At 43.5% G+C, this 57,671-nt stretch carries 58 protein-coding genes (2 of these 58 running past the window's edge); all 58 read right to left on the reverse strand.

Features of this window, described 5'->3' with window-relative positions; genetic code table 11:
- On the reverse strand, nt 1-1,904 hold the 5' portion of the coding sequence (locus THEAE_RS0111545; protein ID WP_039944445.1) for a type ISP restriction/modification enzyme. Its footprint begins 2,818 nt before the window's first position; only the first 1,904 of its 4,722 coding nucleotides appear in the window; its start codon is at nt 1,902-1,904; its stop codon lies off the left edge, out of view.
- A gap of 65 nt (nt 1,905-1,969) precedes the next feature.
- Entirely contained in the window at nt 1,970-2,968 is a 999-nt protein-coding gene (locus THEAE_RS0111550; protein WP_028987587.1) for a competence protein CoiA family protein, read from the reverse strand.
- A gap of 162 nt (nt 2,969-3,130) precedes the next feature.
- Entirely contained in the window at nt 3,131-3,286 is a 156-nt protein-coding gene (locus THEAE_RS23035) for a hypothetical protein (RefSeq protein ID WP_156920612.1), read from the reverse strand.
- 92 nt (nt 3,287-3,378) lie between these two features.
- On the reverse strand, nt 3,379-4,410 hold the full coding sequence (locus THEAE_RS0111560; protein WP_028987588.1) for a radical SAM protein: 1,032 nt from the start codon (nt 4,408-4,410) through the stop codon (nt 3,379-3,381).
- 292 nt (nt 4,411-4,702) lie between these two features.
- Complete coding sequence (locus tag THEAE_RS0111570; protein WP_156920613.1) at nt 4,703-5,797, reverse strand: hypothetical protein; 1,095 nt, start codon at nt 5,795-5,797, stop codon at nt 4,703-4,705.
- Nucleotides 5,790-6,245 carry a metal-dependent hydrolase gene (locus THEAE_RS20765; RefSeq protein WP_052329948.1) on the reverse strand — a complete coding sequence of 152 codons (456 nt, stop codon included), beginning with the start codon at nt 6,243-6,245 and terminating at the stop codon, nt 5,790-5,792. The genes THEAE_RS0111570 and THEAE_RS20765 overlap by 8 nt, the downstream gene beginning before the upstream one ends.
- A 74-nt stretch (nt 6,246-6,319) precedes the next feature.
- Complete coding sequence (locus THEAE_RS0111580; RefSeq protein ID WP_028987590.1) at nt 6,320-7,048, reverse strand: hypothetical protein; 729 nt, start codon at nt 7,046-7,048, stop codon at nt 6,320-6,322.
- 187 nt (nt 7,049-7,235) lie between these two features.
- Nucleotides 7,236-7,577 carry a hypothetical protein gene (locus tag THEAE_RS0111585; RefSeq protein ID WP_028987591.1) on the reverse strand — a complete coding sequence of 114 codons (342 nt, stop codon included), beginning with the start codon at nt 7,575-7,577 and terminating at the stop codon, nt 7,236-7,238.
- Between the two features lie 23 nt (nt 7,578-7,600).
- Nucleotides 7,601-8,206 (reverse strand): NUDIX hydrolase, encoded by a 606-nt coding sequence (locus tag THEAE_RS0111590; RefSeq protein ID WP_028987592.1) that lies wholly within the window; start codon nt 8,204-8,206, stop codon nt 7,601-7,603.
- Nucleotides 8,207-8,284: 78 nt separating this feature from the next.
- A complete protein-coding gene (locus THEAE_RS0111595; RefSeq protein WP_028987593.1) occupies nt 8,285-9,103 on the reverse strand; it encodes a S1 RNA-binding domain-containing protein in 819 nt (272 codons plus the stop codon).
- Nucleotides 9,104-9,139: 36 nt separating this feature from the next.
- Complete coding sequence (locus THEAE_RS20770; RefSeq protein WP_245605553.1) at nt 9,140-10,804, reverse strand: type IV secretory system conjugative DNA transfer family protein; 1,665 nt, start codon at nt 10,802-10,804, stop codon at nt 9,140-9,142.
- Nucleotides 10,805-10,949: 145 nt separating this feature from the next.
- Complete coding sequence (locus THEAE_RS0111605; protein ID WP_028987594.1) at nt 10,950-11,453, reverse strand: hypothetical protein; 504 nt, start codon at nt 11,451-11,453, stop codon at nt 10,950-10,952.
- Nucleotides 11,454-11,456: 3 nt separating this feature from the next.
- Nucleotides 11,457-11,651: a hypothetical protein gene (locus THEAE_RS0111610; protein WP_028987595.1), complete on the reverse strand. Its 195-nt coding sequence runs from the start codon at nt 11,649-11,651 to the stop codon at nt 11,457-11,459.
- Nucleotides 11,623-12,636: a replication-relaxation family protein gene (locus tag THEAE_RS0111615; RefSeq protein WP_028987596.1), complete on the reverse strand. Its 1,014-nt coding sequence runs from the start codon at nt 12,634-12,636 to the stop codon at nt 11,623-11,625. The genes THEAE_RS0111610 and THEAE_RS0111615 overlap by 29 nt, the downstream gene beginning before the upstream one ends.
- 27 nt (nt 12,637-12,663) lie before the next feature.
- Entirely contained in the window at nt 12,664-13,242 is a 579-nt protein-coding gene (locus THEAE_RS22085; RefSeq protein WP_052329952.1) for a cell wall hydrolase, read from the reverse strand.
- 878 nt (nt 13,243-14,120) lie between these two features.
- Nucleotides 14,121-14,720: a hypothetical protein gene (locus THEAE_RS0111625; protein WP_028987597.1), complete on the reverse strand. Its 600-nt coding sequence runs from the start codon at nt 14,718-14,720 to the stop codon at nt 14,121-14,123.
- 19 nt (nt 14,721-14,739) lie between these two features.
- Nucleotides 14,740-15,042 (reverse strand): hypothetical protein, encoded by a 303-nt coding sequence (locus tag THEAE_RS0111630; protein ID WP_028987598.1) that lies wholly within the window; start codon nt 15,040-15,042, stop codon nt 14,740-14,742.
- 331 nt (nt 15,043-15,373) lie between these two features.
- The gene (locus THEAE_RS0111635; protein ID WP_028987599.1) at nt 15,374-16,426 is read right to left on the reverse strand and encodes a ParM/StbA family protein; all 1,053 of its coding nucleotides are present in this window, start codon (nt 16,424-16,426) and stop codon (nt 15,374-15,376) included.
- A 12-nt stretch (nt 16,427-16,438) separates the two neighbouring features.
- Complete coding sequence (locus tag THEAE_RS0111640) at nt 16,439-16,876, reverse strand: thioredoxin family protein (protein ID WP_028987600.1); 438 nt, start codon at nt 16,874-16,876, stop codon at nt 16,439-16,441.
- Nucleotides 16,877-17,080: 204 nt separating this feature from the next.
- Nucleotides 17,081-21,262, reverse strand: a complete 4,182-nt coding sequence (locus tag THEAE_RS22090; protein ID WP_052329954.1) for a glycine-rich protein — start codon at nt 21,260-21,262, stop codon at nt 17,081-17,083.
- Nucleotides 21,246-21,869 (reverse strand): prepilin peptidase, encoded by a 624-nt coding sequence (locus THEAE_RS22095; protein WP_028987601.1) that lies wholly within the window; start codon nt 21,867-21,869, stop codon nt 21,246-21,248. Before THEAE_RS22095 ends, THEAE_RS22090 begins: the two co-directional genes overlap by 17 nt.
- Nucleotides 21,860-22,291 carry a TadE/TadG family type IV pilus assembly protein gene (locus THEAE_RS20790; RefSeq protein ID WP_039944447.1) on the reverse strand — a complete coding sequence of 144 codons (432 nt, stop codon included), beginning with the start codon at nt 22,289-22,291 and terminating at the stop codon, nt 21,860-21,862. Before THEAE_RS20790 ends, THEAE_RS22095 begins: the two co-directional genes overlap by 10 nt.
- Nucleotides 22,291-22,920, reverse strand: a complete 630-nt coding sequence (locus tag THEAE_RS0111660; RefSeq protein ID WP_169729986.1) for a TadE/TadG family type IV pilus assembly protein — start codon at nt 22,918-22,920, stop codon at nt 22,291-22,293. Before THEAE_RS0111660 ends, THEAE_RS20790 begins: the two co-directional genes overlap by 1 nt.
- A gap of 294 nt (nt 22,921-23,214) precedes the next feature.
- The gene (locus tag THEAE_RS0111665) at nt 23,215-24,477 is read right to left on the reverse strand and encodes a hypothetical protein (RefSeq protein WP_156920614.1); all 1,263 of its coding nucleotides are present in this window, start codon (nt 24,475-24,477) and stop codon (nt 23,215-23,217) included.
- Nucleotides 24,478-24,601: 124 nt separating this feature from the next.
- Nucleotides 24,602-27,499 carry a hypothetical protein gene (locus tag THEAE_RS0111670; protein WP_028987604.1) on the reverse strand — a complete coding sequence of 966 codons (2,898 nt, stop codon included), beginning with the start codon at nt 27,497-27,499 and terminating at the stop codon, nt 24,602-24,604.
- Between the two features lie 57 nt (nt 27,500-27,556).
- Nucleotides 27,557-28,576, reverse strand: a complete 1,020-nt coding sequence (locus THEAE_RS0111675; protein WP_028987605.1) for an RRXRR domain-containing protein — start codon at nt 28,574-28,576, stop codon at nt 27,557-27,559.
- A 300-nt stretch (nt 28,577-28,876) separates the two neighbouring features.
- A complete protein-coding gene (locus tag THEAE_RS22100) occupies nt 28,877-30,313 on the reverse strand; it encodes a copper amine oxidase N-terminal domain-containing protein (RefSeq protein ID WP_052329956.1) in 1,437 nt (478 codons plus the stop codon).
- Nucleotides 30,314-30,682: 369 nt separating this feature from the next.
- A complete protein-coding gene (locus tag THEAE_RS0111685; RefSeq protein WP_028987606.1) occupies nt 30,683-32,158 on the reverse strand; it encodes a restriction endonuclease subunit S in 1,476 nt (491 codons plus the stop codon).
- Nucleotides 32,152-34,197 carry a type I restriction-modification system subunit M gene (locus THEAE_RS0111690; RefSeq protein ID WP_052329958.1) on the reverse strand — a complete coding sequence of 682 codons (2,046 nt, stop codon included), beginning with the start codon at nt 34,195-34,197 and terminating at the stop codon, nt 32,152-32,154. The genes THEAE_RS0111685 and THEAE_RS0111690 overlap by 7 nt, the downstream gene beginning before the upstream one ends.
- A gap of 146 nt (nt 34,198-34,343) precedes the next feature.
- Nucleotides 34,344-35,594 carry a TadA family conjugal transfer-associated ATPase gene (locus tag THEAE_RS0111695; RefSeq protein WP_028987608.1) on the reverse strand — a complete coding sequence of 417 codons (1,251 nt, stop codon included), beginning with the start codon at nt 35,592-35,594 and terminating at the stop codon, nt 34,344-34,346.
- A gap of 73 nt (nt 35,595-35,667) precedes the next feature.
- Entirely contained in the window at nt 35,668-35,880 is a 213-nt protein-coding gene (locus THEAE_RS0111700; protein WP_028987609.1) for a hypothetical protein, read from the reverse strand.
- Nucleotides 35,881-35,950: 70 nt separating this feature from the next.
- Nucleotides 35,951-36,163, reverse strand: coding sequence for a hypothetical protein (locus tag THEAE_RS0111705; RefSeq protein ID WP_028987610.1), 213 nt, complete (start codon nt 36,161-36,163; stop codon nt 35,951-35,953).
- A 285-nt stretch (nt 36,164-36,448) separates the two neighbouring features.
- Nucleotides 36,449-37,282 (reverse strand): type II secretion system F family protein, encoded by an 834-nt coding sequence (locus THEAE_RS0111710; protein ID WP_028987611.1) that lies wholly within the window; start codon nt 37,280-37,282, stop codon nt 36,449-36,451.
- Between the two features lie 2 nt (nt 37,283-37,284).
- Nucleotides 37,285-38,130 carry a type II secretion system F family protein gene (locus THEAE_RS0111715; RefSeq protein ID WP_028987612.1) on the reverse strand — a complete coding sequence of 282 codons (846 nt, stop codon included), beginning with the start codon at nt 38,128-38,130 and terminating at the stop codon, nt 37,285-37,287.
- 1 nt (nt 38,131) lies between these two features.
- Complete coding sequence (locus tag THEAE_RS0111720) at nt 38,132-39,394, reverse strand: nucleotide-binding protein (protein ID WP_028987613.1); 1,263 nt, start codon at nt 39,392-39,394, stop codon at nt 38,132-38,134.
- 24 nt (nt 39,395-39,418) lie between these two features.
- Entirely contained in the window at nt 39,419-40,051 is a 633-nt protein-coding gene (gene cpaB / locus THEAE_RS0111725; RefSeq protein ID WP_028987614.1) for a Flp pilus assembly protein CpaB, read from the reverse strand.
- A gap of 40 nt (nt 40,052-40,091) precedes the next feature.
- Nucleotides 40,092-40,985, reverse strand: a complete 894-nt coding sequence (locus THEAE_RS0111730) for a CpaE/TadZ family protein (RefSeq protein ID WP_156920615.1) — start codon at nt 40,983-40,985, stop codon at nt 40,092-40,094.
- 122 nt (nt 40,986-41,107) lie between these two features.
- Complete coding sequence (locus THEAE_RS22105; protein ID WP_028987616.1) at nt 41,108-42,538, reverse strand: CpaE/TadZ family protein; 1,431 nt, start codon at nt 42,536-42,538, stop codon at nt 41,108-41,110.
- 200 nt (nt 42,539-42,738) lie between these two features.
- A complete protein-coding gene (locus THEAE_RS0111740; RefSeq protein ID WP_028987617.1) occupies nt 42,739-42,984 on the reverse strand; it encodes a hypothetical protein in 246 nt (81 codons plus the stop codon).
- A complete protein-coding gene (locus THEAE_RS0111745) occupies nt 42,968-43,564 on the reverse strand; it encodes an EAL domain-containing protein (protein WP_028987618.1) in 597 nt (198 codons plus the stop codon). The genes THEAE_RS0111740 and THEAE_RS0111745 overlap by 17 nt, the downstream gene beginning before the upstream one ends.
- 92 nt (nt 43,565-43,656) lie before the next feature.
- Nucleotides 43,657-45,147: a M23 family metallopeptidase gene (locus tag THEAE_RS23705; protein ID WP_028987619.1), complete on the reverse strand. Its 1,491-nt coding sequence runs from the start codon at nt 45,145-45,147 to the stop codon at nt 43,657-43,659.
- A 210-nt stretch (nt 45,148-45,357) separates the two neighbouring features.
- Nucleotides 45,358-45,549 (reverse strand): hypothetical protein, encoded by a 192-nt coding sequence (locus tag THEAE_RS0111755; protein ID WP_028987620.1) that lies wholly within the window; start codon nt 45,547-45,549, stop codon nt 45,358-45,360.
- 13 nt (nt 45,550-45,562) lie between these two features.
- The gene (locus THEAE_RS0111760) at nt 45,563-48,343 is read right to left on the reverse strand and encodes an acyltransferase family protein (protein ID WP_028987621.1); all 2,781 of its coding nucleotides are present in this window, start codon (nt 48,341-48,343) and stop codon (nt 45,563-45,565) included.
- Nucleotides 48,309-50,270: a VirB4 family type IV secretion system protein gene (locus THEAE_RS20810; RefSeq protein ID WP_052329960.1), complete on the reverse strand. Its 1,962-nt coding sequence runs from the start codon at nt 50,268-50,270 to the stop codon at nt 48,309-48,311. The genes THEAE_RS0111760 and THEAE_RS20810 overlap by 35 nt, the downstream gene beginning before the upstream one ends.
- Nucleotides 50,215-51,075 (reverse strand): hypothetical protein, encoded by an 861-nt coding sequence (locus THEAE_RS0111770; protein ID WP_028987622.1) that lies wholly within the window; start codon nt 51,073-51,075, stop codon nt 50,215-50,217. Before THEAE_RS0111770 ends, THEAE_RS20810 begins: the two co-directional genes overlap by 56 nt.
- A gap of 42 nt (nt 51,076-51,117) precedes the next feature.
- Nucleotides 51,118-51,438, reverse strand: coding sequence for a PrgI family protein (locus THEAE_RS0111775; protein WP_028987623.1), 321 nt, complete (start codon nt 51,436-51,438; stop codon nt 51,118-51,120).
- A gap of 89 nt (nt 51,439-51,527) precedes the next feature.
- Nucleotides 51,528-51,863: a TrbC/VirB2 family protein gene (locus THEAE_RS0111780; RefSeq protein WP_028987624.1), complete on the reverse strand. Its 336-nt coding sequence runs from the start codon at nt 51,861-51,863 to the stop codon at nt 51,528-51,530.
- A 43-nt stretch (nt 51,864-51,906) separates the two neighbouring features.
- Complete coding sequence (locus THEAE_RS0111785) at nt 51,907-52,212, reverse strand: hypothetical protein (protein ID WP_028987625.1); 306 nt, start codon at nt 52,210-52,212, stop codon at nt 51,907-51,909.
- Nucleotides 52,209-52,559 carry a hypothetical protein gene (locus THEAE_RS0111790; protein ID WP_028987626.1) on the reverse strand — a complete coding sequence of 117 codons (351 nt, stop codon included), beginning with the start codon at nt 52,557-52,559 and terminating at the stop codon, nt 52,209-52,211. Before THEAE_RS0111790 ends, THEAE_RS0111785 begins: the two co-directional genes overlap by 4 nt.
- A 578-nt stretch (nt 52,560-53,137) precedes the next feature.
- Entirely contained in the window at nt 53,138-53,431 is a 294-nt protein-coding gene (locus THEAE_RS0111800) for a membrane protein (protein ID WP_028987627.1), read from the reverse strand.
- A gap of 46 nt (nt 53,432-53,477) precedes the next feature.
- Nucleotides 53,478-53,885: a hypothetical protein gene (locus THEAE_RS0111805; RefSeq protein WP_028987628.1), complete on the reverse strand. Its 408-nt coding sequence runs from the start codon at nt 53,883-53,885 to the stop codon at nt 53,478-53,480.
- Nucleotides 53,860-54,495, reverse strand: a complete 636-nt coding sequence (locus THEAE_RS0111810) for a hypothetical protein (protein ID WP_028987629.1) — start codon at nt 54,493-54,495, stop codon at nt 53,860-53,862. Before THEAE_RS0111810 ends, THEAE_RS0111805 begins: the two co-directional genes overlap by 26 nt.
- Before the next feature lie 40 nt (nt 54,496-54,535).
- Complete coding sequence (locus THEAE_RS0111815) at nt 54,536-55,108, reverse strand: hypothetical protein (RefSeq protein WP_156920616.1); 573 nt, start codon at nt 55,106-55,108, stop codon at nt 54,536-54,538.
- 5 nt (nt 55,109-55,113) lie between these two features.
- The gene (locus tag THEAE_RS0111820; protein ID WP_028987631.1) at nt 55,114-55,296 is read right to left on the reverse strand and encodes a hypothetical protein; all 183 of its coding nucleotides are present in this window, start codon (nt 55,294-55,296) and stop codon (nt 55,114-55,116) included.
- A gap of 2 nt (nt 55,297-55,298) precedes the next feature.
- The gene (locus THEAE_RS22115; protein WP_052329962.1) at nt 55,299-55,718 is read right to left on the reverse strand and encodes a hypothetical protein; all 420 of its coding nucleotides are present in this window, start codon (nt 55,716-55,718) and stop codon (nt 55,299-55,301) included.
- A 371-nt stretch (nt 55,719-56,089) separates the two neighbouring features.
- The gene (locus THEAE_RS0111830; RefSeq protein WP_028987632.1) at nt 56,090-56,605 is read right to left on the reverse strand and encodes a DIP1984 family protein; all 516 of its coding nucleotides are present in this window, start codon (nt 56,603-56,605) and stop codon (nt 56,090-56,092) included.
- 164 nt (nt 56,606-56,769) lie between these two features.
- The gene (locus tag THEAE_RS22120; protein WP_156920617.1) at nt 56,770-57,138 is read right to left on the reverse strand and encodes a PH domain-containing protein; all 369 of its coding nucleotides are present in this window, start codon (nt 57,136-57,138) and stop codon (nt 56,770-56,772) included.
- Nucleotides 57,139-57,524: 386 nt separating this feature from the next.
- A protein-coding gene (locus THEAE_RS0111840; protein ID WP_028987633.1) for a glycosyltransferase family protein crosses the window boundary here: on the reverse strand, nt 57,525-57,671 show its 3' end. It continues 774 nt past the right edge of the window; 147 of the gene's 921 nt are visible here — the last part of the coding sequence; its start codon lies beyond the right edge, outside the window — the gene reads right to left on this strand; its stop codon occupies nt 57,525-57,527.

Genomic DNA, 57,671 nt, shown 5'->3' on the forward strand with positions numbered 1-57,671 from the left:
TCCGAAGAAGACGATGACGTATTTCGTTTTTTCAGGACTATCTGCCGCACACGCGCATCAAAACGGTCGTCGAGGGACCGTAAGGCGGATAAAATTTCCCACACTTTGCTAAATTCTTCGTTATTTCGGATCTGTACTTCAATGTTTGTTTCTGGATTGACCACTACAGGAATGATGACATAACCGTATTCTTTCCCTGGCGCTTTTCGCATCACTCGACCAACAGCCTGTACTACATCTACTTGGCTTTTACGGGGTTTAAGAAACACTACTGCGTCTAGTGACGGAACATCTATCCCTTCGGTAAGGACTCGTGCGTTTGAAAGTACCCGCACTTCTCCTTCATCCGGTTCCCCGCGCAGCCAATCTAAATGTTCTTTTCGTTCAGTAGCGGTCATGGTTCCGTCCACATGCCGTACTTTAAAGTGATGCGTTTTTTCGCCTGTTTTTTCGGTAAAGGCAGAAACGGTATTCTGGAACGCTTTGGCAAAATTTCTTGAGTCGCGTATCGCTTGCCCCGCGAAGACGACAGCACGACGCGCAGCGGGGATTTCTTCTCCGCGTACATGCCCGGATAAAGCACGCCACGTACCTATAATCCTGGTGGCGTCCACAACTTCCGGTGTATCAGGTTGGTTTAAATATTCAAAGAGCTCGGTTTGAATCTCATTTTCACTTACCGCGAATACGATTACTTTATAGTCACATAAGTGTCCGTCGTCAACGGCTTGTCCGAAACCATATCGGAAGAATTCTTTTCCGTAAATCGTTTCGTTATCCATCGAAAAATATTCGATTTCCATTTCTTCCAGCTTTTCTTTTAACTTTGGTACATATATTCTCGGTGTCGCCGTCATGTAAAGACGTTTTTTCCCATTTACGTTTTGATTGTTATGGACTTTGGTGTAATAGGATTCTTCGCCGTTTTTTACAACACCGGTTGTTCGATGCGCCTCATCTGCAATGATGAGATCAAATTCCGGAAATCCATTGTTTTGTGCCTCTTTGATTACATCTATGGAATGATAGGTGGATACCACCACCGTCATCGAGTCCGTTTTTTCTTGCTGAATCGCCTTAACCAAATCTTCTGCATTGGTGGTCGGCGGAATCGTTAATACCGTTAGCCGGTCAATGCTATCCTGGTCTTTTCCTACAGTCCGGTCTGATGTGACTGCAAAAACACGAAGCGGTATGTCTGCATCAACCAGCCACGCGCGAAGTGTTTGTTCAACTAATGCGATGGACGGTGCAAGGAATAAAACATGCCCGCCCTGGCCAACCTGTTTTTCGGCGATCTTTAAAGCCACCAATGTCTTGCCTGAACCCGGGGGCATGATGAGTTTTCCACGATCTGCTTCGACGAACCCTTCTGTGACGGCTTTGATTGCTTGTTCTTGATATGGCCGAAGGTTTTTCTTTTTTTCGTATGTGATATTTTCCGGATTATGCCATTGAAACGATTCCCAATCTATCCCGTAATTATTGACAATATCATATAGTGTAATAACCGTAACTTCTTTTTCTTGACCCTTAATGGCTTTTTCGGCGTTTTGGCCAAGCGGTGATGCAGTTACGATCATTCTTCTGGAAAATTCTTTGCGCCCGGATACCGCCAGAAATGTTTTAATATCATCGTATGAAACTTTTTCTTCGTGGGATTTTGCTTGAATCGCCCAAAGTTTCCCAGTATCACGCTCTTTAGCTACGATATCGATTCCGAGATCCGGTTCGTCCTTGTCGCGATCCGGCCAGTCATACCATTTCCAAACGTCGATAAATTCTTCTTTGTAGTAGGGATCATTCTTCAAAAAGGCAATGACAAACCGTTCAAAAATTTCTCCTTTCTCTACCGTGTTGGTTGCTGTCTTTTCTAGTCTTTCCAGAAGTTCTTGTACGTTCACTCTGTTCACTCCTTTTCTTTATTTTAAAGTCTTCTCTATACATAAAGGGAAAATAGCTCCGAAATTTACTCCCGGGTTAATGTAAATGGATCAAGCCAACCGTTTTCATCAGAATGAACAGCGATTCTGATTAAATCATGTCTGAATTTGTCCGGTGTGTCTTCTTCTCCTTCTTCAAATAGATTGTTTATCCCGATGAAAGGGCCGTCGGGCTCGAAATAAAGAAAGTGATTCCCTTGGATGGAATTACAGTATGGGCAAATATTTGCCCAATATTTCCTGCCAATGGTATTAGAAAAACGATACCGGATTGTTTTGGGTATAGGTTTCATCTTCGGAGGGTTATTGAAATAAGCACCTGGCCAAGTAAAAACAAGGATGTCTCGTTTACATTTCCAACATGTATAAATTCCATAACGATAATAAGCCGTTGGTAAATTGATCCTCATTGACTGAGCAAGAAGCTTTGCTTTGGCTTGAAACTTGCTCCATGCAAGTTTATATTTTTGTTTACATCCATCACAAACAAACGTTTTAGGACGTTCGGTTATGGGGCGCCATACCAGCGTTTCAGTTAAAATATCATGACCCAATAACTCTAAAAAAGGCACTGATAATCTTTCGGTTTTAACTTCATCAACGCCGTGAGTTACTTTGATTTCAACAGCTATCTTTACTACATTGCCAGCCATTAAAGCTACGTCTACAACATAACCTTCGGAGAGTCTATATTCCAAGATTGCGTCGGTTATTTCGCCGGGTAGTGGATGATTCTCAACCGTATGGCATATCCGACACTGTCGCTGTATGACAGGCGTATCGGCGCGACCCGCTTTCCAATCGTAGATAGATTTTTGGACTAATAGTTTTGCGGTTTTATGCAGGATAGTTTCTTGATTGCATTTTATGCTAGTTTTATGTGCAAAGTGGGCCACCCGAACATTACCTTGCCGCAATACAACCGGCTCCCCACATACAGGACAAAAATATGTTTTGTCCTTTTTTGCTTCTTCCGGACGATAAAGTTTGCTTTCTTCATCAATAGCTAAAGGTACTAGAAACATAGGTAATATGCCTCTCTTTCATACCTTTCAGAAGGTCTTAGACACTTTATTCCTACAAACAAAGAGCCTTATTGTGCATGTCAAATCGTCTCTTTAGTATTTCTTTTTTCTGTTCTTATTCAACAAAAGTAAATTAAAATCCTCCAATGATCATTGTTTTTTCTAAATCACTTTCGTTTTTTTATTAGTTTTGTCCGGTTTTGATCTCTTCTTCTTTACCACAAAGAGGGCTTGCGCGTATTCCCCAAGATCTAGCTTCCAACGCCCACCATATAAATCCTTCCCCCCGGCTAAAATTATTATTTCTTGGATTAACATTTTCGCCCCTCTTTTCTTCGAATACTTTAAGAAAATATTCTTGGTCCGAATAAACGTGGTTTAGGGCTGGAGAATCGTTTAAAACGCGTTTCTTAATCCAAGACCCAGCCCATCCTCATATCCTCATTGATAATGCGCGCGCCGTGGATGTAGATCATACCGGCGTTGTTCCATGCCAGTTTGATTCCTATAGGCAATTTGGGAAAGAGACGGGATACTTTAATAGCCATTTCCATCACTTTTTCTTTTTCCGGAGCCTCCCAGGAAACGAGGGGGGTACGATACTCTGCGGGTATTTCGTGTTTGACGGGTTTATATGGTCTCCACGTCCAAAAAATAGGTTTTTCTGCGACAGCGATTTCGCATAAGTGATTTGCCAAAAGGCGCATATCATTAAGGGTTGTGCTGGCAAAAACCGGTGTCCTTACGTCCAAGAGGATTCCGGATTCGGCTGCAAGACGTATCCCTTTCAACGCGGTATTGAATATCTGATTCCCGTCTGCGTGGCGGTTAACTATTCCGGCGACGGCCAGGATCGTGTCAGGGGTTCCTTTGAGATCCAGGGCGGCACTAAGCAAATAAGGGGAGATGCTCTTCAGCCAGTTCGGTGCGAGGCTGTGATGAGCAATGCTTGCCTTGTGCCCGAGAACCTCGGTTGAGTATCGGGCAATGGCGAGACTGATCCTCGGAAAGGCGGACGGGTCTCCGCCGGATAGGCGAATTCTTTCCCCCTCGCGAACAGTACGCTCTGCCAGACGGAAGAGATCCCGAATTCGCATGGGAGCTACGCTGGCTTCCGCAAACTCTTGCATGTCCCTTTTGCAATAAGGGCAGGCTAACTGGCACGAACCAAAACTGAAGATACGCAACGTTTCCACTCCAGGCACGTGTTTCTTGCTTCCCTTACCAGAGAGTAGTTTTTCTGAGCCTGGTGTTTTTTGATAGCTGTACCACCATCCGGGGTTAAATCGGCGAACTTCCTTGCCGATGACGCCCTGGTGGCGAAGCATCAATACACTCTCCGGTAGCGATAGGTCGTTCAGAAGGTGAAGAAAATATTTTTCGTCTACAAGTTCTTCTTGATTATTATCATCGAGCAGGATGTAAGGCATTTTTTGTTCCATCAGATTGCGGCGAAACCCCCGACTTTAGTCGCGGGGTGAAATGCCGTTCCTCCTTTCTTGGTTTACATGTTGTTTTTTAAAAAAAAAAGGGGCGGCGTTATAAACCCCCTCTACCATGTTTCCCGTCCTCCCGTACCTTTGAATATCGGAAAGTCGAAATCTTCATAGTCAGAGGAGACCCTGAGGGCCTCCTCCATTTTTCTCCGGGTCCATCGATTCCATTCCCTACGGATGGAGGTGGACTCTTTATCCGTGCGATTTTTGGCTCCTCGGAACCGATTCCGAAACGAGATTAAGGCTGAAGGAAATTTGCCGCCAGATTCGCAACCAAAGCATAGTTGATTTCCTCAAGGTTGGCTATGGCATACGGTTCGAGATAATTATATGTGGAGGAACCGAGTTCTTTCGAGAATATGGCAAGCACCTTATATATACTTTCAGGCGTGGCATCGGCATTAAGATTTACTTTTTCTATTTCCTTCTGATGTTCGGAAAGAGCGGTAAGAAGGTCTAGGCTAATACCCTTGTTGTGAATAATTACGCCCAAGAAAAGGTTTATTGTTTCCCGGTTTGTGATCGGTTTTTTTCCGAATTCCGATACTTCGCTTTGGAGAAATTTGCTTTTGTCGATTATGCCCAATTCCCTCAGTTTAAGCAACCCTTTAAATTTTGGGTCTGGTTCGCCGTTTTTCTTTTCTTTCTCCTTGATTTTGGAGACAATTAATGCTTTTAAGTTTTCGGCTTCCTCTTTCGTTAGAGACTTCGCTTCCGTCCTGTGCTTGTACTGAGGAAGGAATACTTCCACAAAATCTTCCGCAAACATCTCGACGGGCCGCTTCCCCCATATGGGATCGGTATCGGAGTAATGGGATACGCCTCTAAAGTTTTTATACCAGGCATAATCATTTTGGTCGAAATAATAAAAATAAATAAGGTGCCCCAATTCGTGGGGAACCGTCCTTTGAACCGGCGAGTTAACAAGGCCCCATGCGCCAAGCACCACGGAATTGTAGGGGGAATCGGGTCCTCCCCAAACCGTATAAGCGCTTGCAGAACGGAATTTTGCGTTTGTTGCATAAAAGGCATACCGCTTGCCTCCAAAAAGCTGGTTTATGTCTATGCCGCTTTCTTCTAATTTCTGGAATATGTTGCGCAAAGCGGATTCGACTTCGGTTACAGGCAAGTTTTGACCTTTACCTATATCTTTGTATTTTTCCAGAATCTGTTTTGTCCATTGTGGAAGTTCGTTAAATGCAATTTGCTTTACGACAAATCCGGATACTTTTGTTTCTTTTTCTTCGGCAACAGCGGATATGTTGAAGGTGTTCGCTATTGCAACGGCAAAAAGAAAGAGGAAAAGGAAAATTTTAAATCTGTTTTTAAACAATTTTAACACCAGCCGCAATAAATAAAATAACCAGGATGGCCGATACCCCTATGATCCGGTCGGCTAATGTTCCGGTACGTATACCGATTACTTTAAATCTTTTCTTATACGGCCATAAAAGCGGTACGCCGGATGGTGTGAGCACGTCCCCCGCGATATGAACCCCAATTCCTACCGCCAGTCCATAGAAAAATGGGTACGAATAGTATCCCGCAAAAAGGAATAAGAGCATGAATGCCAGGCTATGCGTGATGCCGCGATGCCCGAAAAGACTGATCAAAAAAGAGATAAACGGCATTTTCTTTCCTATAGTGCTTCCCGTGTGATCAATGTCCGGGAGAAGAGATCCTAAAATAACGGCTGATGATACTTCTATGGGAAGATGTAAATATCGGTTAAGAAGAACCGCTGTTAGAGTCCCTGTCGCAAGGTGCGTGAATCCGGTCATCAAAATCTTCCTTTCTGTTTTTTTCTGTTTTTTTTTATCCAAAAGTTTTGTTAAAAGGCAAAAAACAATTTGGTTTAAATTGCTTTCGTTCTTTCTTCTTTGAACTTTGCTAAATTTCGAACTGGATCTCTCAGATCCATGTCTGTTATGACGCGTACTTTTATTCCTCCCCCCAGAAACATTTGAAGTGGTTTTAAGTGAATCAGGGATTCTGCGATGATGATCAATCTTTCCCCGGGTGGATTGTGTTTTAACGTAAAAAGGATGTCTGTTATATCCCCTCTCACCACATAGACAAAATAAACATGATTCGCTTCGACCATCCCGGTATAAGGGTCCGGGGCTGGAAGGACTTTGGATGGATGGGTTTGGTTGAAATAACTGTAAAACTGGAAGAAGACCAGCTTTTTTAAAACGTCTTCCGTTTTATATCTCAGCCAGTAGTTTTCATCGTATTGGATTCCAATGGCCGGGGCCGCCGCCGGTCCCAGGGTGTATACAGGGATGGCTTTCTCTTCCTCCCCGTCCCGGATGATTTCGTGACGGATGAGTTTTTTGGATTTAACCATGTTCTTAAGTTTCATCTGCACCAATCTTTTATTCTGGGTCGGGAAAAAGATTCGTCTCAGTTGTCTTGTCCCAATCAGACCCAGCGAAGAGATGGCACGAAGCATTTCGATTTCCCTTTCGGATTCCAAAGTTTCATAGGTTCTATATTTCACGTTTGATCGTAAGATCGTCCATTTTAAATCCCAAGTATGCCCTTCCAGCGAAAAAGGGCTGATGGTTTGCGTCTCCAACAAGACTATCACCTCTTTTTTTTTAAAAAAATGCAAATGAAAGACGTTTAGAATACTTTTTCTGGGTTTTTTGGTAAAAAAGTATTGACAGAGATATATAATCCGAGTATACTAAAGACATAAACCTCCTTTTTTCCCCGCCTGAGTTGGTACGCACGGCTCGGCGGGGTTTTTATTTTTTTTATTTTTTTTAGAGCTCTCTTTCCAAATATTCGCGTATTTCCTGCCACTCACTTTCTGAGACGGGCACTTCGTAGATCATTTTTTCCGTCTCGAATGTTAAAAGTTCTTTGTCGAAGTCAATATACGTATATTTGACTATTTCTGTATATTGAAGCATTTCTGTATATTGAAGCGGTGTATCGAGATTTCTAAACGCGATTTGCCTTGCTTTGGTGCTTCGTAAAATTTGTGCCTGCTCATACGAAAAACGGGCAAGCACAAAGTCCGTTAACATCTCAACGGTGATTTTGAATTGATTGTCTTTTACCACAAAATTTATTGTGTGAAGCCCTCTCGTGAGTGTATACACATTATCTCCCCTCCCCCTGTTATTTACCTCGGTAATAGACCGCCTACGTGATGGCGGCTGATATCCACCAAAACTCCGTTTGCCAACGCAAATGTTATTGCGGCCAAAGTGTACGAATCCTGGATTTTGCCTGTTAAGATGTCGCTTAAAATCTCCTCGGTACTGTTAAGTTCGACCTTTGCGATACCTTCTTTTTCATCCCCCTTAAAATCGTCACCGTTAAAGTTGGCCATAAATATTCCAACTTTACCGCTAAAAATTCCTGTATCTGGATATACATAGCCAAGCAAAGTGCAGGAATACGGCATTTTCCCTACTTCACTTCTTCCGCAATTTCCCGAATTGCCGCTTCTTTCTCCGATTCTTCGTTTTTTTTTTACAAAACCTCGCGGGATCTCTTTGGAGAATTCGCCAATTGGATAACGAAAAATTTTAATGGTTATGATCTTGTCTTCTACAAACCCAAGCGTAGCAACGCCTACTAAGCCGGAAGGTGTTTTTTGGGTGTGTTCTACTGAAACATAGCTCCCTATCCTCCCATCAGGAAACTTAACTTGATCCTTGTTTAGCGTCAGGTATTTGTCTTTATACACAATCTCTCGGCTTAACCTGGTTATAATTCGTTCCATTAGAACCCTCCATTGTTCCTGCGCGGCTCCCTCTTGCCTTTTGCAACAAGAGGGAGGTTTCCGGCAGGGTTTATCTTTTTAGATAATTCGTACGATCCTTCCCCGAATCTGTTCTTTCTTCGGGTCAACGTGAAGCACTCTCATCAGTACCTTATCCCCTTTTTTCACGTTCTGGTATCGCGGATGGGGGCATAAGGCATCAACATTCGGCTCAAGGTTAACAAAGACGCCGTACTCTCGTACACCGGATACTTTGCCCACATATTCCCCCCGCTCCTGATAACGCTTCGTGCATTCCGGCCACGGGTTTTTCTTGGCTTGTTTCGCGCTTACTTTTACCTTCTTGTTCTCTTTGTCCAACTCGACGACTTTTACGTGCAGGTGGTCTCCTACTTTCACTTTTTCCTCAAGGTCGTCGATCCAGCCGTAATCTACTTCCTCAATGGGGATCTTCACCATAATCCCCCCAATATCCGCCCTAACTTCAATCGGGGTAACTTCCCGTACCACCGCAATGATGACAGCCCCTTCCTCCAGCCGGTTCCATGTAAGTCCTGCCATGTGTTCCAAAGCATCTTTACGGGAGGCGACAAAGGTTTCTCCTTCCCGGTCGTAGCTTACAACCTTAAAAACTACGTCTTGTCCGGTGAGCTTTCTTAGTTGCCTGATGTCTTCTACTCCCGAAAAATCAATCGGGATGACACCCCGAATGTGACCAAATTGCACGATGGCGCATACTTTGTTTTGCAAGGTTTCAATTCCGGTGACGGTTCCTTGCAAGATGAGTTTGTTCTGAAAAGCACTGTAGATTTCTTTCCAATCCTTATCGTAAGTCTCCTCTTCGATTTTTGTCGGGTTAAAACCCTCGATTAAGATTCCGCGGATTTCTTCCATCATGAAACACTCTCCTTTTTAGTTTTTTAATTTAGTTTTTTAAAAGAAATCATCATCGTCATCGGGCACATAAGCCCTTTTTTCTTCTTCCGGAGGTTTTTCTTCCGGTTCATCTTCAAGGCTGGGGGGAGAGAAATCCTCCTCGTTTGATGTGAAGAGTTCCCCCTGAACGGAATGTGTTTCTTTGTCTTTGTGCCGGAAGGTTATCTTTTTGGGCTTGTCTTCTTCAAGCGCCTCTAAGGCTTCTAAGGCTTCGATTCCCAGTGTTTTTTGCGGCGTTTTTTGCGTTTCTTCGGCTTTATCGTTTGTTACGGTTTCAGCAGAGATTTTGTTTGCCGTGCTTTCTAAAGCACTTTCATTTGCGGGTCTTGTTGTTTCATTTTCTTGTTGTTCTTGTTGTTCTTGCTGTCTTTCTATTGGCTCGTGTTTTTTTCTCTCACCTTCTTTCTCTTTTTTCTTCCAGAAATTTAATCTGTAGAATATAAATTTGGATTTGCTTTCGTTTTTCTCCCACTCCCTCCTTTCCTTCCAGTCTTTCGGGACGAAATTTCCTTTGCCGATTCCTGGTGTTTGCTGGACACCGTTTTTCATGAGTTTGTGGATGAAGTGAAAGCGCGGAAGAGAGTACATGATTTGCGAATAGTAGTATCGATATTCTTCGATTTCTACGTCCTGGTATTTTTCGGGCAGTAAATTCGGGATAAAGATTCTGTTGGCATACGTTCCTCGCCGTTCGATCATTTGCCTTTTTCCGAGTTCTTCCGCGAATTCTTTGGCGTCTTCCGCAGTTACTCCACCAAAGACGATTTTGTTGCGGCACCCGTTTAGGATTGAACGCTTGATCGCTCTCCCGCTCATTTTTCCACTTTCAACTTCGAGTTGAGCAAGGGATTGTGTGGCAAAGATTCCGGCTACGCGATATTCCGCCGCGATACTCAGGAATCGCTCAAAATCCGGGTTAATATACCTGGATAGTTCGTCCACGATGAGAAAATGAGGTATGCGCGTGCGCTCTGTGCCTGGTCTCCGAAATGTCCCGCTCTGGAGGTGCATGACGACGAATTGACCAAAAGCGTCTCCGCTTGTGCCGAGTTCCCCTAAAGCGGTGTTGACGGCAAGAATCCCTCCTTTTAAAAAATGTTCATCGATGTTCAGGCTGTCTTTTCCGCCCATGATCGCTTTCAGGTTTGTGTTTGATGTGAGGTTTTCTAATTGTGCACGCAACCCGATTGCGAATTGGCGGTATTTATCCCTCAAAGAGCCTAAAAGTTCAGACTCAAAAAAACGAACGAGGTCTGTAGCCCCGTCACGTGCTTTTAGTTCTTTTACTTTTTTCTCGAGAAGTTCCGGGTCACGCAGTGTTTCTACAACGTCGATCAGGTCAATGTTGTCACCGTATAGCGTCTTGAGGAGCTTTGTTGTATTCCTTGCCGCAAGCTCCTGAACCGTCGCAAAGAAAGGGTCCTGCTTCCCAAAGAGACTCTTTAACACAGACACCGTCGCTTCCGCCACAGTGTCCATGTCCCCTTTCATCGGGTTGAAAGTGTCGCTTTTGTAGTCAGGGTCATAACCTCTTACGATGGCATATTCACGGTTTCTCGCGGGATCGATATGGACGAACGGCAGTTCCATCGCTTCTGCCATCTCCCGTACCATGAAGGCCATATCTCCCTTGGGTTCGATAACAGATAATCCCAACTGCACTCCCCGTTTTTTCATGAGGAGTAATTGATAGATGATCGGCTTTAGTAGTGTTGCCGTCTTTCCGGAACGAATCGGCCCCACAATGAGCATGTTTGTAAAAAGGTCATCCCCTTTTAGCTTTATGGCTTCTATGGTGCCACCCCCTTTATTCTGCTATTTTCAAATCTTTTTCTGTTTTTTCAGGCACGGCTTCACCTAAGACAAGCGTAAGCTCTTCCTGCTTCTCTCTGTTTGAAAGGAATTTGAGTTTGTTTAACCAATTCTCTTTCGTCTTCGCGACGAGTCTTTCTTTTTCTATGTTGCCTCGTGTACGCCTGTATGAAATGAGTGCCGCTCCGTACATAAAAAGGAGCGCGGCACCCACAAACGTCGCGAGTATGAGGAAAATTCGTGATACGATGATGGGCTGGAGGGGATAGTGGTTTTCTGTCCATACGCCGTATACCCAGTTTCCGATGAACACCGATCCCACGGCAAAGAATGATGCGACGATGACGAGATCATGCTCTTTGTTAAGCAAAAGTTTTGTTAGGTAGATTGCAACGAAGATAAAGAGCATGATGCTTAAAAACCATATCGGGTAAATGGTTCCGTAGATTGCCCCTCCCCATAACACGAGGCTTAAAAGGAGTAAGCTCAAGGGAAACATGGTTTAGCCCCATTTCTGTACCGGCTTTACCGGATAGTTCTTTAAAACGAATCGGATTTCATCCGCCATGATCCCGCGGAGGAAGTAGAAGATCTCTTTTTGTGTCTCTGGATGATATTTTTTTAGTTCTTCTTCAAGCGTCGGGTCAGAAATTAGGTTCGCGATCGTTTTAAGCGGATTGATCAGAGTATGTTCCATCTTTTTTCCCCCTTTCATTAAAAAGATCTTTGATGTCGATTGACTCGAATGTGATGAAGTGTTGGTCTCTAAAGTATTTTTGATACTCGGAAACCATTCGGTTTGCCACAAGAACCTTGATTTCCCTTCCGTATTTTTGTTTTTGTTCTTCCGTCATTCGTGTGAGGTTGAAGATCATCATGTAGTCGTTTGTGAGCAGATTAACAAGATATTCACCCCCTTCTTTTGAAATCCATTTCAACCACGGGTGATCGCTTTTTATCACCTCCTTTCCAAGTGCTTGGAATAATTCTTCGTCGCTTGCATAGTGTTTGAGGTACCTGATTCCGAAGTTATAAGGGAGGAGAAGAATTTCTCCTCCCATAACCAAGCGTAACTGGTTGCTTTTTTCGATGAAGTTCCTGAAGCTGGTTTCGCCACCAAAAAAGACGGCGATATTTGTGGTTTTAGCAATAAAAGTGATTTCTTTTATCACTTTGACAATGGCGACTTCTTTTGCCTTGTCCTCAAGATAGTAAATCTCGTATTCTACCCCTGCCGGAGAGATGAGCTTTCCTTGCACAAGATCACCCCGGTTTCGGTTCTCTTCTCTTTTGACTTCACGGCTGTCTTTATATTGCCATCCGGATTTGGCAAGTTCGAGAAAGATTTGATTGACCTTCGCAAGGTATCCGATCTGCTTTTGATTGACCCGGTTGTTCGCAGCAGGGACTTTGCTTTCGATCTTGCCGTTTTTGTGTAGAAGCGTGATCCCTTTATCGGTGATGTAGTACCCCCCTGTTGTCGCCCTCCCCTCTTTTTTGATTCTTGAATATGACTCGATCAATCCTGTGTTCTTCATGAGGTATAGCTTGCGGTAGCAGTAGTTTTTTTTACCGTCAAAAAACATCTCCGCAATCTGTTCTGTTGTAAGTACACGGTGTTTGTAGATTGCGGAGAGTATTTCTAAATCTCTTTCGTTTATGCGTTTGATCGTATCAGGCATGATCGTCTTCTCCTTATCTATAGAACTTTATCTATAGAAGTTGTGTTCGCCGATTCGGGTGATGAATTCCCTGTTCTTTTTAATCCAGTTGTTTTTATTTTTGCTGTTTTCAAAATAGAGCGCATCTTCCAATACGACCACCCCTTCCAATGCTTCTTTAGCCGCTTTTATATCCTCTTCTGTCGGCGTGTTGTTAATCTTTTTGTTGGCGACGGGCGTGAACTGCCCTTTTTGGAAGATCACGTCTTTGATGGTGTTGGGAAAATCAGGACTTTTTACTCGATTCAGTACCACATTTGCCACGGCAATCTTTCCTTCGTATGGCTGGTTCCCTGCTTCAGCGTGAATAAGACGGGCAAGCAACATGACTTCCGTTTGATTTTCTTCTGAGAGACTGGAGATCGTTATATTTTTAGCCTTGGATGGAGTTTTGTATTGTTTTATGGCGAGTATATCCTCCTCGTCAGATTGACCGATCAGAATAGGCGGCGCTCTATTGGGTTCGATTTCTACTTTTCTTAATCCGGTGAAGTGTGTCACTGCCAAAACGAGTGAGATAACGAGAGAGATGAGAATTAAGGTAATGTTGATATATGTTCTTTTCACGGGTAACCTCCTTGTGATAATTTTCACATGGATTGATTCCTCCATGATGGAGGGGTCTACAAAACCACGGCGGGAAGGCCCGCGTCTTTAAGCGTGGGAGAATATTAACCCTCCTGAATGGATGTTCCTACTTATGGTACTGCCGTTGTTGAAGTAGATTCAGTTTTGTGATTTATTTCACATGCTTTGATTTCTCCATAAAAGGCGGGAAGAACCTCCTTTGCGTTGTGTTTTCTTAACCGCTTTCTACCCTTAATGCCGTACTTGGATTAGATTGCCTTCTGTGTCATTTAGTGTTTGACACTTCCTGCGGTGTTTAGCATTTGCCACTTCGTTTAAGGAGCGTTTTTGTATGGCCGTTTTTCATCCCCATGAGAATCATGCGCTCGGTTTGATACACCGTATTATCCCCATTGATGGATTGATGTGAAATGGAGTTTGATGAAGAAATGTAGTGTAGGTTAAGGGCTGGAGGGCTTTTCTAACATTCGTGAGGTATATTTGACTATCTTTTCCATCCTAATTCCATGACGTTATTTGGGGTAGGAATCTATTTTGGACTGGAAATTGAAATCCGGTTTTGGGATGGATTTTTCGTTATGGGGCTGGGGCGTTTTGCAACGTCATTGAGCTTTTCTGAATGATGTGCGGAGATGATGATTTAATGTTGGGGTGGGGCTGTTCCGTCGTCGCAACCTAAGATTGCTCCTCCGGAACTTTTATTATTTTTTCGAGACACCCTAATTATTAAGGAATTAGTCACTTCTCCTTATCCCAAAAGTCCTTTCGCCCATTTTTCCGTGTCAAATCGTACCCTCATTTTGACATTTTTTTCTCTATTTTTCCGACCCCTCAAAAAAAGCCGTCATTTTGACATTTTATTTTTCCATATTCTGTAATTTTTCGTTAACCTTTTGACATGGATTTTTTCTAAATTCTGTTAAAAAGTGAATGAAATTTTCCATTGGCAGAACAAAGACGGTGACCATATCTCCCCTCTCCTTATTCAACATCCCTGTTTCCATTATTTCAATATTTTCCCAGCTATCATCTTCTATAATTTTTGCCCTCCGGATGCCATCTATCACCCATTTTCGATTGCGGTTATCGAAGTCACGTATTTTCCTGTTTGAAAAAGAGTAGACAAAAAGAAGAAGAGCTTTCTTGATTTTTTGCGGCATCTCAATGTTTTCCATCGCCTGGATCGTCGCTGAAATGTAGTAATCACGTATTAAGCTACTATATTTCTTTTCCTCTTTGTATGTTGGGAGTAGTCCCGGATAAGTGATGCGATAGACCGGATAACCATTATCTTGAGAAATCATGAGATCGCATTTCGGAAGTCTATGATGAGGATATATTCCGGTTCTCTCTGGTTCATAGGACAAAAGGTTCACTTTTTCATCGTAGATCAAACTCCTCAGTAACTCGACGTGATATATCATTTCATCGATGAGCGCTTTTTCTCTATCAAACATTTAGTCATCTCCTTTTCTTTTAAAATAAATCCTCAATCCCATCAAAGATATAGCTGGATATATCCAGAAGATCTTTTTTTTCTGCTGATTCCGGCTGTTTTGCTTCCTTTTTCGATTCCAAAGTTAAGTCGCCGCTTTCTAAGACAGATAAGATTCGATCTATCTTTGCTTCAAGCGTCTTAATGCGGTCATCAAGTTCTTTAATTCGGTCGTCTGTTGAGAAGAGATAAGCGTCAAGGGCTTTCCTTATAAGTTCCGTTCTATTTTTGGTCTCTTTTAATTTTTCTTCCTGTCTTGCCGTTGGCCTAAAGGATATAATCATCCAACCCTGTTTACACCCCTTTCCCCTTATCCCACAAGGCATTATCTTAGTTTTTTCTGTTTCTTGTATTACAAGTGACCTCTCATATTCTTTTTACTTGTAATACAATCTTTTCCCTTATCCTATAAGGTTTTATTAAGTTTTTTTCTGTTTCTTGTATTACAAGCGATCTCTTATATCCTCTTTCTTTGTAATACAACTACCTAAAAAAAACGGCTTCATCCCTTGTCTTGCAAGGCTTTAATCGCGTTTACAATCAGATCGATTGTTTGTATTACAAAAACTCATTTTTTTGCCTTCTAACCCTTGTCCTGCAAGGGTTTTAGCGTGTTTACACTTTCCTTGTTTGTTCTTGTATCCTCCCCAAAATCAAATATCCGATGGCATCTGCAAATTGACCGTCCCTCGGGAATTCTACATTCGGATGGAAGTCTTCAAGATATTCTTTAAGCTCTAAAGCTCCTCCGCCACAGAAAAAGATTGTGCGGACAAATTCTTTCTTTTCTCCCCACATAGAGGTGATGTGCCTTTTGATGGTAGAGGCTACTGTTTCTTTCGCTTTACGCAAATCGGAAGATATATCGATCTCTCTCCCTGCGAAATATTGCCTTCCTCCCTTTTTTATGATGTCTTCAATAATAACGATGTTTGGCCGGTGTCCTGTCTTTTCAAAAAAGGCGTCTTGTGCTAACGTTCTAATCTGCATACCGCCTACTGAAGCGTCTATCGTAAACGACATATCCCACATGAGTTTTAATTTATCTACCGCATGGAAAGTGACTACATCCACTGTACGAAAGCCGATGTTGACAGCCGAGATCAATTCTCCACTACGAAATAGTTCAGGTCTTTTAGGAAATCCTCCGGTGTTTAGAAGATTGGCATAAACGGAAGCACCCCCTTGAATAAAGACCGTGACTTTATCAAACTTGATGGTGCTTACTTGTCCTTTCTTTTTCCCGGTGAGGTGTTTCAAGTTTATGTTTATCTTGTTTAGCATATCTTCAAAGGCATCTTTCTGTTCTTTGAAGTGTCCAAAGGGGAGCCCGGTAATGAGATGTATGGGCTGAGGGTCAGGGGGGAGAAGCTCCCCTACTGCCGTTGCTAGGAGAATTTTCGTCTCCGGCTCATTGATTTTATTTCTATCAAAAGCATACATGGCCATGCGAGATTCTAATGCTAAGTCGCCGACGAAGTATTCCTCCGCCTTACCTCTTTCCTCAACCCTTACGTGAATGTCGTTTTCCCCTTCATCTGGCCCAAAAAGCCTCATTATGCTCCGGTCATGGGCTGGGGAGATGAGACTGCGGAAGAGTACCCTCTCCCCATTTTCGTTGATCCCCTTTACATAGCCATAACCGATGTCTACGGCAATTTTAAACATCCTTTCAACCTCCTATTTCCGCTCCACAAATTTTTGAATCTCTTCTACACTTGCCCCTGCACCAACGATCCGCCCAATCTCAACCTTCCTGCCGTTTACATCTTTCATATGGACAAGAACAGGGACTTTTTCAACCTTGAAGAAAGAGAAAACATCTCTTCCCCCTTCTTGCTCACCTTCTACTGCATAGATAGGCAGGGCATTCGGTGTTTTGGTGTACTGATCCAGCACCTTTGCCATCTCATGACAATATGGGCAGCGATCAAGGTAAAGAAACAAAAGATATTCGGATTCTTTTTGATTCTCGAACTCAGTGATCGCATTCTTGCCGTTAAGGTTTGTTGCGAAAGTAAAATCCCCTTCACCTTTCGGCGGAGAAGAGGAACACGCCGCAAGAATAAAGATCAATCCCACCAACAAAAGATACAAAAGATATTTTATTTTTCGCATACGATCTTTCCTCCTTGATTTTTACTTTCTAACCTAGAAAAACGAAGAGAAAAACAAAAAAGCCCGCTTCGCTTCAACGCAAAGCAGGCCATTAAACTCCATCTGTTAAAAATGGGCAGGCTTCGCCCATCGAATTGTCAAGTATTATTTTAGCAGGTTTTTGTGCAAATGACAATAGACAGCGCAAAACTTACTTTCTTTCTTTTAGAATTCCGGGGCTTCTTTTCTCATCTTCGCTTCACTGGATACGGTAATCATCGGCTCCCAATTGCCGTGACCTATTAAATCAGTGATGGGGAAAAACATGGGCACGTGATAGTCTACTTGTACTCGCATCGGGTCTCCACTAAAAATCTTCACATCCCGCAGCGGATCAAACCTTTTTCCTGTCCAATAAGTTCTGTTCCCGTTTCTTTCGATGGCATCATAGATCCGCCATTCGGTGGAATACATTCCTACATTGATCTCGTAGAAGGTTTGACGTTCTTTGCTGATTTTTCCATTTGCCGAATCGTATATCTGATACTCAACGTTATAGAATCCCGGTGTAGAGGGAGCCGTCACCTCCACATCCGCACGATAGGTAATTCCTTTTGGCACCGATTTGGTTAAATTCACGGTTTGGGCACTTACGACTGTATTTCCACGCATCCAGCGAATTTGTATCTTCTTTTCACCACCAAAATCCGTCTCGTCCGTATTCGTAAATCCAATGCGAACGGTTTTCTTTTCGTTGGTCAGCCAGTCCTTCGGGAATGTGTTTTCCTCTACCCAATCCACATGAAATGCCTGATCTTCGATTTTGATCCCGGTGAAGGTTTGGATTTTATCCCCTCCAATATTTAACGAGGTGTTAAAAAGGTTGTATGTCACGTTATAATCCCCTGCTTGAAGATTCGGGGTGGTGAAACTAATGGTCTGCGCGTGCGCATTTCCTGCATTTACCGTAGCCGAAAGCGGGAAAGAAGATCGCAATACCAATGCATTATTCGAAGCACTCCGCCATTCAACGTCTATCCTAACGTTCGAGGGATTCCATGCCATATCCGACGGATTTCTCATTTTCACTGTAACGGTATTTGTTTCACCTTTTCTAAGCACGGACGGGAAAGTGTTGGTATTATCCCACTCTACTTTAAAGTTGGATTCTCTTACTTCGATTCCGCTAAAGGTTTGAATCCTTCCTGCTTCTGTCCCGCTTACGAGCTTATAGACTACGTTGTACATTCCCGTGGTAGAGGGAGCCTGAATGTTTAAAGTTTGTGTTAGCGTTCCTCCCGGATTTACGGTCGTGGAAACAGGATAGGTCGGAGCCTGAATCAAAAGATTATCCGAGGCTCTCCGCCATTCTACTTTGATACTTGTGTTGGTGGGGTTCCATGTTATTCCGTTTGAGGGGTTACTTAGGCGTAGTGTTACTGATTTTGTTTCTGCTTTTGTGAATGGAGTTGGGAAGGTGTTGTTTGTATCCCAGTTTACGTCAAAGCTGTTTAGCAATGTGATTTTAGCAAGACCATCGCCCGTTCTTCCTCCGTTCTGGGTGTAACCATTTTCTACCCCACCGATATACCCGGAGCCGCCACCACCGCCGGAATCATCATTGTCATCCCATCCTGAATAATCATTTCCTCCGGCACCTCCACCATACCATCCGCCGCCACCACCGCCGCCACCGCTGTTAGACCCAGTGGTATTTGAGCCTCCAACTCCAAAGTAGCCGTCAGAACCGTAATTATCGCCTCCAGAACCTCCTGATGTTTGGGTACCTCCTCCACCTCCGTATCTTGTATAAACGCTCCCCCCATCTCCTCCTGTTAATCCTCCTCCAGACCCACCATAACCTAGACTATTGTTGCCACCTTGCCCTCCACCACCACCTGCTACAATAATCCGTTGATCAAGACTCGTGCCTCCATAGCGTATATCCGTTCCGCCACCGCCGGACTGATCACTCCTTCCGTGACCGGAACCACCGCCATTCCATCCATTCCTACCGCCAACATAAACATAGAGAGTCTCACCAGCATTTAAAGTTTTCTCGCCTCGTGAATATCCCCCTTGACCGCCGTAAGTGCCTCCACCTTGAGCTCCCCATACTTCAAGCTTATATCTCCCTGTATACGGCGTTGTAAAAGTCTGGACTGAGCCGGTATAGTTAAACGTATACGTGGTTCCTGCCCCACCTCCGCTTCCGCTGATGGTTCCCGTCTTGTTTGTCGGCGAGGTTGTATCTGCCCTTACGGTCGTGATATTGCCGTATTGCATATCGATGTCGTTAATTGCCGCTTGATATACATCTTCCGCGTAACCGACATTTTCGTAATTTATTACTTTATCGTGGATGCGGATAAAACTTCCTCCATTTGCATAACGGAATAGATAACCGCTTATATTACCGTTTGCGTCTCGAGCAAGAATAACATCTGGGCTGTATCCATTTCTAAGCGGACGTACTGATTCCCATCTATTTTTAATGCCCAAGGATGACCCTTCTTGCGTGATTTCCGTAAGACTACCTGTAACGAAGGTTTCTTCAAACCCTAAAACGCTTTTTGTTCCTTGCACACCCCAAGTGTCTATGTTTACGTTGTTATATCCCCTGTAATAAAGTGGAATATCTCCAACCCATACGATTTTTCCTCCTGCATCAAGATATTTCCGAAATGTTGCTTGTGGCGACTCATTTTCAAGAATGGTGTCAGGTGCAATATCTTGAGCGAAAACAACAACAGTATTTTTCGCGGTTCCGTTGCTTATCTGCTCTACCATCCACGTTTTTAATTGATCGGCATTTAGCCCACGAAAACCTTTTTCTTTAAGAAAATCTTTTAATTTACCCGATGTTGGCGTCCAGGACTGCCAATACCGCGTATCATCGAAGAAGATTTTATCTTCTCTGGATGAATTACCTTCTTCTTTTATCCTAAATTGCGATCCCGGAATAATAGAAAAGTCTGTATCCCCCGGTTTCTTCCAGGCTACTACTAACCCTTCTCCACCATCCCATTGTTGCATTCTTGCTTCAAAAGCGTGCCATCCTTTAGTAAGAGTGACCGCTGTATTATGATCAAAATTACCTCCGCCGGATTCTCTACTCATCCCGTGGGGGCCATACCATGATAGAATCACGTTATCATCAATGAGAATTTCAGAAGCATCATCACTATCTACGGCAAATGAATATTTTCCGTTTTCAGGGATATAAATTTCTCCGTAAGCCCTCCACGCATAATGACCATAAGCTCCAACGGGTAAATATGAGGGTTTTGGCCCGTAAAACGAAATACCTGTATGCCATTGGTGCCACTCGATTGACCCCTCATGGATTCCCTTTCCTCCTAAAACGGGAGTATTAAAACGTAGCAGGAAACTTTCTTTAATTTGAACTCCCTCTTCAAATGGGTAAAATTTATCCATCAAGACTTCCTGATTTACTTCTGTGGGACCGTTTTTTGATACCCGCCAAAACCCATCGGGCTGGAGGGCGCCATAATTGTTGCTGTAGTCCTTATCGTTCCACCCGTGTATATCCGCCAACTCTTGATCGTCAATCGGTATATTCCCGTCCGGAGCAAGTTTAACGTCGATGTAATCCGCTGATCCCCAATTTCTTATGCTAATATCAAGTGCTCTCAGGTTCTCTTTTTGTTCCGTCACGTGAGTTGCCGTTACCTTATACACTCCACCGCCTAGATTTTCGATGGTAGGGGATACGAAATAATGCCCGTGTTTATCTGTATAAAAAGTAATCATGATATCCGGCATTACAAAATTATTTGGCGTAAAGATCGACTCAAACTCATCATGATTATTCGCATATTTTTTTCCATCCGAATTAGGCGTAGGGTCTTTCCAGTTCGTAATATCCACCCATTCATAATTTAATTGCCCCGTCCCTTTTACACCTTCCACTTGATCATTTGATGGAACATCCTGCGGCGGCTTTTTCACTTCTTCCGCTTTAATCGCCACAGTCTTTCCAATTAACCCATCCAATTTCGCCCTCATCACTTCATCGGCGGGTTTTAAAGATACAAGCCCCAGCGAACTTAAACGGTATTCATTCCCGCTTTTCGACAAAACCCCGGTAATATATCCGTCCGGTACATTGTCTTGAACTCCGGTTGAAGAAATGGTGCCCGTCGGAAGGTGTGCGGATACAATCTGATATACCTTATACCTTGCCTCTTCTTCGCTCCCGTTCGTCGCCATCTCCCGCGCGCCTTCCCATGCGGCGCTTGTGACCACCTGCTTCGCTTCATACAACTGATACCCCACAATTCCACCGATCACGATAAAGAAAAAAACGGGCGCAGCAATTAGATATTCAATATACTCGCCGCGCTTGTCTTTCAAAATACGTTTCATTTTAGATAAAATTCGCATAGATGAACCCCCCTAACACAGATAGAAAAATAAATGGCGCAAAGGGTAATGTGTAGTTAAACTCCACCTTCCGAATTTTCTTATATAAGCGTATTCCAAAGCTCGTAATAAGAGCTAGAATGCTCGCAATCGCTAAGAAAAAAACTGCAGATGTCCCAAAAGAAACTCCAAGCGCAGCCGAAAGTTTTACATCTCCTCCTCCAACCCAGTTTGTGTTTATCATGGCCAGGATAAATAAAGGGAGTCCTGCTAAAAGGAGCCCCCACAAGGATTCCACCGGTTGCCATAACCATATAAACCCGACTGCCGCAATGATGATCGAAACAGAATCTGGTATGGTTCGGTTTACAAGATCGGTGATGGCTCCAATCAAAAGCGCGATCAAGATGACATAGAAACCATAGTATTTTACGGTTGAATAGAAAAACGCAAGAAGAATGGCGGCAGTAACAAGCAGGATAGCTAATAATAAGTAGCCTACAATCCTTGTTGTCCATGAAGTTTGCCTATCTCGAATAAACCTTCCATACAAGAGATTGCTGCCTGTTTTAAAGTAACCACCAGCTTTTCTTAATAAACCTCGACCGATTTCTTTGATTAGTTCCAAAACTCTTCACTCCCCTGCTTTTCTTCGATCGGATAAATCATTTTCTTTTGAATCACATTTACTGTGGGTTGTTGTCCTAAAAATTTCCACGCAAACGAAAAATGGTTTGCCGTCACTTTGGCCGTTACCACGGCTTCGATAAAACTTTGCCCGCTTCGATTAACAGGGTAAAATTCAACCGATTGAATGGTACCGAAATTACTTGCCATCGTGTTGAATGTGTTTTGTGCGCTTGTTCTTGAGGCATTCACGTCTCCAGTCCTGGCATAAGTTCTCGCCCCCTCTCTTGCGGCAGAGAAGGAGGCATGGTCTACAACTTGTATGCTGCCTAGATCGAATACCACAAAGATGAGGAAGAGAAGAAGTGGTAATATCAGGGCGAATTCAACGATGGTGCCCCTCTTACTCCAATTCTTTGACATTATTCCACCCTCGCTTTCGTGCGGGATGTCGATTCAGCTTTCAGTACGATCTCGTTCAAATCGTTCACCGGAACAGGGGTACCTGTTAATGCATTGAAGAGTTTAAGGGCTGGGACGACAAAGACAGTTTTGACTCGCGCCTCAGCGGTAAAGTAGTATTCGTCCAAATCACTGTAATCCCCGCGATCATCCGGAACCCCATTTCCCGTCACCGCGTCACTTAAGCCGCTTGAAATTGGCTCTCCGTACGCTCGTGAAAGATCGACGGTAATTCTCGTCGTCCCATCCGTCCCCCAGCCCGGATGTTTTTCGATGTTTTCAAGCATAGTGTTTACTGCAATATCAAAGGCTTCCAGGTCGTCGTTAATCAGCCGATAGTTTTGTGCGACGGGATATACCCCGATCAGATTGCCGTTATCGTCATACCTGTTTTCATAAGTCACGTCTGTCATCACATGCGCCCTCATCACCCCGGCAAGGGAAGCGGCGTCCACCATCGCCTGCAGTTCGTTTTTAATCATCCGGATCTGGGTAAATTCGATAACAAGGGCTACAAAGAGAATAAGAACCGGCATAAGATATGCAAATTCGATTAAGAAACCTCTTTTGTTTTTGATAGACTTAAGCACACCCATTTCACCCCTTTTGAACCATATTTCGGTAAAAAGCCTAGCAAGCCAGCGGCACAAACGCAGCTTCAATTGCCAGCGCGCTTTAGTGGATGGCGAAATGCCGCCGCGTGCCCGATTGCTGCGGTTTGCCCTACAAGGCGTGTCCCTACAAAGTGCGTTGCAATACCGACGAGCGCAACGCATCTGGCGGCGGGTTTCAAAATTTGATTTCAGAACACCTCCTAAAGCCCCAAAATGTCCTCTACAAAAACAAAAAAAGGGAGATCGGCCAAAAGCCAATCTCCCGTAAGTTTAGTTTTCAGGCGGGGGCGGAGGCGGCGGATTGCAGGTGTAGGAATCTCTACCCGTCTCCACCCATCCTCTCACTGAAATGGTTGTGCTTGCATTCGTGGTATGACCAGACCATGTTGCGCTGCCTTTAATCGTTTTCGCATCATGGGTATCTCCACTCGTCGAAGGCCCCGATGTTGACGCATATTCCGCCAAGGTATAGGTGCCGGATTTCCCATCTACGGTGACAGTCACCACAATGGGGAAATTGCTGTTGTTCGTCACCGTGGATGTGACCGTATAGCTTGCACCTTTCCATACATAGTGAGCTTGCGGATTAGAGGGGCTGGAGCCGTAGGCGCACCCCGTTGAAATGCTTTGGCTTTTCGTCTCGTAGTCTTTATCGCTTGTCGAAGCATTAAGCGTAAGCCCCGCATTGGCGACGATAAACGTGAAGCTCGCGGAATTTACCTTCGGCATCGGGCTTGCCTTATCCGGATCGAAGGTTACCTTAAACGTCTGTGTGTTCGTTGAAGCGGTGGAGGGGATCGCAATCTCTGATCCGCTGATCATCTCCCCTGCCTTGATCGTCCCTGTCTTTACGGTTTTGGTTCCTCTTGCGTCGATGATCTCCGCTTTGTAAGCGTAGTCAATGGTGTTTGGATTCCTGAACGTCCAATTGGTTCCGAAGGTAGATGGAGTCCCTGCGTGGTTCGATTCCAGAGTCACTTCCGGCACTTTGAAGGCGATGTACACCGGGGTATCCGTATAGATTTTCCCCAAGTTCCGCACCGTTTTGTAATCGGGATGAACATTCGGATGCCGGTTCTCCGTTACCCGGATGTCTACATCGTACTTCGCCTGCCCCTCATGACGTTTCACGCTATCAAAGGTAAGCTCCGTATCCCCGGGGGGTAGCGTCACATTTTCCTGCTTTTGTTCCGTTAGGTTAGCTACTTCCGCATCCGGCGTCTTTGAGACGAGTTTTACGCTTGCGACAATCGTAAAGTAGTTCGGGTTGTTCACCGTCATAATCAGGCGGTGATCCCCGGCTTCCTTTTGTCTTAGTGTCATTGTCGGTGTTTTGATTTCGTCCAGCACCGTTGTGGTCTCTGTTACTTTTTGCTGGTTTTGTTTCCGCTCATAGTGTGAAGCATCCACCCATATCTGCCCAGCCGGATTCGTCTGAGTGGGGGGGACGGGGTAGAAGACCCGTTGCCCGTCAATCTCCCCCCAGTACCCCGTCATTACCCAGGTCTGCCCAGCCTTGTTTTTCAAGGTCACCTGCGGGTATTCTCCTTCTCCGGAAACGCGAATCCCAAAGTTGAGATACAGAAACAGGAGGAACAGGAGAAAGGAAATACTTAAAACGATAACATGAAACGGTATTCTTTTATGAAGCATTTTCTCACCTCACAATCCATTGTGTCCGTTTATACCGGACGATGAGCGGCTGCCGTTCAATCCAGTATCCGTCTTCGACCCATTCGTCATACTCTTGGTAAGAAATATTTTCCGTCGTGGTGTACCGCAGGAAGGTTTGTTTATCCTGAAGTTTGTCCGGCGGGTATGCGATCGGATCGAAGGGGTCTTTAGGATTCGGTACATAGGAATCAAGCCGTGCGGCGATTGTCCGCGAATCCCGAAGATTATTGACGTTTGTATCTTCCACATGACGCGCCATGATCTGGTTCGGCGTAAAGGAGAAGAACATTGCCGGACTTTGATCAGGATAGTAATTTAATTCTTCTTCCTGGAAATGACTGTTGATCTCGCCTGATCCCGTCCCTTTCATATTGGCGTTCTTGTCCAGTTTCAGGGCAGCCGTTACATAGAGAACGACGGGGTCTTTGCTGGGGTTTTGCGTTGCGTCCGGCATCTTCCAGAGGAAGGTTCCTTCCACCGTCTCACCCGGGTCTATAAATGTTTGGATCAACTCCGGCCATGTCCCGCCGTTTTCTTCTTTCAGTTTCATGTAGGGATCATCGTTAATCTTGGAGTGAAGGGTTTCAAAGCTTTCACCATCACTATTTGTTCCTGCGTAATACGGCACATAAGAGTTGACCGTTTTCGGTTTCCCATCCTTATCAAGGTAATTACTAAAGGTGTATTCTGTACCGTAAAAGACGCCGATGGGTTTGCTTTCAAATATCTTGGGGTGCCCCACGCCGTCCGGTTTGGTGCTTACGACATAATACCGAAGAGCAAGGCTTGTAATCGGCTGGTCGCTGTTATTGGTGATGGAATACCTTGCCGTATAAATCTTGCCGGGGATGGCATAAGAGGGATCGGTAATCGCCTTGCTTTCATACTCACTCTTCCCTGCTCCAGCCAACGCATTGTCTACTTTCGGGGAGATTCCCGTGTCGGTAATCTTTACCGTTATTGCGTCGGGTTGTTTTACTTTATAGGGAAGAACGAGGATGTTCCGCCAATCTCCCTTAAAGTACGCGTCTACAATGTCTTGTATAGAGGTGTTGTCGTCATAGAGTTGTTTCACTTCATTCTCGTACCCGCTCGACGGCCCAAAGACTTTTAAAGGGTCTTTCTTTCGGACCACCACATCTTCAATGGCCTTACGCGTTGTTTGGATAATCTGTTTTTGTGCGTCCGTATTCGACGGGAAAAGACGATCTCCATACAGAATCTTCGCCCGGCCATTTCCTACGTTTTGCGTGTGGAATTTGTCCAATTGTCCTGAGTTTTTCTTTGTTGTATAGTCCTTTTCGATCTTCCCGATAATTTTTTTGTAAAGATCGTCAGCTAAGGTATCGGCGATCGCTTCTTTATCAAAGAGGAATGTCATCCCTTTTGCGGTATAATCACTTTCCATTTGCTGGAGAATTTTTAGCGTTCCGGAATTATTGTCTCCGCCTTTTAATTTTAGAATAAACGCATTTTTCAGAGTTCCGGTTTTGTCATTTACGATATCTTCATAGAAACGGTAGGGATTTAAGATCGGTACGATCAGGATATACTGGGAATTTGTTGGTAAGGTTACGTTAATGAACGGAGTTGCGCTTACGGCGCTTGTGGGGATGATTTTACCCGGCTGTTGCATCAGCACATCACGAATAGAGATTGTGTCGATTTCGTTTGGGTATCTTTCACTTTTTGGCATATAGCTTGCTACAAAGACCATATACGGCACTTCTGTTGCCGCAAATACGGCAGGATTTCTCCGTTCCACCTTAAATTCATCCTGGTGACTGTTGTAATAGTCGAGGTTAGGGAAATATGCTTTTGAAGTATTGATGGAGCTAAAGAGGCGAATCGTCAGGGTGTCGTTTTGCTCCAGGATGTCGAGATTTCCCACCACCGAATCGCTTTTCTTCTTGTCCCCGGAAAGCATCGTCTTGGAAGCGGCGACCGAGTATTCGCTGATCCCGACGTTGGTGTAGTGGTTGAACCAATAGGTGGCATTCTTTTTCAGGACGTGAACATCTTTGTATTGCACCTCAGCCATAAACTCCAGTTGCACCGTTCCTTTCTCAATCCCTGCACCTGCGCTTCCTGTTGGTTTAAAGCCCGTAAAGCCCGTAGAGCGGAAGTTTGTTATCCCATAGTTTGTAGCGGTTTGTTTCGTAGAACTTATCCCTCTGTAGATAACTTCATAGGTATCGGGGCCATTTGTGTATTTCCCTTGCCAGTAGAAATAGCCGTTGGTCGTTTCCTTATTGATGAACGCGGTGATCCCGTCGAGGAAGTCCCAGGAGATGTAGGGGACTTCGACTTCTCTCCCGCCAGATACGGGCTCCCGCAATTTAAAAACATATTGATCATAATTTTGGTCAACGGTTACATTTCCTCGACTGTCTTTGTGCGTGATGACGTTGTTCAATATCCACCAATAGGAATGGTACATATCCTTTACCAAATCGGTTGCCTGCGGGACACCCGCCTCCCCGCTTAAAGTGGCGTCTACCCCGGGAGGGGCAGTAATCTTTGATTCGTTTATCAAGCGGAGAGACCAACCATTATCTTTATTCCCTTTGTCATCAATCCGGATATATAGCCCTGTCCCTCCTTGTTCTGTTACCGTAACCGCCTGAACGGGGTCTGTTAAAATGTTGTATTTGGCGATGTTTTCATTCCCCATTCCGGCGATTTTTTGAAATTTCCAGCTTGGATTCGAACTAAAATAGTTGTGATTGGGGTAGCTGGAGAGATTAATGTCGAATTTGTTATTACTATCAAGGCTGCCTCCGAAAACAGGGAAGGAGGCGAGAAGCGAAAAGAGAAGGACCAAAACCAAAGAGGCGCTTATCCATCGTTTGTGTCGCAAAATCGGTTTCATCTTCATCATAACCGGCGCAGGAGACCCCTGCCTTCAGGCATGGGGAGGAATGCGCCTTCCCTCCTTTCAAATCACCAATTTGTAAAACCAGCTCTGATGGAATACCTTTTGACATTTTGCCGGATCGGCATGTTGCGTCACACGCTTGTTGGCAAAATCAAAGCTGTGCAGGCTAAGTTTCCCCTTCGTTGTCCCACCCGTCCGGTACAGGTTGCCTTCGTACCAGACAACGGTGTTTTTCCTGAACCCACACGCCACCGATTCTCCATAGGGCTTCCTTATGCCCCCTTTCTCCGGCTCCAGCCGGTGCAACTGCCTGCGTGCAATCTCCGGCCTCCGCCATACCCCGAACGATGTGACTTCCGTCCGTTTGGTCCGGATCACCAGCCAACAGAGGACAAAGCCGTCAACGGCTTGAGAATAAAAGCTGTGCTCGCCTTTCTTGCCCGTCTTTGTGAGCCCAAGTGTTTCCCTCGCCTTTGCCGTTTCTTTCGCGTCAAACAGCCGCAAGTCACCTCTTCCCTCCAGGAATTGATACAGCTTCCGTTTGTTTTCCATCGTCCAGGTGAAGTACTCACGGCCCTTCACCCCTTTCAGCCTGTTACCGTCAATCCGCATATCTTCTACGGCAATTTTCGAAATTGGATAGATAGCGAATAAGTAAGATAGAAACTGTATCCGCATGTCTACCTTTGCCTTGATCGACGGTGGAAGCCACCCTTCAGGACGTTTACGATTGGAAAAACGCTTGGGCCGTCTTCTTGTCTTGCGGAACCGCCTGGCACGGCGCATATTCCTGCGCGTTTCCATCTTGTCTTTGATCCGGTTTTTCACCACCAACATGCCAGAAAACTGCATCTGCTCCTTTGTGGCGATTGCCACCCCGTCATAATTGGCTCCCGGATCAATTCCTAGTGCCATATCTTGTGTATGTTTGCTCGTTGGTGTGGTTAACTGAATAAAAAAGATTCCGGTTTTCGTCCACTTTTTCACAGCCGCGCCGCTTCTTAGCAGCTTTCTCGCTTTTGCAGGCGTACACGGCATAAGCGGTGTTCCATCCATGTGTACAACAGGTACTTTCCGCACGGTACTCGTGCCTCCTTTTGGAGTTTTGTGCCCTTCGACCATGCCTGTCAGGCTTAGATGTGCAAAAACACATCGTGGCATTCAACGATTCTGCCGCATATCCCCAGACTAGGGCGTGCAGCCGGGAGGTGCTTGGTAGCCCGTCAGGGCGTAGGCTTTCGCCTCGGTCTAGTCAACGGTTGCCTTGGTATCGTCATCCCAAGCTCACGCCTTCAGGCGTGGGGTCGTTGACCCTCCTTATCTCTTGGAATCAAAAGAAAAGGAGCCGTCGATAGGACGGCTCGCTAAACGATTTATTCTTTATTCGCTTTTCTTGTACCACGATCTCGATTCTTCATACGTTGCTTGCGGAATCCAAGCGGCTGCATCCTTTGTCCACGGCCTCCATTCGCTGCCGGGTGTAAAGCTTCTCCGCTTGGTGAAGTAATCGGGCAGAATCTTACTTCCAGGTGAAAGATCACTTTCTTCCATGAAATAGCCTCCAACTACAAACTGGAAATCACCTCCGCCACGAATTGCCTTAACCATATAGTCCGTGTTATTCCAGCGATACTCTTCAACATACTTAAGGCTAAAGTCATTATCGGAGTAAACCACAAAAGGAGGGCTAAAGCGGGTATTTAATTCCCCGGTAGCTCTTCCTGTTCCAGAATAAAGACCAATAACCACACCTGATTTCTTGATCTCCTCGAAAATTTCCGGAGTAGCAATCTCGCTTAATACTCCGTTGAATTTTTCGTCATTGAATCCTGCCCATCCGACATTATTTACATAACTTCCAATCGGATTTTTGATGGTAACCCGGAATGCGTAACGCTGTCCAATGGGACGGAAGATGAAGCTGTCCAGTTTTCCTTCTTCGTTAAAGTGATAGTCGAGGAGAATGGCGTAGTCGAAGGACCAATCACGTATTACTCCAAAGGAATCTGTTAGTAATGCTTTTGGAACCTTATCCCATGATTCGTATCCCATATTTTTAGCGATCCTGCTCATCACTTCTTTTTCATAAGGGCTGGCGGGAATGGGGCCTTTGTAATAGGCCCAGAGAAGCTCTTGCAGCGAAAGGCGCGGAAAGGGATCAGAATTCGGTTTGCTGATTTCGTCCGGATGTTCCTTTCTGTATTTCTCTGCCATTTGAAGCCCCTGCTTGAAATCCGGATAAATCCTCGTCACCCGAAGATAGGCCAAACCACCGATTCCCCAGTTATCCCAAGTCTTGGCCCCTGTCTCACCCCATGCCTTAATAAAATCCTCCTTCGTCAGGGGCTGTACATTCCTCGGACCTCCCGTCTCCACATAAACCGCATATGCCTTGCCATCCCACGTCACCTTCGCTCCGTAGCGTTCACTTACAAACCGGATCGGCACGAGCGTCCGCCCGTTCACAATCTTCGCAGGCACATCGAGCGGTACAATGCCGCCGTTGGCATAGGCCGTCTTCTTCCCGATGGTGATCACCACCGTCCGCCCGTCCGGCGCCTGAATCGTCACTTCCTGCTTCTCACCGTTCCATTCTACATCCATCCCCAGGTTTTCGCTGATCACGCGAATAGGTACGAGGGTCCTTCCGTTTTCAATGATGGGAGGAACATCTGTTTTCACTTCTCCACCGTCGATAAAGAGCCTGGCGACCTTCGGTGCGGCTTCAACACCACCACGAGGAAGGTTAAGCGATGTCGCGGTCAACACAAACACAAGCACGAGAGATAACAATCGAAACACATTTTTCTTCTTCATAAGCAATATCCTCCTTCTAAATCGATTTCGTTTGAGTATGTGAATTTATGATTGGTGTCCGTTTGTTCCTGCTACTTATTATAACGGCATTCCTTGGCAAAAGTTTCATCAAGACGGTATGCGCATACCTTCTTCATTCTGTCTCCAGCCTCCCTTTTCCTGCTATTTTACGTCTTCACTTTCCACACCCCTTTCGTGTATCGGCTAAATTCCCCTTCACCCTATGCAATAAAAAAGGCCCACCCTACTCTTTTGGAGCAAAGTGGGCCGGTAAAAACGCCCTTTCCGAAAAAGGGCATAGCTTCGCCATTGAATTGTCAAGTCTATTTTAGCAGGTTTTCGAATGTCTTACAATATATTGTCCAATACTTACCTTTTATGAATAACTTCTTCGTTGACAATGATTAATGCTTGCTGTTCTAACTTGTATGCTTCATATCGAAGTTTATTAGCTTCTAACGCCAAGCGGTTTATTTCGTCTTGTATACCTCGATTTATTAAAGGAATTTCAATTTGTGAAACATGGTTATCATCAATTTCATCTACAACAGACCCATAAGTAAATCTTTTTATCAATTCATATCCATATGGACTGGAAAGAAATACATAGAGGTAGCCAGCTATTGAATCAGAAGAAGGAATAATTCTAATCACGTGTTGATTCATCGTCCAGTTTTCCCAATGTTTTGGTACAAGGGCTGTTTTCCCAATAGTTCCACTACAAGTAATTAATACCATGTTCTCAATTAAGCGCAGCTCTTTCTGAATTCTATTCTTATGATGTCTTGTAGATAAATATTTTTTATTTGACGGGTCAAGCTCATATATTTGCTTGCCGCCAAAGAATACAGTTCCTTGACCTTCCTCAACGTAAACCCTTTTAAAGCGTCCAGGAAGGATTATCTTTTTACTAATCCGTTCATCACCAATGGTTGTAACCTCTTCTGCATGACTTTTAAGATGATTAATGATTGATTTGACAATTGGTACATGAAAAGAGGCTTCAAATCGGTTACTTAACTCAGAAAACTTTACTGAATAATTCTTTAGATTAGACGATGTATCAAAATATTCTGGTTTAAAATCATCAATAGGAGGAAGTCTTAACTCATTGACCATTAACTCCTCGGCTTTATCAAGTAATTCATTTGACTCGTCCCGTAGTTCATAAGACTTCATCACAAGCTCGTGAATTTGTTTCTTTAGCATACTAGGTGGATTGGGTATAGGAATATTGTTTAAATGCTCTGGTTCAATATGTGATACAACTGCACCATAGTTATTGGTATTTATAAGAGTATTCCCTATCTTTGTTTTTAGGAACGCGTAAACATATCCAATATCAATTTCATCTTTACAATCAATTCTTATTAAGTCGTGACTGAATATCTTGTTATCAAGCGTTTTTGAAACAATACTACAACTCCCAATAGTACCGGAGCAAGTCAAAAGAATTTGTCCCTTTTTTACCCTTAATTCTTCAATATCAGTCTTTGTAGCTTCAGAAATATACCCACTAGGTTTTGGATAAACTTCTAGTATTTGTGATGGCTGATAAATTGGGAAAGGAGATTTTTCTACCCAGATTCTTTTAAAGCGCGGTCTATGGTAAGCAGTAGCTAAGCCGTTATCACCACAGAATGAAGATAACTCCCACTTACATTTTTTAAGAATTTCTCTCGCGTGACGACCCTCAATATTGTAGACACTAGCCTCCAGCCTTGTATCACTATTTAAAACTTCCGACAGACTAACACTGCCCCAATTTAGTTCCTCTTGAGGCATATCAATAATTTCTACTTCAGAAATTTTCCGAGCTATTGCATCTTTGTTCGTTTCTACCATGTTATTCCCTCCTGTTGCTTCCAAATCTTAAAAACATCAGCAATAAGAGGGGTTTGGTCATCGCGAATTTTCGTTTTTGAGATGGTTTTAACAGTTTTTGTTCCGTCAGCTATTTCTCCAATGGCAAGAACGTTATTTTCCTCTGGCACCAACAGTTCATTACCGTATTTGTCGCGTTTAAATAAGGTGTTACCTCTTTTGTCGTGTCCTATCCGTTCAGCCATAGCCATGAAAATATTGTAGTCAGCCATTTTCCTGCTTTTCTCTTCAAAATCAATCTCTTGTTGACTCTTCTTTTGAAGAACCAAAACAGAAGTCTGTGTTCCATTTCTAGGTTGAAAGGTATCAACATGCAAATCAATACTTGCAATAATTTTTGCGTGTTTTATAATCCACTGCCGAATATATCCTAAACCTGGAGACCCTAAAATAGCATCTGGTAGCACAATACCCATACGTCCACCATCTTTTAGGAACTGCATACATCTCTCAATAAATAATTGTTCTGGAGGTACAGAAGATTGTAATCGGCTGGTTTTAACCCAATAACCGTTATTTTTCTCCCAGATATGTCCTAAATCATACTGTTCTAAAATTGCTGGGTCTTTAATAGGAATTTTACTTCCAAACGGAGGATTTGTAACTATTACATCAAACAATGCTATTGATTTCGAGTTACGAATTGCCGACCTACTTATTCCCAATATATCACTGAGCTTTTCTTTAATATCACTTGACCACTCATGAGGCGGCAGGAGGGAATTAATTCGGAATATATTACCACTCCCGTCATTGTTCATTACCATATTCATTTTTGTTGCTTTAACAAGGTCAGGGTTAATATCAAAACCGAAAAAATTGCTGGATGCAACGTCAGATATCTTGTCCTGGAACATTCTGTATTCATCGTGATTCCATTTAGGGCGTGGTTTTCCAAAAACAGCCTCCATTTGTTTTTCAAGCTCTTTTATTACATTATTCATTGCAATAACAAGAAATCCGCCTGTTCCACATGCGGGGTCCAGAATTTTTTCGGTTGATTTAGGAGAAAGCATTTCAACAGTCATGTGCATTACATTTCTCGGAGTAAAAAACTCGCCTCTATCACCCCGTAGATTTGCTCCTACTAACTCTTCATAAGCTTTACCTTTAATATCAATATGGGTATTCAAAAGGCTGTAGCTTTGAAGCTCGCTAACAATATAGGCTAAACTTCTAGGTGATAAACCTATTTCGTCATTATGTTCAAATATTTTATTATGACGCCTTTTTACTCTCTCGAATATCTTCGATATTCTTTTTTTTACTGTAAGTTGACCATCAGGGTTTGACCGTTCAGATGAAGTTACGTAAAATTCAAGTGGATTAGGAATGTTTCTTTCGTCTTCAATTTTACAGAAAATGACTTTGAGTAACTCAAAGAAAGCTGGCTGTTTTTGCATTCCATCATTAGCGTAAATGTGATTATGACAGGTCTTGAAGACAAATAAAAGGTTGTCCTCAACAGCGTTGCGTAATGATACTCTTTTAGGTCTATCTATGTCTTCAACTGAGCCGTCAGCGGAAGGTATATCGTTATAATCTATAAACTCAATCTGTCCTTTCTCGTTAATCACTTTTCTTAAAACTTCTTTATACTTACCATTAGTCCACATACCCCACTCACAGTTAGGACAAGCAGACATATAAGATTTTAGCTGTTCTACTCCATCTTTTTTATTTGTAGGCTCAACGGTTTCTTTTTTACACTCGATGATAAGTTTTACGTTTTCCTGACTAAAGCTCTCTACCCCATCCGGAAAAATAACAATGTCTGCTCGAGGTCTTCTGGAACCAACTTTAATTCCATACTCAACTTTTATTCTTTCTCTCGAGTATTTGAGCTCATTAACTAGTCTTTTTTCAATGTTTTGCCGCACATATTCTTCCGGGGTGTCATTCCTAAATTTACCATCTATATAATCGCATATTTTTCCTTCCGGAATAGTAATAATTGAGGTTGTTTTTTCATCATCTATTATATTGGCAGTTACTGACATTTGCTATACCTCCTTATCCATGACAAAATTTAAAAACCAAGGGTTTTAGTGGTCGCTTTTCGACTAACAGGCTACGTTGATTATTTTAGCAAAAAAAAGTCCTATTGGATACCCTTTAAGGGCTGGGGATGAGGTATGCGCATACCTCAATCTCTAAACCACCCCTCATCCCCCTTCACCCCATAAGCCAGCGCCCCTTCAAGCGCCCGTTCAGGAATATATCCTGTTGCTTTCAACGTGTTTCCCTCACGAACAAAAATATCCTTCACATCCGGCTCTTCCGTCACTTCGCTAATTCTGTCACAGTAACGAATTCCGGTATGCGGGTCCTGTTTCAGATGTACGATCAAGTGCAATCCGGACGCCGCAAAGGACAATTTTTCATCCAAAGAGAGATCGACCGCTTCCCGCGACATCGAAAGCATCATCGGTATCCGTTTGAAAAAGGCTTCTTTCGGGCTATTGGCATGAACCGTAGACATCGATCCCTCATGTCCAATCTGCATCGCTTGAAGCATGTAGAAGACCGCACCATCCCGTACTTCTGAGACGATCACCCTCGTCGGCTTCATCTGTAACGCGAGCTTTAAGAGATTTCCTAAAGTGATCTCTCCAGTCCCCTCAACGGATGGCGGTCTTGCAACCAACCTTCTTAAATGAGGAACGTTCATCGGCGTTTCCATGACTTCTTCAATAAGAAGCGGATATTCATCTTCTCCAAAGTGCTTACTTGCAATGGCGATCATACTTGTCTTCCCGGTCCCCATCCCGCCTGTAATCAGGATGTTCCGCCTTCCCTTAATTGCAAATTTAAAAAATTCCCCGGCTTCTACCGAGAAATACCCGCTCTGAATCAAATCGTCCACTGAAGGAAGTGTTACAAATTTCCGAATGGCAACGGTAGGATAAAGCGCAATCGGCGGAATCGCCACCGCCGTCCGATACCCTTCCGGTAAGGTAAATGATGTGATCGGGTGGGATATATCTACCCTCGCTTTGGACAGAAATGCGAGCTTTTCAATGAACATCATCAGGTGTTGCTGGTCTCGGAATGATTGCGGGAAAATATATTTCTTCCCATATTTTTCATAGGTGATGTCATCATGCTTATGGATAATAATATCGCTTACACCGGGGTCTTGTATTAGTGGTGCGATAACCCCATAACCTTTGATATCAATCATCACTTCTTCGACGATCCTATCCGCTTGTTCCGTAGAAATTCCATAACGGCTCGTCAAAAAGTGGTGAATCCTAAAGTAGACTTGAGTTTCTTCTTCTAACGTGATTTTTTGTTCCTGTATCTCACGTGTAAGAAAATTTCTTGCAGAATTAAGCAATTCTTCATCGAATTCTTCTTTTGTGAAATCTTCTTTTGTAAAGATAGACGGATTCATTCTGTTCCCCCCTAGCCAAGGTGAACAGGGGGTAAGCACGCCTACCCCCTTCTCCTTGTTCTAACTTTAATTACTAGTTACTAGTACCTAAGAAAATATTCTTTAACTCATTGAATTTCCCGACGATTGCACCCCCCATTCCGGTTAGCGCCGGGATAGCTGCCAGAGCGATGAGAAGGATGATAAGCGCCTTCTCAACGATGTCTCCGCGTTTACCGCCTAAGAGTCCTTTCGCCTTCATCTTGAACATTTCAAAACGAACGAATCCTTTTAGAATGAAATCCATACCTACACCTCCTTTCATTAAAAAATATCGAGAGGGGGGTATGTGTTTACCCCCTCATATATACACCGCTTTAATTGCTTGTACCCAAAAAGATATTTTTTAACTGCTCGAACTTCGATACAATCGCGCTCCCCATTCCGGTTAACGCAGGAATAGCTGCCAGAGCGATGAGAAGGATGATAAGTGCCTTCTCAACGATGTCTCCTTTCTTGCTGTTCTTGATTTCTTTTACCCTCATCTTAAGCATTTGGTAATGAATAAAACCTTTTAAAACCAGATCCATCCTTTCACCTCCCCTCCTTTGTATTTTGAAAAGCAAGCTCGTCCCTCCCTTCCAAAATTGGGTTTCTTCCCAGCCCTAAAGGGTGGAGATTCTTTCTTGCTCATCACGAGCTACACGGGTAGATGCGGATGCTACCATACACCCGTGATGGAAGCCACGATTCAGGCTCTCAGGTCTAAACTCTGTTGCTTCTAAGCCTTTTTTTGGCTTCCACCCTATGTAATAAACAAAAAAGCCTACCCTGCAATACAGGGTAGGCTCCGTTTCTGCCTGGAATAACCAACCTTAAAAACCGTTTAAAAATCCAATGACAAGCGGTCCCCATGCAAAGGCAAGGACGGCCCCAAAGAACATCATAATGGGTAGAGTGAATTTCGCTTTCGCTTCTTCCGATTGTTTTTCGATCCTTGCCTGCCGTAATTCCCTTAAGTGCCTTACGATCTCTTTGACCGACTCAGAAAACCCTCTGCTCCCCGTTTTCATCGCCTGGATTAACTGGTCAATGAAAGCGTACATTTCCTGAAGCTCCATCACATTAGATACCTTCAAGAGAGCTTGTTCCGCAGGTGTTCCCATCCGGATTTCTACGATTGCCCTATGAAGTTCTTCATACAATTCCCCTTTTTGCCCTACTACGGCCTTTTCAAGTGAATCAAGCGGTGAAAGTCCCGCTGACACACCAACGGCTGTAAGTTCCGCTAAATTAAGCACATCCCTTCCCATCCTCACCCGTTTCTTTTTCCATTTCCCCTTTATTTGGGAAGAAGGAACAAGGAGGACAAGTGCAACCACTAGATAGACAAACGGCGTTTTCAGGATAACACCCACCGCTAGAAGAAGAAATACGGCTAAATATTGTAGCCCCACAATTTCCTTGGCTGAAACGGTGTCGATTCTTAATTTATCCAAATTGATTTGCATTTCTTCTTCTTGCTTCGCGATATACTTCACTTTATGCAGGAGTTTTTCGTAGAAAACTTTTCCCAATCTCTTCGCTTGGTTTAAAAGTGATTCTTTTTTGATTGGCACTAAAATCTTCTCTAACCGATTTTCGGGCATAAGGGATAAATAGAGAAACAAAACTGAAGTTACGGTGAGAATTACAATGATCGTCTCCATCTTTAAAACTCCTCGATCTTGTTTAATATCCGAAAGACCATGTACCACCCGATAACCATCAGGACGATCCCGATGAGCAGAAAAAGTTTAGCGTCTGTAACCAACGTCTCAAAAATCTGCGGAGACATAAGTTTAAAGATGATGAGTATTCCAATCGGCACACCGCTAATAATAACCCCCGACCATTTCTGATAGGTTGTTTTTGCCTTAATCTTTTCCTCAACCTGCTTACCTTCGCGGATACTATTCGCTACACTTCTCATAACTTCCGGTACTTCCTGACCTCCGAATTCCGTCGCGAGTGACGTAGCGTGGTACAGCATGTTAACCTCTCGTGCATCCCATTTTTTTGCAAATAATTCAAGCGCTTTAGATAAAGTAAGTCCTCCGTACCTTACTTGATTAACAACCGTTTCCAATTCTTCTTTAAGCGGGGAATGTACATACTTCGCCGCCTGTGAAAAAGAATCAAGCAAGGTAGACCCACCCCTTACGGTCGCAGAAATGACCATCATCGCCCCTTCCATCTCTTCTAATAGTTTCTTTTTCTTAAAGTTTGTTCTCCATTGTTGAATGAGGTTCGGAAGTTTTACTGCCAAAAAGTATCCAAAGGGAAGAGAAAAAAGTCCGGCTTGGCGAGACACAAATATACTAAGCACGATATAAAAGAGAACAGCCCCGGAAAGTCCGTAGACCCATCGGGGCAGTTCCAATCCGACTTCTTTTTTCTCCCATATTTTCCTGATGACCTTCTTGGAAAAAAGCGATTCGAGATGGTTGGTAGGTTTTAAGCCCAGCCAAATTAAGAATACGGATAGGGAACTTATGAGTGAAATGGTAATTGTCATCTTATTCCTCCTTTCTACCAAAGAGTCGGCTTAAAAAAGATTGTTTCTTTTTCGCTACAAAACTCCCTTCGGGAAGGAGGTTTTTGGTTAGCTCTTTTAGTGCCTTTCCATATTTCGTTTCGAAGATCGCATCTGTAACCGCGTTTTTCTCCGTTCTCCATTTTCTAAGCTCAGGGTCTTCCGGGATTTCTGCGAAAAGCGGAAGGCCAATTTTCTCCGACACACTCTGAAGTGTGTATAGCGGTCGATCGGGTATCTGATTTAAAACAAGGCGAAACTTTTCAAGCGGCAGATTTAATTTTGTGACTGTCCTTCGGATAAACCCACTTGATATATCAATACTGTCAATATCCGCGCCGCTTACGAAAAGAATCGCGTCGCTGATCTCCATCGCTTTCACATTTCCACCCCTCAAGTCATCCGCCAGATCGAAGATCAGAATATCAAAGTGATTTTTCAAGATATAAGCCACTTTCTCCGTAAGCTCTGCTGTGATCAGTTCGTTATCTTCGACATTCATAGGACTCGCAAGGTAATAAAGGCTGGGGAGACTTGTTTCCTGAAGGAAATCTCGTATCTTGTCCCAAGAGCGGTATTCTTTCTCAGGAAATCGATGGAAATTGACGATGGTTTTAATTTTCTGCATGTCGTCCGTGATAGAGAAAAGGCCGAATTTCCTTGCAACATCCGACCCTTCTCTCGTATGGTCCAAGTCTATAATGCTCACTTTGAGATTGGTATTCTTCGCAATTGAATACCCAAGAAAGGTTGCCAATGTCGTTTTTCCTACGCCACCCTTTGGTGAATATACGGCAAAAATCCGGTGTTTCAAAACACCGAATTTAGCCGTTTTTTCGCTAACCTTCATTTTACGGGCAGCGATGTCTTTTTTCTTCACATCATCCTCTTCTGTCGGGTCTGTTTTTTCTTCCGTTTTTGTTTCCGTTGTTTTTAGAGTTTCTTTCTCCATCCCATGAACAACAGGTATCGCACCAAGGGGTGCCAATGCTTTCCAGACATCAAGATTGATCGCATTTACTAATACCCATACTTTTGCTCCAGCCTTCGGCTTAATGTCTTTGAGAAGTGTTACGGCATCTTCCAGCGGGAAACCGAGAAACACCCCGTCGTACCCGGCTGAACGGAACAAATCGGCAGCTTTTGGGATTGAGGTAGCGAGAGCCACAACGTTGTGGCCCATCTCCCTCAAATTTCTCTGTTGTTCATCGATAAATCCGCTATCTCCCGCAAGTAAAACGTTCACTGTTTTCACCTCTTTCTTTTTCTTTTAGTGATTCTGACCTTGTAGCGGAAGGAGAACCACTTGAATGGTCGATCCCGCCGCAATCGCCCTTTCATATGCATCGACTCGATCTTGAGGCACTGCTAAAACAATCGCTTCATTCTTGTTTGCCGCCTGATCGTTATTCTTCTGAGGTGCAGGTGTGCCTTTAATCACTTCCACCCCTTCAAGTATTTTCTCTGCCCCCGCCTTGGAGAGCGCGTACACATCCACCTTATCACCTGGAAGTACACTTCCACCTACCGTTGTTTCAATCGACAAAGGAAGAGCGATAGCAACTAAGTCTCCCCCCTTTTGAAGTAGGGTACCGCTTACCCTCGTTTTCTCTGTGTCAATAAACATCTGAAGCCTTGCAATCGTGTCTTTCAGTACGATCCCGCGGGTGTTTTTCCCTGTCACGACGTTTTTATCCGTAATGGCATCCTGAGGAACGGCTGCCACCGGCAACTCTTTTTCAATCAACATATCTGGAGAAAGTGGTACGGTTGGATCTACATCTTGTGTAAATGCATAGACTGTTTTTGTTTCCGAAAACTTTTTAATATACCCATTCACCAGATATCCCGCAAGTACAGCGAGAATCAGCCCAGTAAGCAAAAAGACTTTTCTTCCTTTCACTTTCTATTCCTCCTTATTCTTCTTTCGGGGCTGGAAGGAGTTAATCCAAGTTTAACTCTGCCGCCAGTTTTGCAATCGCATAATCAAACGGATGGCGCAAGTATGCAGGTTTTCTTTCCGCAAAAGCAGAAGCCACTCCGTCTGATTCTTCAATTTCTACGAGTTTGCCCCCAGCAAGACTTCTCATCAGATGAACAAAGGAATACCGGAGCGGTTTGGTTTCATCAATCCGATTCACGACGAGAAGATGGCGTTCATCCATCCCGTCTGTATAAGCCTCCAGCTTCATGTAGTCGAGTTCCGACGGGTTTACAACCGTAACAATCCTGTGTGCCAAATCCAATAATTCCTCTTTATATGGCGAATACGAAGGAACGTCCGCTACGATGATATCCGCATTTCGTTCTAACCCTTTTTGAATGACGATTCTTTCTCCCTTTGTTTCAAAAAGATCACCAAAGCCTGTTTCTTTCAGCACTTCGTTATTTGGCGCACTTCCATAATGGAAAGCTGCATCCCCTGTATTTGATACATCCAAAAGAAGGGTCTTTAATCCTCTCGCGCGATAAAAGCTTGCTAATGAGGTTGCAACCGTTGTTACTCCTGAACCCCCATTTACACCATGAACGATGACAAGTTTTGCCGTAGTTCTAAGTTCCAGAGGTTCCTCTGTTTCCTTATGTTCGCGGAAAACATAAAAATCTTCATTTTCTCGTTCAATAAAGACCCTTGCATCAGGGAGCTTGGGATCTCTTAACACTTTTTCTATCTCATTTTGAACCCCAGACATCCTCCATTCTGTGCCGGTCAAAACTTCCTCAATGCCGTTTTCTTCAGCATAACGTTGAAATGCTACGCCTTTTTCGTCCAATTCCCCGGTCATAATGACTATAGGCACGGAAGCTTCCGTTTGGATAATCACATCATCAATCATCTTCTCGTTTACTTCGTTTCCGCGGACAATTAAGACTACCTTCGCTTCTTCTAAGGAATCTGTTAGATTCCGAAAATGTAGTTTAAAACGCCTTTTCATCTTTTCATCTGCAATTAAATAAATCACTGTACATTCACTCCTTCATTGATTTTTTGACTTTTTCGTAGTGCTTCTTCAAGCGGCGCGACAATCTTATTTTCTTTTATAAAGACTGCCGTTGTTCTCTTTTTTATTGCTTTTTCAATTGTTTCCAAATCCTCCGGCACAATCGCCGTTAAAGGCAACCCCAGTCTGCGTCCAACTTCCCAAGGCTCTAAACCTTCTCCAACTTTGTAGCGATTTACTATTAAACGGATTTCATTTTCTAATCCCCTCCCTTCTTTTTCCATAAATCGCTTCATAATGGAGACCGAAAGGCTTTCCGGTACTGCCACTAAAAAAAGTGTGTCGCATTTTTGCAACACACGAAGCGTTTCATCATTGATAAGGTTTCCAAAGTCGATGACGATATATTCATAATCATCGACAAACCTCTCTACGTGAATATCTTTATCCACCATCACCCCACCAAGTATATCGGAGATATCCGGAAGGATTCGATCTTCTCCGAAAGCAGCCATCGTCGCCCCTCTGCTTCCTGAATCTGCATCAATGAGCAGGGTTTTCTTCCCTTTCCTTTGAAGAAGGGCGGCAAGATTTGTGGATAGCGTGGTTTTCCCTACACTTCCTTTTGTACCGCTAAAAAAACCAATAATACGCGATTGAGTCCTATTCATCGGTTTCAATGCATTTGTAATATTAAAAGATGAATTAGGAATTGTATTTGGTTTTAATCCAAATATTTCATCCACTGTTTTCCCGCTGTTGTAAGATACTTCATAGGTTCTATCCTTGAATTCAGCAGTTCTTTCCTTCTTTGGGATCTTCATTTTTGGCCATCTTATCTTTACAGAAGGAATCTTTATAGATGGAATTTTCAATGAGGGGAATCGTAGAAGCCTTTTTTTAGGATCACTCTCAGTTACCCTTTTTCTTTCTATTTTTCTTTCCTTTACTTCTGATTTTACCTCCGGCAAAGGGGGTTCAATCTGCATTTGAAAATTTTCGCTTTCTTCTTCTACTTCTTCTTCTGCGTCTAACCGCCCGGCAAGCATCATCCGTGCATAAGCAATTGAACGCTTCTTTATAAGCCAATCTACTGCATCTTCTATGCCAAACTCTTCTCTGACGTGAATATCATAGACTCCTAGTTCAACTAACCCTGTTATGACATTTCGAGATTCGTATAGATCACTAAAGACAAAAACCATCCTGAGTGATGGCTCAAGAATACGAATCTCTTCGATCAATCTCAGGTATTCCTGATCTGAAATAGACACTTGGGGTCCGTACAAAAATGCAAGTTTGCTTTTTACCTGTCTGCTCTTCACGGCAGCATGAAATTGTTCGAGATTATAATCCCTGCCAATAACAAGAAAACCTTCTTCAGAAAGGAGTCTGGCCATTTCATCAAATTCCGGCTCATTTGAAAAAACAAGATGAAGATTTTCCAAATAATAAAGCACCCCCAATATTTGGTTTTTATCTTATTAAAATACCTTTCTACCTTAGAAAAACAAAAAGCCCACTTTACTCTTTTGGAGCAAAGCGGGCCATTAAAATGCCCTTTCTGAAAAAGGGCATAGCTTCGCCATTGAATTGTCAAGTATTATTTTAGCGGGTTTAGCGGAAAAATTCAATAGATAATGCAAAATTAACCGCTTATTTCGAGCGCAAATTTAACAGCTTCTAACCTCTTTTTGCTCTTTGGTTTCTCTATTCCTTTGTAGAGCATATACAGTTCCACATCACGTTCTATTTTTTCCCAAAAATTGGGGTCGTCTGAATAGGCAAAGCATTCTCCTTTCTTCCCTAGCATAACTTGCAATGCTAAGCATTTTCGTATCTTTCCTGTTTCGTCCCTCCATGCCTTAACGCAAGTATCACACTTTTTTGGCATTATTTTTTTCTCCTTTCTTTGTGTTAAACAAATATCCTTGTCCAAAACGAAAACCTATTTCTTTTGCCCATTCTTTTTCCTCTTCTGTTTCGATTTCCTCTACTATTAATATTTTTTGCGTGCCCAATAGCTCTTCCAACAGAGTTTCTTCTACATCATTCTTTCGCACCTTGTACCCATCCACTTGTATATCCCGCCACATCTCCCATTCACTTAGCTTGAGATCGTCTGCAAATACCATAAGGCCTCTTTCTTTGAGCAAATGTGTTGCTATCGCTAAATCTATTTCCGTTTTAGGTCCCCATTCTACAATCTCTACACCACCTTCCCATGTAAGATTCGTCTTTAGGAAAAAAGAGAGTGATGAAAGCGTGATGTTCATCGTGATTGGAGAACGAAACGTCTTTTGTAGGTCGATCCCATACAAGATACAAGCAAGCTCTCTACCCCAAAGATCAATTCGATCATATGTCGAAAAAAATTCCTGTATACTCATTGCTCTTGGGCGACATAAAAGCTCAAAGGACAGAATTTCTCCGGTGACAAGGTTAATGATCGGCTCTTTCGCTAAAGATAACAATATATCTCCCCTTTTCGTGGTTTCTGTTTCTAACCTCCATCTATAACAAAAAAGCCGTCCTTTTTAAGACGGCTTATTAGAAGGCTGATTATTTACTCCTCCCCATGATCCCCTCCCCCGACTTCAGGGAATGTATTATCTTTTATCGAAAAATGCATCGCCGGATCGGTCGCCACATCATCAACATAAATTCCGAAATGCAGGTGTGGACCTGTCGAAAGCCCTGTTGAACCTACAAGTCCGATTGCCTGCCCGGCTTCTACATCCGCCCCAGCCGTCACCTTAATCTCCGAAAGATGTCCGTAGAGCGTTTTTACCTTCGGATCACCGTCTGTCAGAACAATGATCGCATTCCCGTAAGCTCCGTACCAGCCAGCGTAAATCACCTTACCGGAATATGCCGAATAAATTTCCGTACCCTTTGGAGCCGGAATGTCTATACCTTCATGAAAACTTCGTTTATGCGTAACCGGGTGTTCACGCCATCCAAAAACCGACGAGATTCTGTTATATCCTGATACGGGCCACGTTAACTCATTAAGAAGTTCCGGACGTTTATCGTACAAATTCTGAACGGCTGCACGCATAGTCGGATCATCCAGAATCTTACCCGACAAATCCGGCTGTTGATTATCACTATATAACGCAAACTGGATTGAAGTTAGAGGATCATAGGCTTTTGCCAGTTCAATTACCAAATCCATATCCAGTTTTTTAATGAAACCATGTGCGACCAAATATTCTCTTAGCGGCATGTACAGTTCCGGGCCCGATGGAGCCGAAACCAGATTCATTACCTCGAATCGACGCTTATGTTTCAATTGTCCGCACGGACTACTTTCATACCATTCTTTATCTACCCATTCTCCTTCATATTTATAGGTTCCGACAATGGTATCAGCCCGCACAAGCGTCCGTTTTTTAACGGTATTTTCTGCACTCGTTTTCTTATAAACTTGTTTGCCGTTTTCATCCTTAATCGGGTTCCCTTCTGCATCGAGCTCCGGTTCACATGCTTCATCATAATAATATTCATAAGATGGTTGCCATACAAACCGTGGTCTTAGCGCCTCAAAGACATCTCTTGGTTCAGGCGTGATCGTCTTACTTTGCAAAAAAATTCCGTCATGCGTTGCCCTGTCTACCGCGAGAAGAAGAGACCACGGTAATGCGTGCTCCGAATAAAGCATCGCTTCTTCTTCCGATAGTCCTTCCTTCCAGTAATTTGCAATATCTTTATACCACTGATAAAAATCTGGGGTCAAATAACGTTGCGGTGTTCTCGGATCGCCGCCAAAAAAGACGCGCACTTTGTCCGCCCAATTATCTGTCCACGAAACAATATTATGAAAAATATCCTTAGGTGCCTCTATGACTAAACCATATGCAAAAGAAAAAAGTAAATAAAATACTATAAACCCGATAACAGCAAGCCAAAAATAAGGATTTTTAAAAAGTGCCATAGCCGCTCTACGAAAAAGCTGCTGCATAAGCCTTTTCCCTAAATGTCGAAGAGCTTGACCGGCTATTTGACGTGCTTTATCGGAACCCGGAACTTTGTAATCGTCCTGATATGAGGACAATCGAATCTCCCCCTTTTTGTTGCCGTTTTTTTTCAGATCAACGGCACGAAGACATCACCTTTTTCCCCTTTAATCTCTTTTGTTTCGACCACAGGACTTCCTCCCCCCCTTAAAAACAAAAACCCTCGTGATTAGTTCACGAGGGTCTGCTCGTTAACCCCAGGCTTGCTCATCACAAGCCCCCGCCTTTAGGCGTGGGGTGGTTGACAATTAAAGTATTGGAACATAAACATCTCCATCTTTCGTTTTAATTTTCCTCATTTGAATCGTCTGTGGAATCGATTTTCCGCTCATAAACCGATTCCACATAACAGGCTTCGATTTTGTCGGTACATAAACTACGCCGTGATCCGTCTTTACTTCTACAGTATCATACGATGGCGAATATTCCGTAAAACGCATATTCATCACCTCCCTATTTTTTGTCTTGTTTCGGAACATAGGTATCGCCCGCCTTTTCCATGTCTATAACCTTTCCGGATTCCCTGATAGCCTTCGATTCTTCAGGTGTTAATACCCTGATTTCTCCAGCATTTTCTTGGTCTTGATTCTCTTGTTTTGGTTGTTTGTTTTCTTGCGCGGTATCTTGGAATGTTTTCTCATTCCGCAATGGCACACCTCCTTCCACAGTTTTATCTCTGCTGCTTACCGCTTCCTGACCGAAGTTCCCTGCTTTACTTTGTGCGCTTGTATTTGTTCGCGAATCCTCTTGGGGGCTGGGGTAGGCTTTTCCCCTTACCTTATTCCATGCCTGCCCGATTGCTGCGCCCGTCGCCTTTGCGGCTGTTCCTGCCGCATTCCATGCTTGCCCGATTGCTACGCCCGTCGTCTTTGCGGCTGTCCCTGCCGCTTTCTCGACCGTCCCTCGATATTTTGTAGATGCATTTGTCATCGCGGTATGAGCAGAACGGAAAACACGTTGGAACGTACCTGTGTTCACCTCTCCAGTCATCATGGCTGACGTGGCGGTAGCAGCAGCAGCGGCTGTAAACGCAACACCGTATTTCGTAAACTTCCGCCCTGCAAAGTAAGCACCTTTCCCCACGGCTTTCGCAGCACGGCCTAACCCTCTCAATGCTGCCGCCCCAAAAGAACTTCCTTTTGATGCAGAACTGTCTTGGGATGTCGAATCTTTCTGAGTGCCTGTTTGTTCAATGGCAGAAAGATTCTTTTCCTGTTGAGCAACCATTGCTGTCGGTTGAAGCGTCTGATGACCTACGATATTTTCAGCACTTCCATGGCCCGGAGCTCTGTGTTCGGTCGTTTCCTTAGCTTTTTCCCAAGGCTGTCTTGTTGTCCTTCTGACATCAGATTCTTGGGCTGGGGGAAATGCCCCCCCGCTTTCTCTTCGATCAGGATTCCTAATATTCCCGTCGCGCCGACCGGGCATGTCCTGCTCAAAATCTCCTCTCTTCGAGAAGCGCCCCCGCATCCTACCAATCCCATATCCAATTGCTCCTCCAATCATAGAGCGGGTCGTTCCCGCGGCAGCAGAGTCTAAACGGTGATACATTTCACCTCCGCTAAACATTCTCGAAAACAATCCTTGTATAAAACGAGGTGCCTTCAACAACAAAAAGAAAAAGGCGAATACCGAAAGAAGCCCTGCTCCAGGCCCTGCAATTGGAGTAACCGCATTTGTGGGAATATTAGATTCTAACCCTAAAAGCACTTTCAGAATTAACAAAAACGGAACTATGGCAATCCCGTGATAAACCGGCAACAATGCATGTCCTAAAAAATCGGAAAGCCATTGGTTTATAACCCCTTTCTTTCCGGGTTGCAAAGCCGCAATCAACACAAAAGGAAATGCCGCCAAATGATAGACCATCCAAAAAATTCGCATCGTATATTGGAATGTGTAAATCGCGTTAAATACAATAAAAGTCAACGCGATTAAAAAAATAACAAAAGAAGAGGATATTTTTGTGAAACTATCAAACGAGTCCGTTCCGGCAGCATTTGTTGTGCCAAAAAGAATTGCAATGAAGTTTTTATTTAGATTAACACCCATAGCTCCGGCAACCAGTTGTATGATGTACAAGATGGAATCTATAAACGCAAAAATCATTTTCAGCAAATAGTCGCCAAAAAAAAGGAGAGCCACAATACCTACGGTTTTTATAATCTGATCCTTGAGCAAAAGAAGAGCGCCGGGGGAACCTGCTCGAAAGATTACGATAAGCCCCGCAAGAGCGAGCATAATTACCACCGGTATTGAAAAGTATTGTCTCATCGCTTTGTTGAACGTCTCTACGATATTCCAAAGATAAGTCGGTAACCCAGAATTGTACTCAATATTTTTTTCTCCATAAATCTTATCAGAGTGAAATGCTAGATCTATAATATCTTGTGCCCCTATAATCCAATGTATAAATCGTAATAGCGCAAGAAGAGGGCCCGTAACCGTCCGCTCAAACCAATCAGGTTGGTTTGCCTGATCGTTCAAGAAATTTTTCGCCACTTGTGTAGCAATACCGTCTTTTGTTTCTTCACCACCTTTAGCTTGCGGATCATATCCTCCTTCATCCACCGTTACCCCGACCGGTATCACATTGTCATTCGCGTCATCAAGCGTTAACTTAAGATTTGCGGCAAGCACAGGGACGATTGACGAAGCTTTTACATCTACTCCATCATACAGATCAACGCTGGCAGTTCTTAAATCGTGTGCTTTGGCATAAAGCTCATCAAGTTTTTTGGATATTTTTTGCGCGTCGTTTCTAGCATTTATAAATGCTTCATTATTTTTCTCATCGTCTAAACTGGGCTTGTAAAACCACCACCACGGCCACCAATTAGGCCACATATATCCCCCTTGTCCATAATCGAACTGGTACTTTTTCACAAAATCATCTAATGTATTTTTGAAATCCACATATTGCTGATAATTTCCTGCCTTTTTCCACCAATCTTCTCTCAGTTTCTGTTGTTTTTCTTCCGGTGTAAGATCCCCGCCAAAATTTTCTTGGCCGATCCCCCAAGTATCACTTTTTTCTTTCGGCTTGTAATTTTCTTTTGCCGAATCCCCAGAAGACGATGGATTATTTGGAGTTTTACCGTACTTGATTGTATCAACAGGGTTTATTTCCCCTTGCGCATAAACCGGATGAATGACGGACGTTAAAAAATAAAAGAATGTAAACAAAAGCAAAGTGGCGTTAACTGAAAACTTCTTGAGTTTCCTGATTTTCACGCGCTTTCGCCTCCTTAATCTGGCGGACTAGCCGCTTTCTTTCCCAATAAGCGGGGTCGTTCGGGTCAGTCGTAAATGCCATATGCTCCCACGGACAGGATTTAATTTTCACGAAAGCTCCCTCGTCGTCAATACGCACCAAAACCTCTCCACGCAATGCTTGTATGACAAATTCGGATTCGCCTTCAGTGAGATTCAACACATCGGCAACGCTTTCAATATCTGTCTTCTCCTGCTTCCCGATAATTTTGATCGTGCTGTTTTTCAGTGCAGCAATCCCTGATTGGGTGCGCATGAATACTTCAAGACCTTGAGTTACGGCTACAACACCGGCATTGTAGGCGCGAAGTTCACGATATGCGCTTTCTACCCAGGGAGCCCCAATATCCGGATCGTTGAAAAGATTTTGCGCCTCTTCAATCAAAATCCGTTTTTTTACCTTTGGTCTCCTTTTGGCCCATCGTTCCGTGATCCAGTGGGTGGTTGCCGCCAACGCAACGGATCTCATAATTTCTTTGTCCAAACGGTTAAGAGCGATGATCAGAAAAGGCGCTTCACCAAAATCCGCCGTAGATTGTCCGTCAAAAATGGCATAAGAAGGAGCCCCTCCTTCACGAGTGAATTGCTTTAACACCTGAGCTGCCCTTTGAACATCCTTTTGGGGCTGCTCACGGAGTTTGTGATAAAGATCAAGTAACGTTGGCATCTCCTTCCGTTTCATTGCGGCTCCAAATCCTTCGCGGCCTCGTTGGTGAACGTACAGACTCTCCGGATTTCTTGTAATCCCGCGTTCGGAATATAGTTCGCGAATCAGATGGTTTACCGCAATTTTAACGTCCGTCGTAACCACGGGATTCTGCGCATCTTCGTAGACACGAAGCATTTTAAATACAAGTGCCTGGACGAAGTTGACGGCGGATTCTATGTCAACAAAGCGCGTCCCGGATAAATCTTCGGCAATGTCCAAGTCAAACGGATTCAGCCTATCCGGGCTGTTTTCATAGAGTTCAAGATAAGGGGCACCTACAAGCGCAGCAAAATCCCCGTATTCTCCCTTCCAGTCCAAAATCGCGTGCTGAATGCCGGACAAAAGTGAACGAAACACCAAAAGCATCGTGGTGTAAGTTTTTCCGGCACCGGATCGACCAATCACAACCATATGCTGGTTAGGCAAACCGGGCGCCCAGGTATCCAGCCACACAGGCCGCATGTTCAAATCGTGTCCGATGATGGGCCCGGTCGTGTGGGAAAGAGAGGCTGAGGAAAAGAGAAAAAAGTCGGCTAAATTAGAGGTTTCCAGCGTCATCGTATGGTAGGATGGCGTTTTTACTTCTTTGGTAATTGGGACAATACTTTTAAGCGCCTCAAGTTGCATTCCATCCAGCGGTCTTAAATAAAGACTTCTCGCCGCGTAGCTTTTTGCCAATGTTTTACTCATCGAAATAAGTCGGTCTTTGTTTTGGCTGGAGGCAATAACCTCAATCCGCGTTCGATAGGTTCGTTCAATATTCATGCGTAGGCGACGTTGCCGTTCTTTCACGTCCGCAATCTCATCATCTAACGCCGCTGCCCTGGAGGGATTTCCTTCGCTCCATCTGTCGGCGTAAAGGTCAGATAATTTTTTGTCGAGTGCTTTCAGTTCATGATCCACCTGAGTCGGTTCAACATGTATGGCAATATCAACATCGCCATCAAAACGTTCCGCTACATCCGAAAGCCCGTCAAACATCCCAAACCACGTGTAACCTGAAAGAACATCAACATGAAACGCACGCGCATACCGTTCCCCGCCGAATGCATCAGTAAGAAGGGTGTGCGTGAACTGTTCCTCGACGGCAGACGGCACAACAAAATCTTGTGGTCCTTTTTTTCTATCTTGTCTTGGTTCTGAATCGTGTTCGAGTCTCTTTTTCTTTTTGAAGAGCATATTTCATCCCCCTTTCACTTTTTAAAACGGTTCGATAAGCTGTTTCCGGAATTTTTTCAACTGGAAACGTATGGCGCGCTTCGCGAATTAAAACCTGCTGCGCAAGTCCGTAAATCCCCTTTCTGTCCAACCGTTCAACCCTCATGCGCATATTTGAAGCTGCAGCTGAAAGCATTGTTTCTACTTCGAGAATCATTTGCTTTGCAATTGCTTCTTTTTCCTCTTCGGTGTAGCTTCGCGAAACCGCGTTTACCGTAGTGTCAAAAAGACCAAATCCTGTTTTCACGCTTCCTCCTTCGAATTGCATCGTTGGGTTAATCCGAACAATGATATACATTTCTTTATCCCGAATCCCCCCATCACGATCCAAAGACTCATAGTGTTGAAGAACGTGTTTACCCGCTTCGCGCATCTCCGGAGTTAGAACGGCGTTATCCATCTCCTTTTTGAACCGTTCTATGTAATCACCCATCCGGAGATATTGACTGGTAACAAGAAACGTATGGGGGATTACCATTGACGCCGTGTAAGAACGCCAGGCTTTCCAAATAATGTCTAACTCCGCGTCCGACATGGTGGTTAGATTCACCGGAGTCACAATGCGCCAAGCCGCCCTCCACTCATCCCCGGCACGGATAATTCCGTCATCCGATACTTCCGCACCCGTAAAGAGATCCTGGACAAAGTTTGTCGCTTTCTTCTTTTCAACCTTTTTAACCTGGTTTCTATTTTTCTTTTTAATCCAAAAGTAGATACCACCCATAATTGCAACTAAGACCAGAGCAAATAAAATGTCATTTCCCACTTTATCCCACCTTTCCTATTTCAAAAAAAAGAGTCGTTCCCTTTAACGAAAGAAAAATTGCTTTTTTCGGTAATAGTGTTTGATTTTAAGTAATACAAAGGTGCTGAACGGAACTTTCATCTCCGGATGTTCCGCAAAGGCCATAAACGCGGCGATAGCTAACGGAATAACAGTATGCAATCTACCTAACGCCGGATCAGGTAATAGCTGGGGCGTGTATCTAAAGAGTATATAAGTAAAATACAAGCCAATACTAAGCCACACGGATTCGGTGAAGGAAAATTTTCCTATGAAACGGGATTTAATTCCACTGCGGTAAGGCACCGGGTGTCCCATAAGCCCCTGATATTCTTTCTCTTTCATGAAAAAAACGGCGCACCCACAAGCGAGTGCGCCCTTCTCTCCTTTCTACGACTTTATTATTGTCCTGTTTGCGTTTAGTTTGCGGTCGATCACTCAAAGAAACTAAATACTGCATCCGTTATCGGTTGTGCGAGGAAAAGCACCCCAACGGCTATTAAAAACACAACCGCAGTGCCTTTGAGCCATCTCATCGCATCTGGCTCTCCGGATTTAAATAGAAGAATAAATCCGGCGATCGCAACTGCAATTACCGCCACAATTTTTGCGACATTCTTCAATAAACCATAAATACTGTCCTTTGTTTGTGTTAATTTCGCGTTAAGATCTTCTCCTGCCGCAAAAACTACCGCTTGTGTCAGAAAAACAGAAAGAAACACGAATGCCATCAAAAAAGACATGGCGCGAACTACCTTCTTAGAGATCATTTAAATTCCTCCTTCATTTTTCATTTTTGTTGCGCCAACCAAATTAACCTTTTCCGTTAACTTGAACCGATTGTGCCGCTTTAGGATCAACGATATTTTGAATTCCCGCCACAATGTCAGGTGCATAGCGGATAAGCACATAGGCTAAAATAACAGCAACCAAAATTTTAACGGCAGCCCCGATCCCGCGAAAAACCCCGACGACAATTACGATAGCCGCAACAAGAATAGCAATAAGCATCAAATACTGGCTGGAACCTAACAGTGTATTATACACCCACTCTGAAAGGCGTTGAAAAACAGAAATAATTTGATCCATACTGCCTTGTGTGTTTTGTGCCGTATTCAATACGCTCTACCCTCCTCTATCTTGGTGAAAAAATCATTCGTTAACAAAAGCTCGTAAACATGCGCCTCCCATTCCTCATCATCCACCGGCAGCCCATACCAATCTTCGCCGTTTAATGGATCTCCCTCAAATACGCCAAACGCTTTGTACTCCCCAAGTCTTGGTTTTAAAGTAACTGGTTCTAGTTCTGCGACGATCACATACTGCTTCACCCCTTCCATTCGCCAATTTTCATCTTCTTCATCCATAACCGCAGCCACGTAGAATGCGCCTTTTTCCCCATTCTCCATCGGAAAGAACATAAACGGTCCAGGTTTGTCTTTTTTTGGCAAAAATACGCGGATCATTTCTTTGATTTCACCCCCAATAAAAAGAAAAAGAGGGGCAGCTATATTCCCCTCTTTTTTTGTTGCCTTGCAGTTTCGCAGTTGGCAAAACAAGTCCACGCCTTTAGGCGTCGGATATTTGGCCTTATTTATTTTTTAGATTTATTTTTTAACAGTTTCCCGCGATCCCCCATTTGGTGGATTTCGGGAGGGAACTACCCTCCCATCGTCAGGCGGGGATTATTTTTATTTTTTATCCGATCTATTTCTTGAAAAGGTATAGGCTTTTTTTTAAAAAAGGCGATCCCCGCCTTTTTAGCAGAAATCGCCATTTTAAACATAATAAGGGTCTGGTTTCATAGACCCGATTTTATAAAAGGTATGCGCATACCCTCTCTATATAGAGAAGGTTTTTGTTTTCCCTCTCCCTGTAATGGAAGATGGAAAGATTATACCACCATCCTCTCCCTGAACGGAAGAAGAAGAGTTTGAGTTCAAACTACTGTAGTATTATTATAATCTTTTTCAATTTATAATGCAACTTATGTTGCAATAGGTTTTTGAAGTCCCGCGACGGTTAATGTGTCCAATTTTACAATTTAATGCCGAACGCTTTTCGGTATCGTAGAAAGAATAACGATCCCGGCCAATAAGTGCAACATCCAACTAACAAATGGTATCCAACCAAGTACTGAGGCTACAATTCCCAAAGCAGATCCGATGGAATTATTCCCGTTTTTGAAGGTAAAAACCAGAGTGATAATGTGCAATACAAACATGAAAAACAACGGTGTCAACAAAAATCCATAAACAATTGCAATGCCTAAAAACGGTATTGCAAGAAAAAGTTCGAAGATCCCTGTGAGGATTTTAAGCACTTTCTCTGTTTCCATGTACACACCCCCCCCAAAAAAAAGAAAAAGCCCTGCGGCTTTCCGGTTAAAACAAATTGTATATCCATCCTATTAAGTTTATAAAGAATGATACTATTCTTAGAACAAAAATGAGAATGTAGTTAAAGATAATCATGAGCACCGAAGAAGTCTTTTGGATAATATTCGAAATAAGCGAGTGGAATTCTTCAGAGTAGATCATCCACCCAAAACCCCTTAGCATAAGCACAAACGCCATAAGAACGGCAGCTGCTGTCGTTACTATACGAAGTAGGTTGGCTATATTATGGTTCACCTCATCTACTCGGTCCTCAATAAGCTTCTCTTTCTGTTCTTTGATTTCTACCTTTTCGTAGTACGTTCCGTCTTCCTGCTGTACGAACGTCCGCATTTTAAACGTAGCTTTCCCATTTTCATTTGTGATTGGATCATATGTTACGTAAGTCCGTTCCATCTCTTTGAGCCTCCTTATCCCTTATTCTACTATTGTTTTGTGGCACATATTGTTTCGCTACCTCCCAAAACGGGATAAGATCTGGCTCTTGGTTTAAATCAATATACTTTAAATCTACATCCATAAAGTATGGGCCTCGTTCTTCTTCATCTACCCACACGACATAATAAGCTCTCATCGGGGCTGTTCTCATCCCTATCCCGATTAAGTAAACGATATTCCCCTCGGCATCTTGCAATGTCTGATTGGATTTAAAAAAAACGAATTGCGGCACGGCCACATACCGTTCGCCTTCTCTTTCTCGCTTCACCTTCTTCCATTTTACTTTTCGCCCTGCCTTCGGATTTTCGCCATTCTTTCGCACCGAACGAAGATATTCAACCGGCCTAGACAATAATTTGGGCATTACCGCTAAGAATTCTAAACTCATACGATATACCCAATATGAGGCTTCATAGACAAGGGCAATACCAAAAAACAAAACATAGAGCCAAACAATAAAGGAAGCAGTCCACATCACAAGATTTAATAAAACGATCAAAAACGCAAATGGCTGTTGGATCGTATCCCAATTCCCGATAAAATCAGGTATATCAAAAAAATTACCCATACGGATCATCCCCTTTCATTCGTATTTTTTTTAATTTATTTCACTTCTCTTCATCCTCTGAAATTGTGATATTAACTTTAAAATTGCTCGACTCTCCTTCTAGAATACTGGAGATAGAAAGAAGCCTTTTTATAAGTTTTTCTGCACTATACTTACCGTGAAGTGAAATATTAAACCCGTTCGATAAATTTGTTTTTACCTCATCAGTTTGAGGCGTAGATGTTGTAGATGTTTTAGTAGCCAACGGTCCACCTCCATGATATCTTGGAATATTGAATTTGTCCATGAGTCTATAGAATTGATAGCTCTTTAAATTTAGAGTTTCCATTATCTGTTTTGTTGAATATCTGTCTCTCCAGCGTAGTAAGCATTCCTTTTTCTGTTCATCGTCAAGTTTATCAAACTCCTCTTTCGGCATTAGTTTGTCGAACATATTATAAACGATTACCTCCCCACCTTTCGTGTACTCCCGCTTGGCTTTCCCTTTTAAAAAATCAACCGGGGTATGCATTTTTCCAACATACCCCCTAACTCCTTTCCTTGAATGAACACCAACCGCGATTCTTTTCTTATCTTTTACATCCTGGAGAAAAATTCTTTTAGCATCGTCCACGAACATTACAACCCCTTGCCTTTAGTCGCTGAACGGTTTATTTTTAATAGAATATTTCTCTTGGAACGTCGTCCAAAAACATAACGATATTGCTGTTCTTTTGAAATCTCTTCCGTTTCCTTTTCTAATTTTTCAAGTTCTTCTAATATCTCTTCTCGGATTACTTTCTTTTGTTCGTTTATTGACATTTTTAAGCACCCCCTTCTTTAACGTCTTTGCACGGAATTAGATTGCGGCTCCGCAAACTTTCGATAGCATACTCTTCAGCCAATTTTTGATCGACGAGACAAATTTTCGTCGGATGGCTAAGTTTATAATCGTATTCGATGGGTTTGTATACATCTTCGCGATACCCTTTATATCCTTTTTCGTAGAGTTTTACCCTTGCGACAAATTTAACTTCCACCCCCGGAGCAAGCGGCAGCACCTGAAAGCCCTTTGTATAGTTAAACCAAAGATGATCTGCCACAATTTCGCCCTTTGAATTTCTAATATCCTTCAGGAGTACCGTTTTCTCCGGACCGTTCCATCCGTTTTTTACCCCAAAACGTTCGAAAACGCCGGTGAATGTTGCACGTGTACCGTTTATCTTCTGTAAGTTTTTTCTCATCCTCTCACTCCTTTCGTTTATCAGCTAAATTCCCTTTCGCCCTATGCAATAAAAAAGCCCCACCCTGCTCTTCGTGAGCAAAGTGGGCCAGTTATTTTGAAACATAGGCAATGGAGAAAAGACGAGACAAAAGAAATTCCCAATCGTTCGTCACCCGTAAGCTCGTAAACTGTAAGCCGTAAACTGTAACCCGTTTTTCAAAAAACACATATTGTTCCTTTTTTTTAACCTAGATATAACCCTTTGATACGCCCAAAGGTCTTAAAGCGGTGTCTACACTCTTTTCCCCGATTTGCCTGCCGGGAGATAAGCCCGGCCATCAGGATACCTTCCAAATACCCTCATGGCCGGGCTCGCCTCATCTTTCCCGGCTACGCCAAATAATCCGAAGCATTGAAAGGAATTTCTACGAAGTGATTCTGGTGTTCAATATCTGACGAAAGTTTCTCGACCTGACGTTCCAGTTTTAAAGCCTTCAGGCGGTACTCTTCCGGGTCGTAGGTCGTCACCTGCAATAGATTCGTCTCTCCCGAAAAACGTCCCGTAACCCTTTGCACTTTCTTCTCGGACGCCAAGCTTTTTAATTGCTGAAGTTCGGAACGCATTTGCCTCGCCATTTCCAAAGCCCTGGTGAGAGAGATCTTCTCCTTATCCCACTCCACCGTGTGATTTAGATTAGCGATGGCGATCATCTCCGTAAGCCTGCATAGATCCGCTTGGGCTTTTTCGATTTCGGCAGTAATCATCTCAACGGTTCGGATTTGCGGCTCCGGCTCTTCACCTTTTGCGACCGTAACAGTTGCAACGTTGTGACGCTCCAACATTAACTCCTCAATGCGGCGCCTGATAACTTTTTCTAATGGGATTGCTTGGGCTAAAGTGATCATTTTCTATCCTCCTCTTAGTTAATTGTACCTGAAAAAGTCCTTTTTTTTGAATATTTTCTTTCTTTATTGGCCAGTCCACCAATCCTCTTCCTGCGTCGGGTGTCCCAAGCTTCAGCCGTGGGGTGGTTAACAAACCCTCGACTTTAGTTGTAGACGGAAACTGTTTATGGACGTTCGAATTCTCCCGAAAACGCGCCATACATTTCCCGTCCGTGAATATTGTACCGCTGTCGGACCTCGTTTACTCGATTTTGGATCAGGCTTGCGACCTTATCCGCTTTTTTAATCCCTTTTAGCATCATTTCTGAATCCGTTACGTCTGTTGCATACAGGACGATTGTCCCAAGCCCCAAAATACGGTCAAGCGGCGTTTTTCGAACTTGAATATCAAGTATACGATAAAGCGGTATCCGATCTTCTTTGATCCACAAAAATCCTTTTCGGCGATGGAGTGTTTCGTCTACCATCCAGTAGCGAGTGAATAATATTGGAAGCCCAAGCCATCTCGCCCGATCTTGCCATTCTACGTTCATCGGCGCAGGAGACTCCAACCTGTATAGGCTGGAGCGCCTTCCCTCCTTTCCTTTTTTTTTGATATTTTTAATTTGTCTCTACCCTATAGAAAAGCAATAAGCCTGCCCCGAGTGAGGCAGGCGATATAATCCAGCGCCCGATTCCCTATCCAAAAGGATTTCCGCACGACCGAAGAGGTCGTGGTTTCGGGTGATCGTGGCGCCGGTAGGGGTTAGCTAGGCAGTTTTAAAAAAAGGCATAGCTCCGCCATTGAGTTGTCAAGTCTATTTTAGCGGGATTTAAAGTATTTTGCAATAGATCGAGTAAAATTAACATTGTGCAATATTAACACCTTTCTTTTGCGAACAATCTCATTGCGTCTTCCCTTGTGATACAATTTGTATGGCTAATTAGCTACGGAACTTCTGTCGCTAATTAGATTAAAGAATTTTGATATTTGTTTAACTGAGTTGGGATAAGGTGCTATCATGGAATTTGAAAAGTCTATTTTTAACATGCCTTCTACGTCTATCGTTTTAAAAGGTATTCCCTT

The organism is Thermicanus aegyptius DSM 12793 (assembly GCF_000510645.1).
Classification (GTDB): Bacteria; Bacillota; Bacilli; order Thermicanales; family Thermicanaceae; genus Thermicanus; species Thermicanus aegyptius.

Excerpts from the sequence above, each read along its gene's own strand:
- THEAE_RS0111670 (WP_028987604.1), bottom strand. The coding sequence starts at position 27,499 with ATGATGAAGATGAAACCGATTTTGCGACACAAACGATGGATAAGCGCC.
- THEAE_RS0111805 (WP_028987628.1), bottom strand. The coding sequence starts at position 53,885 with ATGGAACGGACTTACGTAACATATGATCCAATCACAAATGAAAATGGG.
- THEAE_RS0111775 (WP_028987623.1), bottom strand. The coding sequence starts at position 51,438 with ATGAAAGAGAAAGAATATCAGGGGCTTATGGGACACCCGGTGCCTTAC.
- THEAE_RS0111810 (WP_028987629.1), bottom strand. The coding sequence starts at position 54,495 with ATGGGTAATTTTTTTGATATACCTGATTTTATCGGGAATTGGGATACG.
- THEAE_RS0111550 (WP_028987587.1), bottom strand. The coding sequence starts at position 2,968 with ATGTTTCTAGTACCTTTAGCTATTGATGAAGAAAGCAAACTTTATCGT.
- THEAE_RS0111625 (WP_028987597.1), bottom strand. The coding sequence starts at position 14,720 with ATGTTTGATAGAGAAAAAGCGCTCATCGATGAAATGATATATCACGTC.
- THEAE_RS20790 (WP_039944447.1), bottom strand. The coding sequence starts at position 22,291 with ATGTCAAAGAATTGGAGTAAGAGGGGCACCATCGTTGAATTCGCCCTG.
- THEAE_RS0111605 (WP_028987594.1), bottom strand. The coding sequence starts at position 11,453 with ATGTTTCCCTTGAGCTTACTCCTTTTAAGCCTCGTGTTATGGGGAGGG.
- THEAE_RS0111635 (WP_028987599.1), bottom strand. The coding sequence starts at position 16,426 with ATGTTTAAAATTGCCGTAGACATCGGTTATGGCTATGTAAAGGGGATC.
- THEAE_RS0111730 (WP_156920615.1), bottom strand. The coding sequence starts at position 40,985 with ATGATTGATGATGTGATTATCCAAACGGAAGCTTCCGTGCCTATAGTC.
- THEAE_RS0111820 (WP_028987631.1), bottom strand. The coding sequence starts at position 55,296 with ATGTCAATAAACGAACAAAAGAAAGTAATCCGAGAAGAGATATTAGAA.
- THEAE_RS0111790 (WP_028987626.1), bottom strand. The coding sequence starts at position 52,559 with ATGATCCGCGTATTTTTGCCAAAAAAAGACAAACCTGGACCGTTTATG.
- THEAE_RS22120 (WP_156920617.1), bottom strand. The coding sequence starts at position 57,138 with ATGAACGTAGAATGGCAAGATCGGGCGAGATGGCTTGGGCTTCCAATA.
- THEAE_RS22115 (WP_052329962.1), bottom strand. The coding sequence starts at position 55,718 with ATGAGAAAAAACTTACAGAAGATAAACGGTACACGTGCAACATTCACC.
- THEAE_RS20810 (WP_052329960.1), bottom strand. The coding sequence starts at position 50,270 with ATGCTCTTCAAAAAGAAAAAGAGACTCGAACACGATTCAGAACCAAGA.
- THEAE_RS0111590 (WP_028987592.1), bottom strand. The coding sequence starts at position 8,206 with ATGGAACGAATTATAACCAGGTTAAGCCGAGAGATTGTGTATAAAGAC.
- THEAE_RS0111630 (WP_028987598.1), bottom strand. The coding sequence starts at position 15,042 with ATGATTATATCCTTTAGGCCAACGGCAAGACAGGAAGAAAAATTAAAA.
- THEAE_RS0111755 (WP_028987620.1), bottom strand. The coding sequence starts at position 45,549 with ATGCGTTTTACGGAATATTCGCCATCGTATGATACTGTAGAAGTAAAG.
- THEAE_RS0111780 (WP_028987624.1), bottom strand. The coding sequence starts at position 51,863 with ATGATCTCTAAGAAGGTAGTTCGCGCCATGTCTTTTTTGATGGCATTC.
- THEAE_RS0111740 (WP_028987617.1), bottom strand. The coding sequence starts at position 42,984 with ATGCCAAAAAAGTGTGATACTTGCGTTAAGGCATGGAGGGACGAAACA.
- THEAE_RS20765 (WP_052329948.1), bottom strand. The coding sequence starts at position 6,245 with ATGACCGGATTCACGCACCTTGCGACAGGGACTCTAACAGCGGTTCTT.
- THEAE_RS0111595 (WP_028987593.1), bottom strand. The coding sequence starts at position 9,103 with ATGATGGAAGAAATCCGCGGAATCTTAATCGAGGGTTTTAACCCGACA.
- THEAE_RS0111560 (WP_028987588.1), bottom strand. The coding sequence starts at position 4,410 with ATGGAACAAAAAATGCCTTACATCCTGCTCGATGATAATAATCAAGAA.
- THEAE_RS22090 (WP_052329954.1), bottom strand. The coding sequence starts at position 21,262 with ATGCGAATTTTATCTAAAATGAAACGTATTTTGAAAGACAAGCGCGGC.
- THEAE_RS0111685 (WP_028987606.1), bottom strand. The coding sequence starts at position 32,158 with ATGGTAGAAACGAACAAAGATGCAATAGCTCGGAAAATTTCTGAAGTA.
- THEAE_RS0111830 (WP_028987632.1), bottom strand. The coding sequence starts at position 56,605 with ATGATCACTTTAGCCCAAGCAATCCCATTAGAAAAAGTTATCAGGCGC.
- THEAE_RS22100 (WP_052329956.1), bottom strand. The coding sequence starts at position 30,313 with ATGAAGAAGAAAAATGTGTTTCGATTGTTATCTCTCGTGCTTGTGTTT.
- THEAE_RS0111690 (WP_052329958.1), bottom strand. The coding sequence starts at position 34,197 with ATGTCAGTAACTGCCAATATAATAGATGATGAAAAAACAACCTCAATT.
- THEAE_RS0111615 (WP_028987596.1), bottom strand. The coding sequence starts at position 12,636 with ATGCCTGATACGATCAAACGCATAAACGAAAGAGATTTAGAAATACTC.
- THEAE_RS0111715 (WP_028987612.1), bottom strand. The coding sequence starts at position 38,130 with ATGACAATTACCATTTCACTCATAAGTTCCCTATCCGTATTCTTAATT.
- THEAE_RS0111700 (WP_028987609.1), bottom strand. The coding sequence starts at position 35,880 with ATGGATTTCATTCTAAAAGGATTCGTTCGTTTTGAAATGTTCAAGATG.
- THEAE_RS0111695 (WP_028987608.1), bottom strand. The coding sequence starts at position 35,594 with ATGAATCCGTCTATCTTTACAAAAGAAGATTTCACAAAAGAAGAATTC.
- THEAE_RS0111705 (WP_028987610.1), bottom strand. The coding sequence starts at position 36,163 with ATGGATCTGGTTTTAAAAGGTTTTATTCATTACCAAATGCTTAAGATG.
- THEAE_RS0111610 (WP_028987595.1), bottom strand. The coding sequence starts at position 11,651 with ATGGAACATACTCTGATCAATCCGCTTAAAACGATCGCGAACCTAATT.
- THEAE_RS0111710 (WP_028987611.1), bottom strand. The coding sequence starts at position 37,282 with ATGGAGACGATCATTGTAATTCTCACCGTAACTTCAGTTTTGTTTCTC.
- THEAE_RS0111640 (WP_028987600.1), bottom strand. The coding sequence starts at position 16,876 with ATGCGAAAAATAAAATATCTTTTGTATCTTTTGTTGGTGGGATTGATC.
- THEAE_RS0111800 (WP_028987627.1), bottom strand. The coding sequence starts at position 53,431 with ATGGAAACAGAGAAAGTGCTTAAAATCCTCACAGGGATCTTCGAACTT.
- THEAE_RS23035 (WP_156920612.1), bottom strand. The coding sequence starts at position 3,286 with ATGTTAATCCAAGAAATAATAATTTTAGCCGGGGGGAAGGATTTATAT.